At 54.2% G+C, this 56,953-nt stretch carries 56 protein-coding genes (2 of these 56 running past the window's edge); 8 read left to right on the forward strand and 48 right to left on the reverse strand.

Going from position 1 to position 56,953, the window contains the following annotated elements:
* A protein-coding gene (locus FYJ53_RS15260; protein WP_013379232.1) for a DUF2922 domain-containing protein crosses the window boundary here: on the reverse strand, positions 1-40 show its start. The gene continues 197 nt to the left of window position 1, outside the view; the window shows 40 of its 237 coding nt (coding positions 1-40); it begins with the start codon at positions 38-40; its stop codon lies beyond the left edge, outside the window.
* Positions 41-72: 32 nt separating this feature from the next.
* Positions 73-297 carry a DUF1659 domain-containing protein gene (locus FYJ53_RS15265; protein ID WP_013379231.1) on the reverse strand — a complete coding sequence of 75 codons (225 nt, stop codon included), beginning with the start codon at positions 295-297 and terminating at the stop codon, positions 73-75.
* Between the two features lie 220 nt (positions 298-517).
* Between FYJ53_RS15265 and FYJ53_RS15270 the strand changes: the two genes are divergently transcribed.
* The 3 genes from FYJ53_RS15270 (at position 518) to FYJ53_RS15280 (ending at position 4,900) form a co-directional block, all read left to right on the forward strand.
* Positions 518-1,819 (forward strand): MFS transporter, encoded by a 1,302-nt coding sequence (locus tag FYJ53_RS15270; protein ID WP_187367887.1) that lies wholly within the window; start codon positions 518-520, stop codon positions 1,817-1,819.
* A gap of 26 nt (positions 1,820-1,845) precedes the next feature.
* On the forward strand, positions 1,846-3,303 hold the full coding sequence (locus tag FYJ53_RS15275; protein ID WP_148427482.1) for a trimethylamine methyltransferase family protein: 1,458 nt from the start codon (positions 1,846-1,848) through the stop codon (positions 3,301-3,303).
* 160 nt (positions 3,304-3,463) lie between these two features.
* Positions 3,464-4,900, forward strand: a complete 1,437-nt coding sequence (locus FYJ53_RS15280; protein ID WP_227930102.1) for a sigma-54-dependent Fis family transcriptional regulator — start codon at positions 3,464-3,466, stop codon at positions 4,898-4,900.
* A gap of 70 nt (positions 4,901-4,970) precedes the next feature.
* Here FYJ53_RS15280 and FYJ53_RS15285 read toward each other — a convergent pair whose 3' ends face one another.
* From FYJ53_RS15285 to FYJ53_RS15305, 5 genes are all read right to left on the reverse strand, one after another.
* A complete protein-coding gene (locus FYJ53_RS15285) occupies positions 4,971-5,567 on the reverse strand; it encodes an RNA polymerase sigma factor (RefSeq protein WP_148427480.1) in 597 nt (198 codons plus the stop codon).
* A gap of 14 nt (positions 5,568-5,581) precedes the next feature.
* On the reverse strand, positions 5,582-5,779 hold the full coding sequence (locus tag FYJ53_RS15290; RefSeq protein ID WP_013379224.1) for a hypothetical protein: 198 nt from the start codon (positions 5,777-5,779) through the stop codon (positions 5,582-5,584).
* Positions 5,776-6,384, reverse strand: coding sequence for a restriction endonuclease subunit S (locus FYJ53_RS15295; RefSeq protein ID WP_148427478.1), 609 nt, complete (start codon positions 6,382-6,384; stop codon positions 5,776-5,778). Before FYJ53_RS15295 ends, FYJ53_RS15290 begins: the two co-directional genes overlap by 4 nt.
* The gene (locus FYJ53_RS15300; RefSeq protein WP_148427476.1) at positions 6,381-7,244 is read right to left on the reverse strand and encodes a phage antirepressor KilAC domain-containing protein; all 864 of its coding nucleotides are present in this window, start codon (positions 7,242-7,244) and stop codon (positions 6,381-6,383) included. Before FYJ53_RS15300 ends, FYJ53_RS15295 begins: the two co-directional genes overlap by 4 nt.
* 411 nt (positions 7,245-7,655) lie before the next feature.
* Positions 7,656-8,552: a LysR family transcriptional regulator gene (locus tag FYJ53_RS15305; protein WP_148427474.1), complete on the reverse strand. Its 897-nt coding sequence runs from the start codon at positions 8,550-8,552 to the stop codon at positions 7,656-7,658.
* A 120-nt stretch (positions 8,553-8,672) separates the two neighbouring features.
* Between FYJ53_RS15305 and FYJ53_RS15310 the strand changes: the two genes are divergently transcribed.
* Both FYJ53_RS15310 and proB read left to right on the forward strand, forming a co-directional pair.
* Positions 8,673-9,212: a prolyl-tRNA synthetase associated domain-containing protein gene (locus FYJ53_RS15310; RefSeq protein ID WP_148427472.1), complete on the forward strand. Its 540-nt coding sequence runs from the start codon at positions 8,673-8,675 to the stop codon at positions 9,210-9,212.
* Between the two features lie 2 nt (positions 9,213-9,214).
* Positions 9,215-10,021, forward strand: coding sequence for a glutamate 5-kinase (gene proB / locus FYJ53_RS15315; protein ID WP_148427470.1), 807 nt, complete (start codon positions 9,215-9,217; stop codon positions 10,019-10,021).
* Between the two features lie 64 nt (positions 10,022-10,085).
* Here the strand turns inward: proB and FYJ53_RS15320 are convergent, their stop codons facing one another.
* Both FYJ53_RS15320 and FYJ53_RS15325 read right to left on the reverse strand, forming a co-directional pair.
* Positions 10,086-11,555, reverse strand: a complete 1,470-nt coding sequence (locus FYJ53_RS15320) for a sodium:solute symporter family protein (RefSeq protein ID WP_187367886.1) — start codon at positions 11,553-11,555, stop codon at positions 10,086-10,088.
* A gap of 39 nt (positions 11,556-11,594) precedes the next feature.
* On the reverse strand, positions 11,595-12,794 hold the full coding sequence (locus FYJ53_RS15325; protein WP_148427466.1) for an MFS transporter: 1,200 nt from the start codon (positions 12,792-12,794) through the stop codon (positions 11,595-11,597).
* 304 nt (positions 12,795-13,098) lie between these two features.
* Here FYJ53_RS15325 and FYJ53_RS15330 point away from each other — a divergent pair, with 304 nt between their 5' ends.
* From FYJ53_RS15330 to FYJ53_RS15335, 3 genes are read left to right on the forward strand one after another with little or no spacing between them, the layout of a single operon-like run.
* Complete coding sequence (locus FYJ53_RS15330) at positions 13,099-14,259, forward strand: uroporphyrinogen decarboxylase family protein (RefSeq protein ID WP_148427465.1); 1,161 nt, start codon at positions 13,099-13,101, stop codon at positions 14,257-14,259.
* A gap of 16 nt (positions 14,260-14,275) precedes the next feature.
* Entirely contained in the window at positions 14,276-14,416 is a 141-nt protein-coding gene (locus FYJ53_RS21195; protein WP_013379218.1) for a hypothetical protein, read from the forward strand.
* A gap of 17 nt (positions 14,417-14,433) precedes the next feature.
* Entirely contained in the window at positions 14,434-15,807 is a 1,374-nt protein-coding gene (locus tag FYJ53_RS15335; protein ID WP_148427463.1) for a uroporphyrinogen decarboxylase family protein, read from the forward strand.
* A 41-nt stretch (positions 15,808-15,848) separates the two neighbouring features.
* On the opposite strand, the gene FYJ53_RS15340 is transcribed toward FYJ53_RS15335, so the two are convergent.
* The 39 genes from FYJ53_RS15340 to FYJ53_RS15530 all read right to left on the reverse strand — a co-directional run.
* Positions 15,849-16,511 (reverse strand): TetR/AcrR family transcriptional regulator, encoded by a 663-nt coding sequence (locus FYJ53_RS15340; RefSeq protein WP_013379216.1) that lies wholly within the window; start codon positions 16,509-16,511, stop codon positions 15,849-15,851.
* A 111-nt stretch (positions 16,512-16,622) separates the two neighbouring features.
* Entirely contained in the window at positions 16,623-18,311 is a 1,689-nt protein-coding gene (locus tag FYJ53_RS15345) for a GGDEF and EAL domain-containing protein (RefSeq protein WP_148427461.1), read from the reverse strand.
* A 200-nt stretch (positions 18,312-18,511) separates the two neighbouring features.
* Entirely contained in the window at positions 18,512-19,039 is a 528-nt protein-coding gene (locus tag FYJ53_RS15350) for a hypothetical protein (RefSeq protein WP_090410995.1), read from the reverse strand.
* A gap of 314 nt (positions 19,040-19,353) precedes the next feature.
* Positions 19,354-20,865: a sodium:alanine symporter family protein gene (locus tag FYJ53_RS15355; RefSeq protein ID WP_148427459.1), complete on the reverse strand. Its 1,512-nt coding sequence runs from the start codon at positions 20,863-20,865 to the stop codon at positions 19,354-19,356.
* Positions 20,866-20,938: 73 nt separating this feature from the next.
* The gene (gene glyA, locus FYJ53_RS15360) at positions 20,939-22,195 is read right to left on the reverse strand and encodes a serine hydroxymethyltransferase (RefSeq protein ID WP_013379212.1); all 1,257 of its coding nucleotides are present in this window, start codon (positions 22,193-22,195) and stop codon (positions 20,939-20,941) included.
* Positions 22,196-22,354: 159 nt separating this feature from the next.
* The gene (locus tag FYJ53_RS15365) at positions 22,355-23,047 is read right to left on the reverse strand and encodes a response regulator (protein ID WP_227162929.1); all 693 of its coding nucleotides are present in this window, start codon (positions 23,045-23,047) and stop codon (positions 22,355-22,357) included.
* A complete protein-coding gene (locus tag FYJ53_RS15370) occupies positions 23,037-24,557 on the reverse strand; it encodes a histidine kinase (RefSeq protein ID WP_090410993.1) in 1,521 nt (506 codons plus the stop codon). Before FYJ53_RS15370 ends, FYJ53_RS15365 begins: the two co-directional genes overlap by 11 nt.
* A 126-nt stretch (positions 24,558-24,683) precedes the next feature.
* Positions 24,684-25,301, reverse strand: a complete 618-nt coding sequence (locus FYJ53_RS15375) for a TatD family nuclease-associated radical SAM protein (protein ID WP_148427457.1) — start codon at positions 25,299-25,301, stop codon at positions 24,684-24,686.
* A 189-nt stretch (positions 25,302-25,490) separates the two neighbouring features.
* On the reverse strand, positions 25,491-26,324 hold the full coding sequence (locus tag FYJ53_RS15380; RefSeq protein ID WP_148427456.1) for a CPBP family intramembrane glutamic endopeptidase: 834 nt from the start codon (positions 26,322-26,324) through the stop codon (positions 25,491-25,493).
* A gap of 44 nt (positions 26,325-26,368) precedes the next feature.
* Positions 26,369-27,406: a DUF4097 family beta strand repeat-containing protein gene (locus tag FYJ53_RS15385; protein WP_180493413.1), complete on the reverse strand. Its 1,038-nt coding sequence runs from the start codon at positions 27,404-27,406 to the stop codon at positions 26,369-26,371.
* Entirely contained in the window at positions 27,403-27,975 is a 573-nt protein-coding gene (locus FYJ53_RS15390) for a DUF1700 domain-containing protein (protein WP_148427452.1), read from the reverse strand. Before FYJ53_RS15390 ends, FYJ53_RS15385 begins: the two co-directional genes overlap by 4 nt.
* Entirely contained in the window at positions 27,965-28,288 is a 324-nt protein-coding gene (locus FYJ53_RS15395; protein ID WP_148427449.1) for a PadR family transcriptional regulator, read from the reverse strand. The genes FYJ53_RS15390 and FYJ53_RS15395 overlap by 11 nt, the downstream gene beginning before the upstream one ends.
* Positions 28,289-28,427: 139 nt before the next feature.
* Positions 28,428-29,357 (reverse strand): YhfZ family protein, encoded by a 930-nt coding sequence (locus FYJ53_RS15400; RefSeq protein ID WP_013379203.1) that lies wholly within the window; start codon positions 29,355-29,357, stop codon positions 28,428-28,430.
* 56 nt (positions 29,358-29,413) lie between these two features.
* Entirely contained in the window at positions 29,414-30,370 is a 957-nt protein-coding gene (locus FYJ53_RS21910) for an electron transfer flavoprotein subunit alpha/FixB family protein (protein WP_148427447.1), read from the reverse strand.
* Complete coding sequence (locus FYJ53_RS15410; RefSeq protein WP_148427445.1) at positions 30,367-31,158, reverse strand: electron transfer flavoprotein subunit beta/FixA family protein; 792 nt, start codon at positions 31,156-31,158, stop codon at positions 30,367-30,369. Before FYJ53_RS15410 ends, FYJ53_RS21910 begins: the two co-directional genes overlap by 4 nt.
* Positions 31,155-32,591, reverse strand: a complete 1,437-nt coding sequence (locus tag FYJ53_RS15415; protein WP_148427443.1) for an FAD-binding oxidoreductase — start codon at positions 32,589-32,591, stop codon at positions 31,155-31,157. Before FYJ53_RS15415 ends, FYJ53_RS15410 begins: the two co-directional genes overlap by 4 nt.
* Entirely contained in the window at positions 32,581-33,546 is a 966-nt protein-coding gene (locus FYJ53_RS15420; protein WP_148427441.1) for an electron transfer flavoprotein subunit alpha/FixB family protein, read from the reverse strand. The genes FYJ53_RS15415 and FYJ53_RS15420 overlap by 11 nt, the downstream gene beginning before the upstream one ends.
* Entirely contained in the window at positions 33,543-34,307 is a 765-nt protein-coding gene (locus FYJ53_RS15425; RefSeq protein ID WP_143074392.1) for a hypothetical protein, read from the reverse strand. The genes FYJ53_RS15420 and FYJ53_RS15425 overlap by 4 nt, the downstream gene beginning before the upstream one ends.
* Before the next feature lie 152 nt (positions 34,308-34,459).
* Positions 34,460-35,890: an FAD-binding oxidoreductase gene (locus FYJ53_RS15430; RefSeq protein ID WP_090410980.1), complete on the reverse strand. Its 1,431-nt coding sequence runs from the start codon at positions 35,888-35,890 to the stop codon at positions 34,460-34,462.
* Between the two features lie 3 nt (positions 35,891-35,893).
* Positions 35,894-36,259, reverse strand: coding sequence for a DUF1667 domain-containing protein (locus tag FYJ53_RS15435; RefSeq protein WP_013379196.1), 366 nt, complete (start codon positions 36,257-36,259; stop codon positions 35,894-35,896).
* Between the two features lie 2 nt (positions 36,260-36,261).
* Positions 36,262-37,509, reverse strand: a complete 1,248-nt coding sequence (locus FYJ53_RS15440; RefSeq protein WP_090410979.1) for an NAD(P)/FAD-dependent oxidoreductase — start codon at positions 37,507-37,509, stop codon at positions 36,262-36,264.
* Entirely contained in the window at positions 37,506-39,269 is a 1,764-nt protein-coding gene (locus FYJ53_RS15445) for an FAD-dependent oxidoreductase (RefSeq protein ID WP_148427439.1), read from the reverse strand. Before FYJ53_RS15445 ends, FYJ53_RS15440 begins: the two co-directional genes overlap by 4 nt.
* 26 nt (positions 39,270-39,295) lie before the next feature.
* Entirely contained in the window at positions 39,296-40,780 is a 1,485-nt protein-coding gene (locus tag FYJ53_RS15450) for an FGGY family carbohydrate kinase (RefSeq protein WP_180493404.1), read from the reverse strand.
* 383 nt (positions 40,781-41,163) lie between these two features.
* Positions 41,164-41,619 carry a helix-turn-helix transcriptional regulator gene (locus FYJ53_RS15455; protein WP_337926991.1) on the reverse strand — a complete coding sequence of 152 codons (456 nt, stop codon included), beginning with the start codon at positions 41,617-41,619 and terminating at the stop codon, positions 41,164-41,166.
* A gap of 235 nt (positions 41,620-41,854) precedes the next feature.
* Positions 41,855-42,484, reverse strand: a complete 630-nt coding sequence (locus tag FYJ53_RS15460) for an HD domain-containing protein (protein WP_148427435.1) — start codon at positions 42,482-42,484, stop codon at positions 41,855-41,857.
* A gap of 76 nt (positions 42,485-42,560) precedes the next feature.
* Positions 42,561-43,940 carry an MATE family efflux transporter gene (locus FYJ53_RS15465; protein ID WP_207707253.1) on the reverse strand — a complete coding sequence of 460 codons (1,380 nt, stop codon included), beginning with the start codon at positions 43,938-43,940 and terminating at the stop codon, positions 42,561-42,563.
* A gap of 103 nt (positions 43,941-44,043) precedes the next feature.
* Positions 44,044-44,649, reverse strand: coding sequence for a thiamine phosphate synthase (locus FYJ53_RS15470; protein WP_148427431.1), 606 nt, complete (start codon positions 44,647-44,649; stop codon positions 44,044-44,046).
* Complete coding sequence (gene thiH / locus FYJ53_RS15475) at positions 44,642-45,793, reverse strand: 2-iminoacetate synthase ThiH (protein ID WP_013379189.1); 1,152 nt, start codon at positions 45,791-45,793, stop codon at positions 44,642-44,644. The genes FYJ53_RS15470 and thiH overlap by 8 nt, the downstream gene beginning before the upstream one ends.
* Before the next feature lie 9 nt (positions 45,794-45,802).
* Complete coding sequence (locus tag FYJ53_RS15480) at positions 45,803-46,576, reverse strand: thiazole synthase (RefSeq protein WP_148427429.1); 774 nt, start codon at positions 46,574-46,576, stop codon at positions 45,803-45,805.
* Between the two features lie 14 nt (positions 46,577-46,590).
* Entirely contained in the window at positions 46,591-47,400 is an 810-nt protein-coding gene (thiF, locus tag FYJ53_RS15485; RefSeq protein WP_148427427.1) for a sulfur carrier protein ThiS adenylyltransferase ThiF, read from the reverse strand.
* A gap of 1 nt (position 47,401) precedes the next feature.
* Positions 47,402-47,599 (reverse strand): sulfur carrier protein ThiS, encoded by a 198-nt coding sequence (thiS, locus tag FYJ53_RS15490; protein ID WP_038352186.1) that lies wholly within the window; start codon positions 47,597-47,599, stop codon positions 47,402-47,404.
* Positions 47,600-47,822: 223 nt separating this feature from the next.
* Positions 47,823-50,132 (reverse strand): bifunctional UDP-sugar hydrolase/5'-nucleotidase, encoded by a 2,310-nt coding sequence (locus tag FYJ53_RS15495; RefSeq protein WP_148427425.1) that lies wholly within the window; start codon positions 50,130-50,132, stop codon positions 47,823-47,825.
* Between the two features lie 20 nt (positions 50,133-50,152).
* The gene (locus FYJ53_RS15500) at positions 50,153-50,851 is read right to left on the reverse strand and encodes an HAD family phosphatase (RefSeq protein WP_148427423.1); all 699 of its coding nucleotides are present in this window, start codon (positions 50,849-50,851) and stop codon (positions 50,153-50,155) included.
* A gap of 190 nt (positions 50,852-51,041) precedes the next feature.
* Positions 51,042-52,787 (reverse strand): NADH-dependent [FeFe] hydrogenase, group A6, encoded by a 1,746-nt coding sequence (locus FYJ53_RS15505; RefSeq protein ID WP_254456537.1) that lies wholly within the window; start codon positions 52,785-52,787, stop codon positions 51,042-51,044.
* Positions 52,788-52,804: 17 nt separating this feature from the next.
* Positions 52,805-54,604 (reverse strand): NADH-ubiquinone oxidoreductase-F iron-sulfur binding region domain-containing protein, encoded by a 1,800-nt coding sequence (locus FYJ53_RS15510; RefSeq protein ID WP_013379182.1) that lies wholly within the window; start codon positions 54,602-54,604, stop codon positions 52,805-52,807.
* 12 nt (positions 54,605-54,616) lie between these two features.
* Positions 54,617-55,015 (reverse strand): ferredoxin, encoded by a 399-nt coding sequence (locus tag FYJ53_RS15515; protein WP_013379181.1) that lies wholly within the window; start codon positions 55,013-55,015, stop codon positions 54,617-54,619.
* 1 nt (position 55,016) lies between these two features.
* A complete protein-coding gene (locus tag FYJ53_RS15520; RefSeq protein ID WP_013379180.1) occupies positions 55,017-55,565 on the reverse strand; it encodes an ATP-binding protein in 549 nt (182 codons plus the stop codon).
* 13 nt (positions 55,566-55,578) lie between these two features.
* A complete protein-coding gene (gene nuoE, locus FYJ53_RS15525) occupies positions 55,579-56,049 on the reverse strand; it encodes an NADH-quinone oxidoreductase subunit NuoE (protein ID WP_013379179.1) in 471 nt (156 codons plus the stop codon).
* Positions 56,050-56,298: 249 nt separating this feature from the next.
* Positions 56,299-56,953: the 3' portion of a PHP domain-containing protein gene (locus tag FYJ53_RS15530; RefSeq protein WP_013379178.1), read on the reverse strand. It continues 68 nt past the right edge of the window; the window shows 655 of its 723 coding nt (coding positions 69-723); its start codon lies off the right edge, out of view; its stop codon occupies positions 56,299-56,301.

Raw genomic sequence — 56,953 nt, forward strand, 5'->3', positions numbered from 1 at the left:
CAAAATACAATACCAAATCCTTACTTGTCTCTGCTGCCATTTGTTTTCTCCTCTCTTTCCTGCATTAAATGCTTACGCGTTTTCTACCAGATCATCGGTGGTGACCCGCATACAGCCTTCCCCGATGGGCTCCTGAAGCCCCTTGATGTGCTTGTAGGCCGCATAGAGCGCCTCATCGGTGGCGGCAGGCTTGACGTCGCCATAGGTTTTCGTCTTCTTCACAATCTTTCCTTTTTGCTCTCCGTAATTGGAGACCACCTTCAGTGCCACTGCCTTTGTGTACTTTACAACTGCCATTTTCCAACCTCGCTTTCTGTCCCGCTTTTGGGGTACGCTTATATATCCGAAAAAAACGCCCGGGGTCACACCCGATTCAAAATGACTTTTCCGAATCATTATGAATCACTTTTTGGCGGTGCTTGCCGCCAAAACCGCCTGGCTGCGCCATTTCATTTTGGCACGGTCCTTGCGTTATATAAAAAGCATCAAACATCGAGAAGAGAGAGGAGACTACACGATGGCAGATTTAGTAAACGGCCGATTGAACCTATCCAAGGGGAAACGCATGTATGCTCTGCTGATGATCAGCATTGCGTCGGGGATTGTGTTCTTTGCCTGTATCGGCGTGAGAAACCTGTATTACAACCAATTGATTGCGGCGCTGGGGCTGACCAACGCGGAATACGGCATGCTGGGGTCCGTCAACGGCATTGCCAACCTGATTTTTTACCTGCCTTCCGGCTTTATCGCGGATAAGGTAAACACCAAGACCCTGCTGGTCATTTCGTTTTTGGGGCTGGGGGGCCTGACCATCTGGTTCGGCTTTTTCCCATCCTACATTTGCCTGCTCATTATTTTCTTTGGCTATGGCATCTTTTCCATCTTTACCTTCTGGTCCGCCATGCTTAAGTATGTGCGGCTGCTGGGCAGCGAGGAGGAGCAGGGCAAAATGTTTGGCCTCAGTGAGGGCATTAAGTGGGGCGCCAACGCGCTGGTGGGCTTTGCCGGCCTGGCCATTATCGGCGCCTTTGTGGATGGCGTCGCGGGCATCCGGGTACTGCTGTTCTTTATCGCAGGGCTGTATATTGCCTTTGCGCTGCTCATTTTGTTCACCTTCCCAGGGGCCAACACTGCCACCGACGAACCGGTGAACCTGCGCCGCTTTATTGAGGTGCTGAAGGTGCCGGGCACCTGGCTCACTACCCTGATCGTGGCTTCGGCTTATATGGCCTTTGCGGCAGCGGTGGCCTACTTTGGCCCCTACTGCGCGGATATTATCGGGGTGTCGGACGCGGTGGCGTCGGGGCTTGCCATTACAAGAAACTACGTGATCGCCGCGGTGGCGACCATTATCGGCGGGCTGGTGGCTGATAAATTCGCCTCCCGGGCCAAGGTGCTGGCAGTCTACTTTACATTGGGCATTGCGGCCACCATCTCCATCATGATCACGCCCACCACGCTGGCCTTTGGCATTGTCACTACCTGTCTGGCCACAGCCTTTTTCTGCGCCACCCGTGGGATTTCCTACGCGGTCATGGGCGAGGCGGGCATTCCAGTCTCCATGACAGGCGTGGCTATGGGCATTATCTCGGTCTTTGCCTACGCGCCGGAGTCCTTCATGTACACCATGATGGGAAGCTGGCTGGACGCAGACAAGGTGTCCGGCTTCAATAATATTTTTATCTGGATCATCGTCTGGAGTGTCATCGGGCTCATTGTATCCCTGGTGACCGCCAAGCTTAAGCTGGGCGAAAAAAACAATGTTATCGGCAGTAAGGATGGGATGCTTGATCCCAAAACTTTGGAAAGCATTAAGTAAAACAAAAAACATTCAGGAGGAGAAAAATGTTAAGAGATATTCAGGATTGTTTCATTTCGGAAAAAGAGGTTGAACACATTCACGCCATGTCTTTGCGGGTGCTTAGTGAAATCGGCGTTGCCTTTGAGCACGAGGAGGTGCTGGAGGTTTTCCGCAAAAACGGCGCCCAGGTTGACGGCGACAAGGTCTTTCTGTCAGAGGCCATGGTAAACGATGCTCTGAAGACCGTGCCCCGCAACTTTGAGGTCTACGGCCGGAACGGCTCTGTCTTTATCGGGCCAGACCGTGAGGACCCCTTCCCGGTCATGGCCAACTCGGCGGGCCTGGTTACCTATATTGAGACAGACGATACAGTGCACAAGGCCAACGTATATGACGCCATCAAATATCACAAGCTGACCCAGACCAGCGAGGTGCTGCAGATGTCCAAGGCTTCCAGCATCGACTACCCAGGGCTTGGAAATGACAAGGAAAACAAGATTCTCAAGCAGTATGCCATCCAGCTGAAATATTCGGATAAGCCCATCGCCTCTGCCCTGCGGACCAACCCGCACAATGTGGGCACCGGACGGATCAAGGACGGGGTACTCGCCAGCTATGACCTTGTAAAACGCTATTATGACATCTGGGACAAATACGTGGTGCTGGAGGTAGTCTGTCCCCTCTCACCACTCTCCAACAACTACGAGTGTCTTGAAAATGTCCTCGGTGCGGCCGCAGGCAACCAGCCCATCACCATCTGCACCTGCTCCATGACCAATGTAACCTCCCCGCCGACCCTGCTCGGCACCATTATCCAGGACAACGCGTCCATTCTGGCCATGACCGTGCTCATTCAGCTGCTGAACCCGGGCAACCCCATTATCTACAATTCACTGAGCGCGCCTTCAGATATGCGCAGCGTCCAGCTCAGCATCGGGGCCAGCGAATCCTTCCTGCTGTCCATGGCAACCCTCGGCATGGCCCGCTTCTACAACATGCCGGCCCGCACCATCGGCGCCTACTCAGACGCCATCGACGTGGATTACCAGGCCGGGGCCGAATCCATGCTGACGGGCATGGCGCCCATTCTGGGCCGCTCGGACCAGCTGACCCACGCCATCGGGACCATGGGCTCCTTTAACTACGGCAGCTTTGAAAAATTCGTCCTGGACGAGGAGGTTCTGCTCTACCTGAAGCGTGTGCAGCAGGGCATCAACTTCTCCGAAGGTCGGGAATGCTTTGACCTCATGAAGGAAGTCGGGCCAAGAGGCTCCTACATCCAGCGCAGAACCCCCAAGGCTTACCGCGAGGAGCACTACCTTTCCAAGCTGTTCCACCGCAAGGGCTCCGGCATTACCATGCGCGAGCAGGTGGGCACTCTGAGGAGCCGCGCCGCCGCCGAGGTCGAACGCCGTCTGGAAGAATACAAGCTCCCCGAAACCACCAAGGCCCAGGACGCCATCCTGAACGAGGTGCTCGTAAACCTGGACTATGATATTTAACTGGCTGTAAACCACTATCCCCCCATGAAGTAAAAACGGCGCTCCCTCACATGAGGTGGCGCCGTTTCCGTTTTTCAACCCGTATCGCGGCGATACGGGTTGAATTAACGGTTTCCTTTTTACCCATTTTATTATACAATGAAAGAAAAGACGAAACGGAATGAGAAACTTGATTACCATTGATAAAATCGAACATACCCCAGAATACGAAGCTTATTTGCGCCAGCTGCCCCAGGAGCTGCTCCTAAAAATTGTGGAGAACGCCTTTGCGGAAATCTTTGTGAATGACAAGGATGGACGGGTGGTCTATGTGAACCCCTCCTCCATGCGCTACCACGGCCTTCAGCCCGAGGAACTGGTGGGCAAGGCCAGCAGCGAGATCAAGCGCGGCATCTGGGAGCCCCACAGCTTTGCCGAAGTCATGGAAAAGAAGTGCCCCATTGTCACGGAGAACATGTACTACATCACCCACAAGAGCCTGATGTCCGTCAATATTCCGGTGTTTGACGCAGACGGTGAGATCGAGCTGGTCATCTCCACGGCCATGGACTATGTAACCCGCACAGACCTCTCCTACCGCACCAGCGAAAAATCCATTGTCTCCTCAGACTCGGATTTCTCCGACGAGGTTATCGGCAGCGGAGAGGCTTTTAAGGCCTGCCTGAAAAAGCTGGAGAAAGCTGTGAACGTGGACCTGAACGTGCTGATCCTGGGCGAATCGGGTACGGGCAAGAGCTTCCTGGCCGAGACCCTCCACAGGCACAGCCTGCGCCGGGACAAGCCCTTTTTTGCCATCAACTGCGCCGCGATCCCTGAAAACCTTCTGGAAAGCGAGCTTTTCGGCTATGTCCCGGGGGCCTTTACCGGCGCCGACCCCAAGGGGCGTACCGGGCTCATCAAGAACGCCGACGGCGGTACCCTCTTTCTGGACGAGATCGGCGAGCTGTCCCTGCCGCTTCAGGCCAAAATCCTGGACGTGCTGGAGAATAAGCGTTATATCCCTGTGGGGGGCAACGCTTTCCAGCATGTGGATGTGCGCATCACTGCCGCCACCAACCAGAACCTCATCGAGCTCATCAAACAGAAGAAGTTCCGCTCCGACCTCTACTGGCGCCTGAACATCATCAAGGTAACCATTCCGCCCCTGCGGGAGCGCAAGGAGGATATTATCCTGCTGGCCAACTATTTTCTGAAAAAGAACAACCAGAAATACGGCACCAGCAAGCTCTTTGACAAAAAGATGATGTACCTCATCAGCGACTATGACTGGCCGGGCAATATCCGCCAGCTCAAAAACGCCATTGAGCGCCTGGTGGTCTACTCCGAACACATGATCCTGGAGGAGGAGCTGTTCTGGGAATACCTGCGCGAGGAGGGCGAGGTGCCGGCCGGCCCCTCGGCACAGAAGACCTATAACCTCGAGGAGATCAAGCGCGATCTTGTGAACGAGGTCTACACCAAGTACAAATCCAGCCGCAAGCTGGCCGAGGTCATCGGTGTCAGCCAGTCCACCGCCAACCGGCTGATTCAGAAGTATATCCGGGGGGGAAGGGGAAGAAATGGAAAATTGAGAATGAAAAATCCCATCTTATTTTAATTTTATCGCTTCCTCTCAACTTTATCTACAGCCCAAAAGGGGAGAACTGCCACCGCAGTTCTCCCCTTTTCTATTCCTCCATCAGCACCCTCAGCCGCCGCAAACCCCGGTGTATCCGCATTTTGACCGCAGAGGCGCTGAGCTGGCAGTCTTCCGCGATGGCCTTCTGGCTCTGGCCTCCCAGATAGTAGGCCGTGATGGCCCTGCGCTGGTCGCCGGGCAACTGTTTAAGCGCCCAGTCCAGTTTTTCAAGCCGGCTTTTCCGGTCGTTCTCCTCGTGGCAGGCCTGGATGGGCTGGTTGGGGTCGGGCACCAGCTGCCCCAGAGTGGTGCCATCCTCGGCCGCCGGGGCGTCCAGCGATACCACCGCGCTGACGGATTTGTCAAAGCGGCCCTCTTGCCGTTTTCTGAAATAGAAATCCAGATACTTTCGGATATAGCCCGGAAACAGATGGTTTTTCTCCGGGTCATAGCGCCGCACGGCCTCCAGAAACGCAGCTGTGCCGTCCTGGTAAGCGTCCTCGAAGCCGCTGTCCCCAAAGCAGCGGCCAGCCATCTTCAGGATAAGGGGCCGGAAGCTCTGGAGCAGCAGCTCCGCGGCACGCTTGTCCCCCTTTTGGGCCTCTGCGGCCCAGGTGTTGATCAGCTCGTAATTTTGTCCTTCCAATCACAGCTCCTTTCTCAGTCCTCACGGATACTGCGCAGGGTGAGCACCAGCTCGGGGTGATGGTACTGGACTGCCTCGCAATATTCGTTAAAGGTGTCCTCTGCCTCCTCGTCGTCTCTTGCCCAGAGCTCCAGCTCCAGCGTACAGTCTGCCCCGACGGTATAGGGGCGCTTTCTGCGCAGGATTGCCCTGCCACTGCCTAAACGGTTCATGCCAGCCCTCCTTTCTTTTCTCTCAAGGCCCACTCGGCGTTAAAGCGGGCCACGTCGTTATCGGGATATTCTGCCCGGACAGCTGCCTTCTCCTCATCGGTCAGCGGGGGCAGAAGATTAAAGCCCATGATGTTATCGCCGCCGCCCTGAATAGAACCATATAGAGAAGACGGTTTATGATTTACAGTATTTATGAATGGTGCAGTCTCTGGTGCGCCCCCGGTGCGGGTCTGCGTCCATACCATGGTGCGGGCGCCACTCTTTTCCGCCCTCACCCAGATCTGGGCAAGGCCCGGATCAAAGGGGATCAGGCGGTAGTCGCCTGCCTCCTGCCCCGTGTGCGGGGTATAGTCGATGCGGCCGTGCCTAACCAGGTGCTTGCGCTGGTGATTGATTTTGAACCGGTCTTTAAGACCCAGGGCCTGGCCCACCACCGAGTTGGCCACCCGAAAGTTCACAGGCCAGTACCAGTGCCCGTCCTCTGCCAGAATGGCGGCCTTGTTGTTGTAATACATGAGCAGATGCCAGTAGGCCTGGAGGAGCGGGGGGAGCCGGTGCTCCCCTATCCACCGGTAAAAGGCCAGCAGCTCGGTCAGGTAGTTCATCGTTCATTCTCCCTGTCTGCGGGGCACAGCCGCTCCGCGAAATAGCGCTGTCCCTTCGGGGTCACCATGGGCTTCTGGTAAAGGTGCCAGCGCCCATGCCTGTCCCGGACGCTGTTTTCCCGCAGGACGAGCACGCCCAGCTCCATGGCCTTCTGGGTGGGCTGGTTCCAGAAGCAGGGACGGCGGCACAGGTAGCCCTGCTCCCTCAGCCAGGCGTACAGGCGGTTCTGCCCCAGGCTCTTTTTGTGCCCCTGAAAAACGAGCTTGGCCATGGCCCCCACACTGATACAGTCCTCAGACACCTGAATGGTCTGGCTGAACAGGGCGTCGGGCAGGATTCTCTGGTAATCGGCCTGGGCTTTGTTCATCTGGTATTCCATGACATCGCAGCGGCGGAACATACGCTCCAGGTTCTGGGCCAGGATCTCGATGCCCCGGGGGTCCTTTTTCAGGGCCTCCAGCTGCCCGGGGTCGATATAGGCGCCGTAGTGGAGGATGGCGGGCAGGATCACGCTGGTCACATAGTGGCGGAAACGGCGGGCCTTGTCCTGTCGGCTGGCCAGGATTAGGGCAAAGAGGCCGCTCTCGTTGATCACCAGTGTCCTGCGGCGGCGGCCGTATTTGTCAATAACCCCGCGGCTCAGCACGTCTTCGGGCTCCACATGGCGCTTGACGGCCTGCCGGTGGTTCTGGTAGTCCATGGCGTCGCAGACGTCCTTGGCCACAAAATAGACCGTCGGCGAAAGTTCCTGATCTTCGCCCGGGCTTACCAGGGTGCGCACGCGCGCAAATTCTTCACTCTCAAAAACCTTCTGAATCAGGCGGCTTTCAGCGGTTTGGGTTTTGTTTGTATTCTGCATTGTAAAGTTCCTTTCGGAACACCGGTGTTCGTTTGTTTTTTAAGCTTGACCTTATGATACCGCATCCAAAATAATCCTGCTTTTTGCAAAACTGCCATCTAATGCCAAAAACAGGCTTTTTTAAGTAAAATAAACTTCCGAAAAGCCAAAAAAGGCCCTGAAAGGAAAATTTTGAGCTTAATTTAATCTTTTCAGAATCGCGGGCAAACGCAGCAGGAATTTGAAAGCATCAAAAAAACGCCTCTGGGGCGTCATTGCATTTATCGCAGGCTGCATAAACAAGAACGACCGTTAGCCACTCCTACCTGTACTAACGGTCAAAACTAATCACATTGGGGCTGAGTCCCTGTTTTTTATTGTAGCACCTTCGCCCTTTTTCTCAAGGAGCTTAAAATTTTCGAAAAAACTCGTTTATATCTCCTGGGGGTTTTGATCCGCCCCCTCCCGGTACACCACATAATCTAAAAAACGCCGGACAGCCAGCGACGCACTCTTTTTATCCCGGAGGGCCAGGCCGATCCGCCGGTAGGCTGGGATCTCCAGCTCTCTGGCCACAATGCGGTAGGGAATCCGCCGCAGAATGAGCTGGGGCAGAATACTGATGCCCAGGCCGCTCTCCACCATGGACATGATGGCATAGTCGTCCCAGGTGGTAAAGTGGACCTTCGGCGCAATGCCGCACCGCTCAAATATATCAGAGATTTCAGCCTTCGCGCCCTTTTCCAGCAGCATAAAAGGGTCGTCACACAGGGCACTGACCGGAAAGCGCTCGCAACCCGTCAGGGGATGGTTCTCCGGCAAAACCACCATCAGCTTGTCCTGCACAAGCAACTGCGTCTCAAAGTCCGGATGGGTCGGGAGCCTGAGGAACCCGCAGTCCACCCGTCCCTCCTGTATCCAGGCCTCAATCTCTGTGTAGTCGCCCAGGAGCAGCTCGTAGTCGATGTTGGGATAATCGCTCTGGAAGGCCCGGATAATGTTTGGGAGCCAGTGAGTCGCCACGCTGGAAAAGGTCCCGATACGGATGAGCCCGGACTGCAGGCCGTTCAGCTCCTCAATCTGGTTTTGGAGCTTCTGATACTCTCCGCACACATTTTTGGCGTAGGGCAGCAGCCTCAGCCCATCTGAGGTCAGACGCACGCCAAAGCGCCCGCGCTCCAGCAGAGACACGCCCCACTCCCGCTCCAGGTCGGCGATCATTCGGCTGACGCCGGACTGGGAGTAATTTAAAACCTCCGCCGCCCTGGTAAAGCTGCCGTATTCAACAGTCTTGATGAGCGCCATATATTTCTGTATGTTCATATCCATGCTGATCTTTCCCCTTTTCATCTGTTTTTATCATGCTATCTATGCTAAACATTCGCTTTTGTGATTTATAGCCTCATGATACACTATAGCCACAAAGTATTCAAGGGAAAGGAACAAACCATGTTTTTTATCAGTGACATTTTTACCACACCGCCGGAGTCCTTCCAGACCCCACTTCAGGAAAAGGTCTATCAGACACTTGGGGAGTTGGCGGTCCCCTACGAACGAGTGGAGACCGATGAGGCCATCACCATGGACGACTGTGTCCAAATCAACCAACGGCTGGATATGCGGATGGTCAAGACCCTGTTTCTGTGCAACCGCCTGCAGACCGCCTTTTACCTCTTTATTACCCCTGGGGATAAGCCCTTTAAGGCCAGGGATTTTAGCGCGGCTCTGGGCGTGCCCCGGGTCTCCTTTGCGCCGCCGGAGCTCATGGCCGCCATGCTGGGCACCAAAATCGGCGCGGCCACCATTTTCAGCGCCCTGCTCGACCCAGAGCAGAAAATACAGATCGTGATCGACCGGGAGGTAGCAAACAAAAATTGGTACGGGTGCAGCGACGGCACCACCACCGGTTACATGAAGCTGCCGACCGGGCGGATTCTTCAGGATTTTCTCCCCCGCACGGCCCACAGGCCTGCACTGATCGAGGTGTAAGTATGAGCCTGTATCCGAACCGGCTCGTGGTCAAGGTAGGCACCTCCACCCTCACAAACGGCCTAGGCCAGAACGACCTTCGGGCCTTTGACCGCCTGGCCTGCGTGCTGGCCGATATCCAGAACATGGGCTGCGAGGTCGTTCTGGTGTCCTCGGGCGCCATCGCTGTGGGCGCCAACAGGCTGCAGATGAAATCACGTCCTGTCAGCATGCGCCACAAGCAGGCTGCCGCCGCGGTGGGGCAGTGCCGCATCATGTACTGGTACGACAAATTTTTCGGCGACTATGACAAGGTCACTGCCCAAATCCTGCTGAACGCCGAAGATATGGAAATTGAGGAGAAAAAGGAAAACCTCATCAACACCTTTGATACTCTGCTCGATATGGGGATCATCCCCATTGTCAACGAAAATGACTCGGTCAGCTATACAGAAATCGAATCCGAGGACCGCCTCTTCGGCGACAATGATATGCTCTCCGCCGTGGTGGCAGTGCTGTGCCGGGCCCAGCGCCTCGTCATCCTGTCCGACATCGACGGCCTCTACGACTGCGATCCCCGCCTGCACCCGGGCGCAAAGCGCATCGAGCAGGTAAAGGAAATCACCCCCGATCTCGAGGACGCCGCCGGAGGCGCCTGCTCCCGCCGCGGCACCGGCGGCATGAAGACAAAACTCCAGGCCGCCGGCCTGGCCACCCGGCAGGGCATTGACACCATCATTACCAACGGCAAAAACCCCGCCGCCCTGTACCGCATTCTCCAGGGCGAGCCAGTGGGCACCCTGTTTGCGGGAGCCCACTGCGGCTATTAAAAGGGGCAGCATAAAACCCAACCCGTACCGTCACGATACGGGTTGGGTTTTTATAGCTTCTTCTCTATACTTCTTCTGGTGCAGGAACAGGAGCCGCTGTCCGGACTTCGGGCAGTTCCTCGGGGCAGAACAGCTTATCCACATCCACAGCACGTTTGTCAAATGCTGTGCACAGGCCCATGGTGGCCAGGGTGGCGGGCAGGCACAGGTAAATCATATCCGGTACAATGTGCACTGCCGGGAACAGCAGCCACAGCACCATAATGAGCAGGTTCACTACCACAGTGGCTGTGCAGGTACTCTTTCTCAGCAGCCTGGGACAGTAGATGGCCGACAGGAGAATAAAGCAGTAAGGCGTGTAGACCACGATGAGCTGCATCATAAAGCCCAGAATGGAACGGATATTCAGCGCCGCAAAGGCCCCCAGCACGCCAAAAATCACAATGATGGCCTTGGACATCAGCAGCTGGGTGCGGTCGTCCATATCCGGCCTGATCTGGCGCACGATAATGTCCTTGGTCGCCACGGTCGCCAGCCCCATCATGCAGGAGGTGGCTGTGGAGACATCAGCGGCCCAGAGGCCGGCAAGGGTAAATCCCGCGACCCAGGGGTTCAGGTTAGACATGAGCATGGGAAAGGCAAGGCTTGCGCTTTCCAGCTCCGGGAGCGTGGCCGCAGCCATAATCCCAATAAAGGCGCACAGGAAACCAATGGGAACGATCAGGACAGCAGCGATGATGGTTCCATACCTGGCGGCCTTCTCACTTCTGCCCGCCGCCGTGGCCTGGATCAGGCCCTGGTTAGGCGGGGACTGAATGACCATCGAGACCACCCACCCCACAATAATCACCGGTCCCACGCCCTCAAACAGGCTGAACCACTGGCTGCCCTGGGGCAGGCTCAAGGTAATGTGCTCCCAGCCGCCGCCATTGTTCAGGGCCGCAATAAAGCCTGCGATCACTCCCAGATAAATCATGACCACATTGATGACATTGGTCAGCGTTGCGCCCATATAGCCCCCAAAGAGGGCAATAGCTGTAAACACAAGGGCCGAGATGATAACCCCATTCGTCATATTAAAGTACTGGGGCAGCAGCGCCGTCAGAATCGCGCCGCCTGCAATGGCCTGCAGGGCGTTGATGCCAAAGGCTACCACCACCTGAATGACGCTGGATACAATACCGTCAAAGCGGTTAAACAAACGGATGAATATCTGGCTGGTGGTGCTGACGCCAGTGCGGCGCAGCTTTTTACACATGAGAAAGGCAAAAGCCAGAATTCCAATGGTCCAGGCAATATTGTACCAGACGGCTGAAAGGCCATTGGTGTAAGCACTCTCGGCAATACCGATGGTACCAGTACCGCCGATGGCGGTACCGGCCACCATGGCAGCCACCAAAAGGGTGGGCAGACGGTTGCCTGCCAGCAGAAAGCTGCTGGAACCACCCCTGGCCGACGACAATCTGCCGGACAGCAGGGAAATCCCAATCAGCAGGGCCATATAAACGATAATGATCGCAAAGGAAATATTCATCATGCCCTCCTCTATGCATATGAGCCGTATGTAACACTTCTATTGAAGCTGCGGCGCGTCCGATTTTTTCTTGCTGGCGGCAAAAATAATAATGGCTGAGATAACGCTGCCGGCAATCAGGCAGACGGCCGCAATCTGCCAGTCGGCCCGGGCCGAGGCCATCCCGAAAATCCCACGGATAAACTTCAGGATATAGGGTGACAGGAACTGGCCGATGCCTGTGCCGCAGGTGTAAACCGAAATGGCCAGGGCGGCGTATTTGGGACTGGCTGCCGATCCTGCAACCGCCATGGTAATGGCCGGGTTAAAGGTTCCGAAGCCAATGCCGAAGATCACCGCGGCCACCAGCATCACCGGGTAGCTGGGCGCTATGATCAGAATCACAAAGGCGATGCCCACACACAGTGCGCCAAAGGATGCGGCATACTGCTTCAGGAATTTAGACATGGAGCCATAAAGCATTCCAATAACAAAAGAGCCTGCTGTAAAGGTGCTGAGCACAAAGGAGGCCTGCCCGGCGTCACCGAGCTTGTCCGCGCTCATGACCATAGCCACATTGGTCATAAAACTGAACTGCATAATGTTCAGCAGCGCACAGAGCAGTGCCAGCACATAGGTCATGGTGGTCAGCTTCTTCTCCCGGACGGTTGAACCGTCAGCAGCCTTCTCTGCTTTCTTAACACCGGTATCCGGCAGTTTAAACCAGATTAATACCGCGATAGGGATAACCAGGAAAAATCCAAAAAAGGAAAAGCGCCAATTGTAGGCCGCCAAAAACCCGCCGAGAGACTGGAATACCACTCCGGCAGCAGCGCCGACAGCGCTCTTGAAGCCCATGAGCTTGTTGGCCTGTGTACCCATAAATAAATCGGTGATAACCGCAGAGGCCATGGGAAATACCATTCCGTAGCCTGCGCCAAAGACCACACGCATGGCAATCATAAAATTCAGATCGCCCACAAAGGCAGAAGGAATCCCGCCCACAAAAATCAGAAGCATGGAAATGGTAATGACCTTCTTAATACTCATGACCTGGGTCAGCTTACCGGCCACCAAGGCAAAGATTACCATCATTAAGGACGGTATGGTGGACAGCAGCTTGACCGTTTCCGGCGCAGCCGTCGGAAAAGCTTTGGCAATCTCGGCCAGAGCCGGGGTGGTCATGCTGGTGGTGTACATCAGCAGGGCGACAGACAGCGCGGCTATTTGTACGCCGACACCATATTTTTTTTCACTCATTTTAAGTCTCCTCAATTCATTTCTTTTAATTTTCGGATATGTTTGAATTATCCATGTTTAATAATAGCCGCGTTTAAATTTATTTTAATGATATATTGTTTTCGTAAATCTGTCAACTTTTATTTTCTTTTTCTTTAGTAAATTTTTTATAATTTTATTTAAATTCGCTATTTTAAGCCATTTTAAAAACTATTATTTCGTAAATCAAAAAATATTTTTTTGAAAACCGTTGACAAACCTCTAGAAAGAGATTATACTTTTCAATAAATCAACCGAGTTTAATTTTTGAAAGTGAGGAGAAATTATGACTGAAGCCATTAAGAAATTACAGGAAGAGCGTACCGGCCTGTTTGCAGACCTGTACCGGGGAAAAACCCCCAGGCGCGTCCCCATCCGGGGCGGGCTGACCACCGAAGCCGCCATCGAGTATGCGGGCATGGATATCAAGGAAACCCAGTGGCACTCCGAAAAAATGATCGACGTGATGCGCTACGCCGCCGAGCGGATTCCCACCGATGTGGCGCCAGTACGGCCCCATACCCTGCGCAATCCCTACAAATACCAGCTGCTGGGCGGCAAGACCATTGTCATGAACGAGGAGGGCTATGCACAGCACCCCGAGATCCACGGTCTCGAGCCTGGGGAATACCCCCAGTTTATTGAGGACCCTTACAAATGTATGCTGGAAACCATCCTGCCCAGGCTGTATGACGGCCTGAACCAGTCTCCGGTGCAGAATGCGCTGAACCTTGCCAAGGCCTACAAGATGCACAGCGACCAGGCCGCCCAGGGGATTGCCCAGGCCGCCCAGGTCAATGAGGAGTTCGGCTTTGCCACTGCGCCTCCCGGCGGCTTTACTGAAGCGCCCTATGATTTTATGGCAGATTTTATCCGCTCCTTCAGCGGCACCTCCAAGGATATCCGCAGGCACCCAAGAGAGCTCCTGGCCGCCTGTGAGGCCGTTACCCCCATTATGATCAACCAGGGGCTGGGGCCAGTGCGCACCGTTGACGCCCGCTGCTTCCTGCCCCTGCACATGGCGCCGTTTCTGAATATGAAGCAGTTTGAAAAATTCTACTGGCCAACCTTTAAGAAAACAATTGAAGCCCTCACCGATGCTGGCATGGGCGTAGATCTCTTCGTCGAGCAGGACTGGACGCGCTATCTGGACTTCCTGAGAGAACTGCCCGGACGCATTGTCATGCGCTTTGAATTCGGCGATCCCAAACAAATCAAGGAAAAGCTCGGAGACCGGCACATTATCGCCGGCCTCTACCCCATCGGCCTTTTAAAGACCGAGAGCAAAGAAAAATGTATTGATAAAGCCAAGGAGCTGTTGGACATCTGCGCGCCCGGCGGCGGTTTTATCTTTGATCTGGACAAGGATATCCTGTCCATGAGCAGTGCCAACATCGACAACCTCATCGCCGTTCAGGAGTATGTCCGTGAGCACGGCGCCTACTAAAAATCAGGAGGAAATTATGGAATCACAAGCTTACTACACCACCTGGGAGGACTACGTCAAGGAACATCCCGAAATCGCCAACGAAAACTACCACGCCGACATCATGCAGGCCTACGAGGAGGGCCTGTACAAATTTATCATCGGCCTGTTGATTTAAGAAAAGGAGAAATAAACATGAGTGAAGCAATGAAAAAACTACAGGAAGAACGAACCCAGCTGTTTACAGATTTATACACAGGCACTATCCCCAAAAGGATTCCCATCAGCGCCGCCCTGCCCCTCGAGCTGCGGATCGAGTACGCCGGCAAAGACCTGGGCCGCACCCAATGGACCCGGGAGGACATGCTCGACATCTATGAAAAATCCTTTGAGCTGACCGCCAGTGACGCCTACCCCTCCAGCTTTGCCACCTACCCGGCCCACCACCACCTGCTGGGCTCCAGGTCCTTTATGATGGGCTCCAAGGGCATTATCCAGCACCCCGAAGTCTCTGCCATGCAGCCCGAGGATTACGACGATTTTATCGCCAGCCCTTACGACTGTCTGATGGAAAAAATCTTCCCGCGCATCTATCCTGTGCTGGATACTGACCCGGTCAGCCGCTCACTGGCCCTTGCCAAAGCCACAAAGGCCTATTTTGAATACGCCGATTTTTACGCCGGTCTGGACGCACAGCTCATTGACAAATACGGCTTTTTTGCACCGCCTGCCGGCTCCGGCAGCGGCGGCACCACGCCCTTTGACCTTCTGTCCGATATTCTCAGAGGCTTTAAAGGCATTACCATGGACATTAAGCGCTGTCCCGAAAAAATCCTGGCCGCCTGCGACGCCATTCTGCCCCTGTCCATCAAAAAAGGCACGCCGGCTAAGCCGTCCCCGCTGGGCGCCAACTTCATCGCCCTGCACATGGCTACCTACCTGCGTACCAAAGATTTCGAAAAATATTACTGGCCCACCTTCTACAAGCTGGTCCACGGCCTGGCCGAAAAGGGACAGACCTGCCTCATCTTCTGTGAGGATAACTGGATGCGCTACCTGGATTACCTCTATGAGCTGCCCCAGGGCACCCGCTTCTACTTTGAGTACGGCGATCCCAGGCTCGTCAAGGAAAAGCTCGGCAAGAAACACATTATCTCGGGCTTCTACCCCATCACTTACCTTAAGACAGCCACTAAGGAGCAGTGCATCGACAAAGCCAAAGAGCTCATTGACATCCTGGCGCCAGGCGGCAACTACTTCTTCAATTTCGACAAAAGCCCCTACTCTCTGAATACCATTAACCCGGAAAACTACAAAGCCGTACTGGAATACGTCCGCGATAACGGCACCTACGAAAACGCCGGGCAGCAGGTCTGGGATAAGCCCAAAGAAGACACCATCGACCACGTGCTGGCAGACATACCTGAGTTCAGGAGCAAGTACTACACACCCTATGACACCTTTAAACAGGACCACCCCGCCCCCAGAGCTGACCTGGATGATGTGGTGGGCCAGAAAATGCAGCAGTACGAAGACATGCTCTTTCACATGCTTATGATGATGTGCTGATAAAAAAAGCAGAGACGGTTTCAGCCGCTCTGCTTTTTTGTTTACAGTACCTTAAAATTTTTCCCAACCGAGATTTCGATCCTATCCACAATCTCCCGCGACTGCTCAATATAGCCCTCGATCACATCATTGCCGATCTTCAGGCTCTGAAGCAGCAGCCGGATTTCTGTTTCCGCCAGATACTCGGATGAGCAGTCCAAAAAGCCCTCGTTTCTGGCCACATGCAGGCCGTGCACAGCTGACAGATTTGCCAGAGCCAGCGCCTTGACATCCACCCTGCTCAGGCCAAGCTTGTGGGCTTTGTTGATATTTTCGATAAAGCCCACAGAGGCGCTCTCTGTTTTCATAAAAATATTGGAATCGCACAGCTCGTGATAAAAACGGTTAAGCCCCTTATTGCGGTTGCAGTTCCGGTTCTGGAGCCGATATTCGATGGCCGTGCGCAAAAACAGATCGCTGTCCGGGAACTGGCTGGCAATGATGTTCTGGGTCTTCACTTTCATGGCCACCATGTACTCATTATAGACCTCAAGGGCCAGGTTGTTCTTGTTGCCAAAATAGTAGGAAACCATGGCCTTATTGGCGCCGGATTCCCTGGCGATCTCCGCCAGCGTAGTTTTTACAAAACCTTTTTCATAAAAAAGCTTTTTGGCGGTCGCGTATATTTTTTCTTTTGTCTCTAAGCCTGTTTTATAATTCGCCACAGATTTTTCCCCTTTTGCAGTTTCTTACCCTATTTTAGCATAAGCGGCTTTAGTTTTGCAGGGATTTTTTGAATCAGCCCGTATCGTGGCGATACGGGACGGGCTTTTCTCTCAGTCAGAGCCCCAGTATTTTTCTTCAAAGGCCTCTGGTGAGATGGGCCTTGAGATATAATAGCCCTGAATGCTGTCGGCCTCCAGGGCACAGACGGCCCTCAGCTCATCCTGCTCCTCAACGCCCTCCACACATACAGTAATGCCCACACTGTGGCACAGCTTGATAACCGATGCGATAAAGGAACGATTAAACACATTCTCATCCCTGTCGATGGCCTCGATAAACAACCGGTCAATCTTGACAATATCCGCCGGAGACTGAGACAGCATCCCCAGCGAGGAATAGCCTGTGCCAAAGTCGTCCATGGCGATCTGGATGCGCATACCGCGCAAATGCCTGAAAATTTCCTTGAGGCCGCCCATATCCGTTACAAAGCAGCTCTCCGTAAGCTCAAGCACGACATGCCGGGAATCCAGCCCGTTTTCCTTCAGCGTCTTTTCCACATGCTCGGCAAAGGATTCGTCCAGCATCTGGAGATAGGAAATATTGACGTTCATAATGAAATCCGGTTCTCTGTCCGACCACTTTTTGCAGGTCTTGACTGCCTGCTCCAGCACCCATTTGCCCACAGGCACAATGAGGCCGCTGGATTCTAAAAGCGGAATGAACTCAGCTGGCGTTACCTCGCCAAAGGGCTCGCCGGACCACCGCAGCAGCGCCTCGGCGCCCGCCAGGCCCAGATCCTTTGAGTGGGCAAAGGGCTGGTAAACCAGTCGGAAACCCTCCATGCCGTTCACCACACTCAGCTGCAGCCGGCTGGTCAGCTCCAATGCCCGCAGCTTTGAACGCATCAGCGCTGGCGTGTAGGCCGTCATGATATTTTTCCCCTTGGTCTTGGAGGCTTCAAGAGCACTGGACGCGCACTTGATCAGATCGGGATAGTTCTGGCTGTCCCGTCCCAGCAGCGTCATACCCGCAGACACCGTGCAGAAATATTCCTGGCCGTCCAGGGTGTGCACCCGGTTGCTATAGGCGTGCAGCCGTTTATAAATAGCCTCCAGCTCTTCCTCACCCGCGCCGGGGCAGACCACAGCAAACTCGTCCCCGTCAAACCGGTACATGCTGGCGCCCGGGGGCAGCAGCTGCTGAACCGTCTGGGCGAACTGGCGCAGCACCCCATCCCCGAAAAGATGGCTGTTAAGGTCATTAATCCGCACAAAATCATCCAGCCCCAGCAGCATCAGGCCGCCGGGCTTTTCCGCTTCCTTATCCAGCAGCTCACTGATCTCCTTCTCACATTCCCTGTAAGTAAAAAGGCCGGTGGTGTAGTCGATCTTGCCCATTTTTCCCAGGTCTGTCACTACTCCCGCAAACATGGCCGGCTGGTTTTGGGCGTTCTTCTGCAAAACGCCGCGGCAGAGCACCCATATATACTCGCCTTTGCGGTTACGCACCTGGTATTCCACATGATGAATGTCTGTATCGCCCCGCAGCATTTCATCAATGCTTTCGTTATAGCGGGGACGGTCCTTTTCATGAACCAGCTCACCCCACATAGGCACCAGGCCCTTAAACTGCCGGCCGGGCAGTTCAAAGTCCCTTTCCATGTTCGGAGAAACCAGGGCCATGTCGGTATTCATGTCCACAATATAGACGCAATCATCCGTACTTCGGATGATCGCGCTGTAAAAAAGGGCAGGGTCAACCGTAAATGTTTCAAAAAAATTGTCTGACTGTGCCATCATTATTCGATCCCCTCTAAAAAATGTACTGCTTCTTCAACTGTTTTTCAAACCTGCCGGACGTTCCATACAACGCCCTCAGGCCGCTCCCCAGCCCGCCTGACTTTTCCAAATCTTATTTATATATTATATCAGACGTGATCAAGATACGCAATAAAAGCCTGCGCAATTCAAAGGGTATCGCGCCGGTACGGGTTGTTTTTTCAATCCTGCGCTTCCCAAATCCGCTGAAACCCCTCCAGCACCATCTGGGCCCGTTCGTACCCCAGCTCGTTCTGGCTGCCGCTCTGGCAGGTTTTGATCGCAAAATCGCCTGCGAGATAAATGCTGCCTATATCGGTCTGCAGGTCCATGTCTTCATCAAAAAAATGGAAATTATAAAAACTGTAGGCGTCGTCATAATTTCGTCGGTTGTCTGTAAACTTGACGCTTATGCGTGTTTTTACCGGCACCATCAGCGCGCCTGCCCCCGCCAGATAGGGATAGCCCTTTTCCATGCCCAGCCATTTTGTCATATACTGGCGGTATATGGTTTCGCTCAGACACCGCGCCCGCATCATTCTCTTGATATAATCCCGGGGGCCGATGCCGCCGGCCAGACAGCTGGTCACGCATCCTGCTTCCAGGTAGTGGATACGGCTGTTATTGCCATAATCATCATAGATCGCTTCTATAAAAAGTATATTTTTACTGCTCAAAGCTTTGTTAACAGATTCACTTGTCCTCTTCATGGTTTTTCTCCCTTAAATTTTGATAATAAAAAAACAGAAAGCACTTAAGCCTTCTGTTCCAGTGGGTGACAGCAATTCCCCATTCGACAGCATGTCTATTGAATTGTCATTTTTTATAATTTTTAGTGTGTGCAGAGCCCGTTTTCATCTCACAAAATATAAGATACTTTGTTTTTTACTAAATTTTCTTAAGTATATCGTATACACGAAGAATTGTCAACAAGATTTTTTATAAAAATAATATTTATCTTTTCTTCTTTTAGTAAATTATATAAAAACAACCCGTATCGCTGCGATACGGGTTGTTTTTTTTGTTATGCGGCAATGCCTTTTTCTTCTGCATCGGCCATTTGGGCCACCTTATACTCAGCCAGGCGGTCCCGCCAGACGCTGCCGGCGTTCTGGATACCCAGAAGATCTGGATCAAAAACGGGCTCCAGCCCCAGTTTTTTCTGGCGCTCGTAATCCTTGAAGATTGCCAGACCCTGATTACTTAAAATCAACACTGCAATTACATTAAGCCAGGTCATGAGCCCACAGCCGATGTCCCCCATGGTCCACACTACAGACACAGCCTGCAGGCAGCCCTGAAAAGCGGCCAGGATAAAAATACCCCGGAACACATAAAGGAAAGGCTTGTTGCTCTTCATCCAGGCTTTGGTTTCATGAAAAACGTACACCAGGTTGCTTTCGGCATAATAGTAATAGGCCAGGAGGGCAATGAAAGCAAAAAGCAGAATGGAAACAGCGATAAAAGGTGCTCCGAAGCCTGGAAAGATGGTGTCAATGGCCCCATGCACATAAGCGACGCCGTATTCCTTGCCGGGCATGCCCTCAAACAGGAAGCCACCTGCCGGGCCGACCACATTGTAACAGCCCGTCAGCAGAATCATAAAAGCCGAGGTGGTGCAGACCAGGATGGTACCCGCGTATACACTCAGGCAGGAGGCCAGCCCCTGCTTTACCGGGTGCGATACATCGGCAGAGCCTGCCATGATGGCCGAGGTTCCCTGCCCCGCCTCATTGGCAAATACGCCGCGCATGACCCCCTTGGAAAGGGCTGCGCCGGCCAGCGCGCCAAAAACCGGCTGGACACTGAAGGCAGACTGGACAATCATCATAAACACGCCGGGCACCTTGCTGATGTTAGCCCCGATGATGATAAAGGAGACCAGCAGATAGGCACAGGCCATAAAGGGCGAAACCTTTTCCGCGACAGCCGAGATGCGTTTCACACCGCCGAAGATACAAATTCCGACCACCACTGCCAGCACAATGGCAATGATAAGGGTATTCCAGCCAAAGGCCTGGTTCAGGCTTGAGGTAATGTTGTAGGACTGGACACCCGGCATCAGGATGCCTGGCGCCAGAATGGTGACCAGGGCAAAGGCCTTGGCGTACCATTTTTTACCGATCCCCTTTTCGATATAGTAGGCCGGGCCGCCTCTGAACTCGCCATTGACCGTGATCTTATAAGCCTGGGCCAGGGTAGACTCGATGAGGGCGATGGCTGTCCCAAACAGCGCCACTACCCAGAGCCAGAAAATGGCGCCGGGGCCGCCCAGGGCAATGGCGGTGGCCATGCCGGCGATGTTGCCCACGCCCACACGGCCAGCAGCGGTCATGATAAAGGCGCGGAGACCGGAGACCCCCTCATCGGTGCCCTTGCCCTTGTTGTCACCCAGCAGCCGGAACATCTCCTTGATAAGCCGCAGCTGAGGAAATTTCATCCGCACCGAAAAATAGATGCCGGCGCCCAGAATCAGGATAATCAGCGGAATACTCCAGACCATATCGTTGACACTTGTTACAATACTCTCTAACATAATTTTCCCTCTCGTTTACTGGCAAAGCCGCTGTCATTTTTCCATACAGCGGCTGGCAGCGCATCATTAGTGTTTAATCCTCAAAATAGCCGGCCGGGTATAGCGGGTATCTGGAAATCAATGCCCGGGCTTGTGCCTTACAGGCGTCCAGATTTGTCATGTTTTCAGGGTCCTTTGCGACCTTATCCATGATCTCAGCGATTTCTTTGATAGCGTCCTCCTCCAGGCCGCGCTGGGCAGTGGAGGTCAGTCCGATTCTTACGCCGCTGCACACAAAGGGGCTTTCCTCGTCAAAGGGAATCATGTTCTTATTCACCGTAATGCCCACGTATTCCAGCGCCTGCTCAAAGCTCTTTCCCGTCAAACTCTTTGGTCTTAAATCAACCATGACGATATGGTTGTCTGTGCCCCCGCTGATGATGCGGAAGCCGTAGCTCTGAAGCTCCTCAGCCAGGGTTTTGGCGTTGCGGACAACACGTTCCATGATTTCCCTGAACTCTGGTGTGCCGATATATTTGAAGGAATAGGCCTTGGCGGCAATGGTGTTCAGATGGATGGAGCCCAGAGTCCCCGGGAATACGGATTTGTTCAGAGCCTTCTCGTATTCCTTCTTGCAGAAAACCATACCGGCGCGCGGGCCGCAGAAGGTCTTGGTAGTGGAGGAGGAGACAAAATCGCAGTGCGGAATCGGGCTTGGGATAACCTTGGCCCCGACCAGGCCCGCGATGTGAGCCATGTCATTCATCAAAATCGCGCCGCAGTTCTTGGCGATTTTGGCCATGCGCTCATAGTCGATGAGTCTCGGGTAAGAGCTGGCGCCGGTGATTAAAAGCTTTGGCTTATAGGCCATGGCCTGATCCTCCAGTGCGTCATAGTCGATGATCTCGGTCTCCTTATCAACCCCGTAAAAGTCATATTCATAAACCTTTCGTAGGAAATTCACCGGGGAACCATGGGTCAGATGGCCGCCCTGGTCCAGGCGCATGCTCAAGATTTTATCGCCTGGGTTCAACACCGCGTTAAATACGCAGTAGTTAGCGGTTGATCCGGAGTAGGGCTGTAAATTAACATACTCGGCGCCGTAAAGCTCCAGCGCGCGGCGGCAGGCCAGGCTTTCGATGGCGTCCGCCTGTTCGGAGCCAGCCTGGAAGCGGTTTCCCGGCAGCCCTTCCTCAGTCTTGTTGGTGAAGACACAGCCGCTCAGCTCCATGACTGGCGTGGGCGCGGTGCTCTCAGACGCGATCATTTCGATGTTGTGTTCCTGGCGGTCAAGCTCTGCCTCTACGATGGAATAGACTTCCGGGTCCAGTACCCTTGTTGTTTTTAACATTTCAATACCTCACTTTGTTCTCTGTGTTTGTTTTCGATGATCTCATTCTAACACGATTACAAAGCGCGATCTATGAAGAGAATTGTCGGTTTCCTGATCATTTTTATCCAGTTGACATAAAAATAGCTGTCACCATAATATTGTGACAGCTTATGTTTTTTATTTCTTCAGATAATCTGACGGCATGTGCCCGGTCTGATCCTTGAACTTTTTATAAAAATAATTTACATTCTCATAGCCTGCCTGTTTGGCTACCTCCTGTATATTGTAGGATCCGTTCTTCAGCAGCTCGACCGCATGCTCAATCCGGATTTTATTCACATAACTGATGAGGTTGGTATCCACATAGCGCTTAAACTGTTTGGACAGGTAGCTGGCCGTTACATGAAACTGCTCCGACAGCAGCTGGAGCTCAATCTTATCGCTAAAATGGGTGTGGATGTATTCCAGCACCTGATTGACCAGATCATTGCCTGTAAAATTCCAGCCTACAGACCGGAGCAGGGCCTGGGTAAACTGCTCATACTCGATGGGCTTGAGGATGATGTCCCTGGCGCCCATGCGCAGGGCCCGCTGGGCATACTCGAAGGATTCATAAGCGGTGATGACCACAATCTTCACATCCATTTGAAGAGCCTCCAGAGCTTCCATGACCTCAAAGCCGTCCATAAGGGGCATCTTGATGTCTAAAAACACTAGATCCGGCTCCTTTTTGCGGATCATCTGCAGGGCGCTCTCTCCGTCAAGGGCAATGCCCTCAACCTGAAGCGGCAGCTTCTCCCGCTCAATAAAATGCTGTATGATCTTTGAAACGGCCTTTTCATCGTCCGCGATAACCACTTTAATCATCATTCTCCACTTCTTTCTGATATGAGTAGGGTAATTCCAGAATAATCCATGTCCCAATGCGCTCATCGGAGTACACATTCATTGAAAAATCCGGGCCGAAGCGCATTTTCAGCTTGGCATAAATCAGCGACAGGCCATGCTCGCTGCCCGAGGGCAGGCTGTCGTTTATTCGGTTCAGGGTGCCATAATCAATGACCGCACCGTTGTTATAAATGGAAATCAGCACCTTGCTGCCGCTGGGCTGCGCGGTGATGGACAGCCGCCTTTTCAGGTTGTTGGTGTCAAAGCCGTGGGTGAAGGCATTCTCGACGATGGGCTGCAGAAAGTTAAAGGGCACCAGCCAGTCATCGAGCTGGGCATTGATTTTGATGTCAACCTGAAGGCTGTCCTCGTATCGCAGCTTCTGGAGCTTCAGGTAGGTTTTCAGATAGGCCGCCTCATGGCTGAAGGGCACAAACTGCTCCTTGGTCTTGGTGGTGTAGCGGAACATCTTGGACAGGTCGATGATGGCATCGTACAGCTCCTCGGCATCCTTATCCAGTGCCATGCCCGCCATGCAGTTCAGGGTGTTGAACAGGAAATGGTGGTTGATGCGCAGGTCGGTCACGATATTCTGGGCGGCCTTGAGGTTTTTCTCCAAGCGCTTGCTGTATTGCTGGGCGTCGTCAATATCCCGCTCCTTGGCCTCCAGCACCCTGCGGGCATCACTGAACACGCAGAAGCTCACAATATGCTCGGCAATCCTTCTGAGCAGCATGCGGATGCTCAGGGCTGTGCTCTCCGGCGTATCATACAGCTCCTCGGTGCGGTCGCTGGTCTTGCCCTCGCTTTTCATGGTGGACAGCAGGATATAACCGCCCTGAATCACACCGATGCACCGGTTTTCATGCACGATGGGCTGCTGGTACAGGGTCAGGCCGTAGGGGCAGACAAACTGGCGGTATTCCCAGGGCTCGCTCAGGTTTGACTGCCCCATGCCGCGGCAGGGACAGCCGCTGTTGGCCAGCGGGTTGCAGTGCTCTGTGCAATAATCCGGAAAGCAGCTGGTCTGCAGCACCGTCTTGCCCGCAGTGTCGTAGATGGTCAGGGGCAGGTTGAGCGGGTCGATGGACTGCTGGCGAACGCCCTCCACAGCCGCGTACAGGGTATCGTCTGACGGCGCTCCCAGGTTTACCAGGGTGTCGATGGAGATCTCCTCTGCGCCGTATACGGGATTGGAGACCAGCAGCTCCCTTATCTGTCCATCGGTGGGGTTATAGACCTCATGGGAGCTTCCGGCCTCCATATAGAAGATCTGCCCGGGCTCAGGCTCGATGCGCTCACCGTTGATGTAGTAAATGCCCCTGCCCTGCAGCACGTAAAGCAGCTGCTCCTGCCCGTAGTGCACATGCTCGGCCAGATGCCTGCCGGGCTCGATCACCACAATGCCAATATTCATATTCTGTCTTGGGTTATTCTCTGTCTTGACATGCTTCCAGTCTATATAGCCCCACTCCATTACCTGAACCGCCATACCAATTCCTCCTTTGCTAAAGATTATATCATACCTGCTCTCTCTTATTTTTGTCCTTTTTTTTAACAAATTTGCCCAATCAAAAAAAGCCGCCCGCTGGCAGCCCTTTTTTACCGCTCCATCATCTCACCGAAGGTAGTGGCGTATCTTAAGCGCCGCACCACATTTCTCTGCGATCCGCCCGCAGGCGGCCTGGTCCTCCTCGCTCATGGTGTCGATAATGGTCATATAGACTTTTGCAAAACGCGCGGCGTTTTCCGCGAAGCGGAGCATGTGCTCAAAGGCGTCCTCTGCCTGGGGGCGGCACAGGGCGTTGTATTCCTCTGCGTCTGGCGCGTTCAGGCTCACAGATACCACGTCTACAAGGCCGGCAAACCAAGGGGTGACATCCTCACCGTACAAGGTACCGGCCAGGCCGTTGGTGTTCAGCCGGACTGCGACGCCGTATTCCCGCTTCAGCACCCGCGCGATCGCAAGAATATCCTTTAGGCGGCAGGTCGGCTCTCCGTAGCCGCAAAAGACCACCTCGTCATACTTTGCCATATCCCGCGCGCGGATATCGGATAGAATTTCCTCCACTGACGGCTCCCGCTCAAGCCACAGCTCGTCCATACGGCTGGCTGCCTCCTCCCGGTTAAACCTGTGGCAGAACACGCAGCGGTTATTGCAGCGGTTGGTGGCATTCACGTACAGTGCCTTTTTATCTTTATAGGCCGTACTCTCTGTTTCATAGGTAATGACCATGTAAGTTTCACTCCTGTCTTTGATGTTAAAATGATACCATTTCAGGGCTGAGGTTTCTATGATCAATTATGTCAGAATATGGATCATTTTTGACTTTTTTTAACCATACTTTATAGCATGTACCCTGAATTTCGGCCGCAACGCAAAAATCAACCCGTATCGCCGCGATACGGGTTGATTGGCAAACTCCTAGGAACGGTTTGGTAAACTGCTGAACACTCCGGTCTTTTTTAGAACAAAAGCCAGAATTATCATAATAATATTTATAATAAAAAGGACAGCGCTGCCTTCTATTTTATAAATACCTCCTGTCAATATCGAGTTTCCTGTAAAAACAGCGTTCAGCAAATGCGGATAATCATCTGCCAGGGACAAGCAGTTTAAGATGATGCCGCCAATCGTATTCCATATAAAGTGAAAAACAATTGGGGCAAGCAAAGATCCGGTATATTCAAGCATTCCAGTTATAATTAAGCTAATGGATAAAATATTCAGAACTGGAAAAATTCCTGTCTCAAAAGCAGAGACATGCATCAATGTGAATAAAGCAGTCGTAATTACGGTTGCCCATCCCCTGTTGTAATTTACCTTGATAAGCTGGTACAAATAGCCGCGAACCAATAATTCCTGCATGATCGTATTTAACAGTGCTGAAATTATCCAAAGCCAGAGAAAAGATACTGTATTGGTACCATCGAATTTTAAGACACCGGCTCCCATAAGAAGCGCGACCGTTATCCCCAGCCATATTAACGCTGCTGCAATCCCAAAGCATGTACTGAAAAGAGGTCTTTTTACCAAATAAAGACTGATGTTTTTTTTATCAATAAATCCAAAAACAAAGGTCATGATCACGATACTCACTAATGGGATAAGTTCTGCCCAAAGCCGGTAAACAGCAGGATTTTCATTCTCTGGCATAGGTATCATAAATATACAGATGACCCATCCCGCAAAGAATAAAATAAACCTCAAAAATACCTTGGAGAATTTCTTTACTTTTTCTTTTTTCGATAACATCATTTTTACACTTTCTCAATGACTCTGGCATTCTAAGCCCTTTTGTTTTACTGCTGCCCGAAATCCAGACGAATGTCGCCGTTGTTATTGTTGATGACAAAGCGGCTGGTACCGCTCTGGTTTTCATCCCGCACGGCTTCCTCATATTTGGCGCCGTCGACCTCAACCTTGCCCAGGCTGGTGCTCAGCTGATAGCCGGCTGTCTCCCTTGGGATACTGGTCTTGATGTTCACGTCGCCCAGATGGGCCGTCACGTTGATTTCTCCCTCAATGGCGCCGCTCAGGCTGATCTTGCCGTTGTCATTTTTAAATTGGCCTCCCCTGACGTTTAACCCCTCGCCGGCAATATCGCCCAGGTGGTCCTCGGCGGTCAGCATGTTATAGGTGCTGTCTGTCAGGGTAATTTTTCCATTGTCGTTTTTAATGCTTCCCTCATCGGCGCGGATATTGGCCGCCTTTATTTTCCCGAGATGATTCTGTGCTGTAAAGCTTTTGGATTCAACATCACTCACGTCCAGATCACCGTTGTCCAGCTTGATATACACGCTGTCGGCTTTGACGGAGGCCATGTCCACACTGCCCAGATGGTTCTGAATCGACAGTGCCTTAAAGGCCCTGGGGCCGTTAAACTTGATCTTGCCGTTGTCCAACCTGGCGTCCAGAGACTGGCCTGTTTCCTTTTTGTCCAGGTATACCTTGATCTTTGAGTTGCCGTAAATGTTGCCCACACCCATAAAAACCACACGGTTTTCCTCCTGGCTCTTGCTGGTGATGGTGGTGGTGTTCCCGTCCTGATGGATTTCAGGCTTTGCCGAGTCCTCATAATAGACGGCCTCAATGGCGTTTTCATCGGCCAGGATGATTTCCAGGTCTGCCATTGAAAAATCAATGTCCAGATTTTCTATTTTTCCTGGGAGCTTCTGGTATTCCAGCCTTTTTTCCTCATACTTCATCACATGGATTCCCCTGCTGTCAATATAGGTGGAGGTCATGCCGCCGAGAAGCATGCCGACCCCGGCGAGCAAAAGTCCGCCGGCTGCCAGAATCCCGCCAATTTTCAAGAGCTTTTTTGAATCGAATTTCATGCGTTTTTCCTCCATTCCAAAATCGCTTCCGCCATCCGCTTAAAGCCGTTGATGACCCAGGGGATGAGCCGGTACATGCCCACGCCCAGCAGAATCCCAAGCCCGAGGGCAAAGGCGCCGCTGCCCACATAAAACAGGGTGGCTGCCGGGCTCTGGAAGATCAGAATCAGCCCGATCACCATCCAGAGAAAGCCGCCCAAAACCAGAGCTGCCGCTGTCACCACAAAGGCGAACAGGACGCTGAAAACCACGACCATCAGCACGAATACCAAAGCCGCGGCCACAATGACCAGCGGCAAGGCAATGGGCGCTGCAAAGATGGATAAGATCACAATCAGCACCACAGGCATTTTCTTTTTCTCCTGCTCATTTCCTTTCAGGGCATATTCGCTGCGCAGCTGCGCGGCCAGCTTGGCCGGCGAGCCCAGCTCTCCGATAACCCTGTCCTCATTTTCCGGTTCAGCGTCATCAAAATATTCATTGTAATACACCAGGGCGTTTTCCCTTTCATCCCTTGGCAGCTTTCTCAAGTGCTTTTCCAGCGCTGCCATATACTCTTCACGATTCATTCTCGCCACCTCCTATCAGAAGCGAATCTATTTTTTCCTTGTAAATATCCCACTCTTCCCGGTATTCTTCCAGCCTGGCCCTTCCGCTTTCCGTAATGGCGTAATAGCGGCGATTCCGCCCCTGAAAGGGCTTATCGTAGGTGGCCAGGTACTTTTCCTTTTGCAGACGCCTGAGCACCGGGTAAAGGGTGGATTCTGAAATATCCAGCACACTTTTGACCCGCTGTGTCAGGCTGTAGCCGTAAGCGTCCTCCTCTGAGAGCACGGCCAGCACACACGCGTCCAGAAGTGCGGAGCCTAATTGAAAAATCATCCTCGCATCTCCTTTCTTTATATCGTTAATGATATTATACAACGTATAATATCATTTTGTAAAGTATATTATTTAATTTTTAATAGACAAAAAACAAAAGAACCCGTATCGCCGCGATACGGGTTCTTTTTTGGTCTTCCTAAAAAAACTTGACAGCACATTCGCCAGAGATCACTTTTTCCTGAATTTCATGGGTTTTCTCCACGGTGATGTATTGGCTGAGGAGCTTTTTAAAGCCGTAATTTTCCCGGTTGATCAAAATCACCGGGGTCGTCACTTCCTCCAGCGGATAGCCAGGCAGCTCCACAACCCGCTGGTTGAGGTCAGGCTGAAAATTGTTGTACCAGCCGTCCCGCCGGTAGATAAAACAGTCCACATTTTTCTTGACAAGCAGCTCGCTGAAGCTGGCATAGGGTGTCTGGACAAACGCCACATCCTTTCCCTCACACAGCTTCTGGGAAATGGTATACTGGTCAATGCTGTTACAATCCACCGCCATACGCATGCCGTCCTCAATCTCTGTTTTCTGGTCATCCAGAAAGTACAGCACATAGGGCTCAGAATAGATACAGCCGGTCAGCTCGATGGCCCTTTCCAGAAAATCATTTTCGCTCAGGTAGCGCTCTGCCGAGCTCTTGGACACAATGATAAAGTCATAGATCATCTCCTTTAGGGCTGCCAGACGCTTTTCGGAGCCTGTGACATAGGCAAAGGAGAAAGGAAAGGGGCTCTTCTCCATCTCCTCACAGATGGCTGTGGTCAGGCTTGAAAAGGAAAGGGTCATAGGCACAGGCATGGTGCCGGTCAGCGATCCCCAGTTGGTATAAGGGTAGAGCTTTTCATAGTCAATTCCGGTCACGAAGGTGCCCTTGACTCCGTTCTTCTGTGTTTGGATACACGCGTCCTCCTCCAGAGTGGCAATGGCCTTCTGGACAATACCGCGGGACACCTCAAAGCGCTGGGTATACTCCGCGATGGTCGGCACCCGGTCGCCGGGCTGCATGGTGTAAAAATCCCGCGCGATGTTAATGGTAGCGAGTCCTGTTTTTTTATAAAAGGTTGGCTTCATTGGTTTTTCCTCATGCTTTCAATATCGTTTTACAATAGCACGGCATCCCGCTTTTGTCAATCACCCGCTGCCGCAAGCATGGCCCGGGCCACACCGTACAGGTCGCCCAGCACCGGATAATCCGCGTTTTTCATGATCTCAGCCTCCCGATCCTCATTGACGGCGCAAAGGCGCTTAACGCCCTTAACACCTGATAAAAACTGGACGGAGCCGGATATGCCAAAGCACAGCAGCAGCTCTGCCGAGATGGCGCTGCCGCTGAGTCCGATCTGTCTTCCCTGGTTCAGAAAGCCCCGCTCCACCAGCACCCGGGAGCACATCAGGTCCGCGTCCAGCTTTTGGGCCAGCTGTTCAAACAGCACAAGGTCGGCCTTGTCCTTCAGGCCGCCGCCCACCGCCACCACCACGGGGCGTCTGCCCTGTTCTAAAACCGGCGCGGCGCCATCGTCCCCGGTCTGCAGCCGGGGCCGCAGCTCCCCGGGCAGCTCACAGGGGATGACCGCGCAGTCTCCGGACGCTCTGGGCTGTGCCTTGAACACGCCCTGGCGCACTGTGGCGATCTGGGGGCGCGCGGTTTTGGTCAGAATACTGGCCATAATGCGGCCGCCAAAAGCCGGACGGGTCTGTACCAGCTGCCCCTCGCTGTTTATCGAAAGCTCTGTGCAGTCTGCCGTCACTCCTGTCTTAAAGGCCGCCCCGATCATGGGGGCAAGGGTACGCCCCTCAAGGGTCGCACCAAAGAGCAGGATTTCAGGCTTCACCCTTTCCACACAGTCGGCCACGGCCGCTCTGTGCGCCTCCTGCCGAAACGCGGAAACCGCCGGAAACGTATAAAGGTAAACCCTGCTCAGTCCGCTGCTCCGCAGTGCCGCTGTGAGGTCTCCGGTCAGCTCCCGGCAGATAAGCACGCCAGCGGTATCGCCGGCCAGCTCTGTGGCCTTTGCCGCCAGCTCCGCGCATACCGGGTGCAGTCCGCCGGGGCCTTCCTGTAAATAGATTAACGCTGTCCTCACTTACCTGCCTCCTTCACGCTTTTCCACACATCCAGCAAGAGCGCCGCACCCTGGCTGTCTGTCAGCTCCAGAACCGGATTTTTAGCCGTTGTCTCCGGCTGAAACAGGCGCACCACCCGGGTGGGTGAGCCTGAGAGCCCGTAGGTTTCACTGTCCTGCTGCTCCAAATCACCCAGAACCAGCCTTTGTACGGCCTGCTTGCCTGCTTTCAGCTTAGCCCGCAGCCCTGGCACCCGCGCTTCACAGATAGTCGGGTTGACAGCCAGCACCAGGGGTAGCCCAGCGGACACCCGGCAGGTCCTCCCGGTCAGCTCCTGGCGGGCCTCCAGCCGATCCTCTGAAGCGCTCACAATCTCACGTACCCAGCCAATGACCGGGATGTTCAGCTGCTCCGCCAGCGAAAAGGGCACCTGGGCCGTATCGCCGTCGGTGGTCTGCTGCCCGCAGATGATCAGGTCTGCCCCGCCCAGGGCTTTAATCCCCTGGGCCAGCGTCCGGGCTGTCATGAGCACGTCGGCCCCCGCAAAGGCCCGGTCGCTCATGAGGCAGGCGTGGTCCGCAGTCATTGCCAGAGCAGTGCGCAGGGCCTGCTCAGCTGACTCCGGCCCCATGGTCAGCGCTGTTACCTCCCCACCCAGGGCCTCTCTCAGCCGCAGAGCCGTCTCGATGGCCGGCAGGTCATAGGGATTGAGCTTATTTTCGCCGGTCCTCACCAGCACGCCCTTTTCTTTGTCCATACTGGCCTCTGACAGCGCCGGAACCTGTTTGATACACACGATTATTTTCATCTAAAAACGCCCTCCGGGTCGAATGCTTCCTTCGCTGCTTTTATCTGGCGCTTTACCGCCTCCGGTACAAAGCGCAGGGCCAGCTCCCGCTTTAGCAGGCCCGCGCCGTTTTCGGTGATAATCTGGCCCCTGTCCGCGGCTGCCCGGGCTGCCCATTCTGCCATCAGAACCTCGCATTTTGCTCTTTCCTCCGGTGTCTCTGGCAGAAAATTAACATGGAAACGGTTCTGTGCCGCCGCGCCGTATATCACAGCGTGTGCGCCACTCTGGGCAATGCCCCCGCGGTACATTTCCAGATAGTCCTCTGCCTTTTCCGCCGGCCCCTTCAGGTCTGAGGACAGGCGGGTAAGCCCGGGCACAGCCTGGCTGAAGGAATCGGTCTTTCCGTTGGCCAGCTCTGGCACCACATGCCGCAGCTTTCTGAAGCGATCGATCTCATAGCGCTCGCTGGCTGCCCAGGTCTGTTCCTCACTGCCGCCCAGCCCTTCAAAAATATCCAGCTGCTCAAACAGCGCGCCCTCCAGTACATCGGGATCGTCCCCGGCCAGCTCGACATAGACCGCGGCACCAGCGCCCTGGGGGAATTCCGGGAGCTCCTGCAGCGCCGCGGCGCTGTGACGCCCCTCGGAGAGCAGGCTGAGGGCTGCCCTGTCATAGTATTCCATCACCGTCACACTGCCGCTGTTCTCAGCCTGAGCCACTGCCCGGCAGAGCGCCATCGCCGCCGGGTCTGTGGGCAGAAAATACAGCACACCCCAATCACAGTCCGGCTTCTTCGCAAGCTCCAGCTCAAAGGCCAGGGCCATGCCCAGCTGCCCCTCAGTCCCTGCCAGAAAGTCGATCAAGTCCATCTGTTTGACAGTCACCAGTCCGTTCAGCACGCCGGAGCTCTCAAAGGTCTCACAGCTCAGGCGGCCGCCGTCCGGCAGCGCGCAGCCGCTGTCATCAAAGACATAGCTGCCCCGGCCGATCTCCCAGACCTCACCTGCGGCTGTGAGCCACCAGAGCTTCCGGACCCAGGACGCTGTCCTCTGCCCGTCGATGCCCATGGCGTTGCAGCCAAACATGCCGCCGAGGGTTGCGCTCTCCTCGGTTGGGTTCGGCGGGAATACCCAGGGCTCCTTCAATAAAAGGGCATGAAGCTGCGTAAGCGTGGCACCTGCCCCGGCGTAAAGAACCGGTCCTTCTCTCAGCTCCAGGTCCTTCAGTCCCTGGCAGTCCACAACCAGGCCGCCCTCCGGCACTGCTCCCCCGGTCAGCCCGGTGCGGGCGCCCTGGGGCGTAATATGCAGCCCGGCCCTGCGGGCATGGCTCACAGCCTCCCGGGCCTCCTCAAAGCTTTCTGGAAAGCAGACCGCGTCTGCCCTGCCTCGGATACGGGATTCGTCCCCAAGCCACCGCTCATATTTTTCTGTCATCGCTTCAATTTTCATCTTTCTGCTCCTCCGCCTGCTTTTCCCAGGCCTCTAAAACCTCCAGTGCATCGCCCACCAGTCCATAATCGGCGGCTTTAAAAACCGGTGCATCAGGATCACTGTTGACTGCCACCAGATTTTTGACGTTCTCAAGCCCAGCCATAAAGGGCGCCGCGCCCGACACGCCCAGTGTGATGCACAGCTCAGCCCTGAGCACATGGCCGGACTGGCCGATAATGTCCGCCACGTCGGCCCATCCATTGATGGCGGCTGCCCGTGTGCAGCCGCAGGCGCCGCCCCAGGCCCGGGCCAGCTGCTTCAGCCGCGCGTAGTTTTCTCTGGAGCCAAGGCCCCTGCCGCCTACCAGCACCAGCTTTGCCTCCTCCAGCGGGTTCTTTGCCCTGCTGGCCTTGAGCTTTCGGTCCAGGCAGTAGCCGTAGTGTTTAAGCACAGGGCCCACCTCTGTAATGGCAGCCTGTTCTGTCTCTTCAACAGGGCTCTCCGATACCGGCCCGGCCTTGGAAGCCGACAATACAAGCGGCCGTCCCTGAGGCCGGCTGACCGCGTCGGCATGTGAATTGTAAACCGGGCGCCGGACCCAGAGGCCCTCCGCATCCCTGCCCAGGGTCCGGCAGCCTGTCAGACAGGTCCCGCCGATCCTTACGGCCAGCCGCGTTGCCAGCACTCCGGAGCCGGCTGTAAAAATCAGCAGCTCTGGCTGCCGCTCCCGGTACAGGGCTTCCAGACTGTCCAGCCAGTTTTCAGGCAGGGCCCCGCTGCCCACCGGGCAGCGCACCACTGTACCGATGCCGGCCACACACCGGGCTGTCTCTGCCAGGCCCTCTTTGGCATCGCCAAGATACCAGGCCTCCAGCAACGCGCTCTCTGCCACAAGGGCACCGGTTAAGGCGTTAATGCGCCCGGCCGTTTTCAGGATATCGTCTTCTCTTGTAAAAACACAGGCTGCCTTCATGATATCATCCCCTTAATCCATTTTTCATACACTGCGCCGGCCTTGGCCGCACCACTCTCTCCCTCGATCATGACACACTCCTTCGCACTGCTCTCCCGGCTGAAAGCTGGCAGAACCGTATCTTCTGCCGGCAGAGCGGGCCACTCCTCAATGTCCCGTTTGGACGCGGCCATTTTCTCCCGCAGCGTCGCCACTCTCAGGTAAGCGTACTCCGCGTCACCCACAGAAGCTGCCACCGGGCCCTGGAGTTTCAGGACTTCCAGCCCCGCCGGAGTCTCATGCTCAAGCACAAGCTGCCCGCCTTCAAACGATGCCGCTGCCGTATCTCCGACAAAGGGAAGCCCCAGCAGCTCAGCCGATAGCGGCGGCACCATGCCGCTGTCCGCCATGCCGGCCTGTTTTCCGAAAAGCACCAAATCAAAATCCCCGCTTTTTATAAAACCGGCCAGCAGCGCCGCCACGGTCTCGGGGCAGAACTCTCTGCGCTCAAGCGGAATATTGACCACCCGGTCGTAGCCCACAGCGTACAGCCCCTTCATCAGGCTTGCCAGGCCGCCGCCAACCGTTACGGCAGTGCACGCCGCCCCGGTGTCTGCTGCGGTTTCCTTAAGCCGCAGGGCCATCTCCAGCGCTGTCTCATCAAAGCAATTGATCATTTTTTTCACATAGCTGGTGTCCAGTCCCTGGGAGATATCCCTCCAGTCCGATTCCAGAACCTGATCGAGGTCTGGTACAATTTTAAAGCATACGCAAATTTTCATTTTGTCCCCTTTTGTGTTGTCATTATTCCTGTTTCCAGGCTTCTGCCCTAAAACCAGATCAAACCACACCCTCTCTCCGGGCTTTTCTGGCCGTCTGTTGGAGGAGGGTGCAGTTTTAAATGCAGTCTTATTTAATTATAACAAATTCCGGCTCAATTTTCCTCTACTAAAAGCACGCCTTTATTTAAAATATGGTTGGGGTCCATGGCTTCCTTGAGCCGGTACATGAGCGGATAGGATGAGCCGTGCTCCCGAGGCATAAACTGGGTGCGGTACTTGCCGGAGCCATGATGGTGGGCAATGCTGCCGCCGCGCTTCAGGGTTTCGTCCAGAATGATGCCAATCAGCTTCATATAGTCGCCTTCCACGCTTTGGGCTCCCTCTGTCACGGTAAAGGCGAACTGGAAGTAGATATTGGTACCCTGCATGTAGCTGTGGGAGGAATGGCCGCCCAGGAAAACCACGTTTTCCATTTCCCGCGGCAGGCGTTCAAGCACTGCGTCGTAGATGTTGCCAATCTCTGACCAGTTGCCGGAAATTTCACAGGTATCGGCCACAACGCCCATGTCGTAGAATTTTGGCTTATCCATATCGTCACAGACATCATTGCGGTGTACGAGCCAGTTTTCCACAGGCTTGGCGCCCATATCCACAGGATCGTATTTGGATGCCAGCTCCTCAATGCCTTCACCGGTAGCCCTGGTGATGCCTGCCGGCCCCTCAGCCAGCAGGAGCAGCATACAGTGTCCCTCAGGCGCAACGCCGCCCATCTGGTCGGCGACCTCTAATGGGTCGTGCAGCCTGACAACTGCAGGCTTGTAGCCAGCCACCATAATATCGCGGATAAGAGCCAGGCCGTTTTTCATGCCCTTTATGCCATAAGCCTTCATCCAGCGGTTTTCAGGCATATATTTGAAGATTTTCACAGAAGCCTCGGTGATAAAGCCCAGGAGCCCCTCGCTGCCGATGAACAGGTGGCGCAGATCTGGCCCGACTGAGCGTCTCGGCACATTTTTAATCCGGATTACACTGCCATCAGCCAGCACTGCCTCCAGACCCACCACCAGATCCTCAATACCGCCGTAAAGTGTGGAAAACTGGCCGATGCTGCGCGTTGCCAGCAGTCCGCCCACCTGTGCCAGAGGCAGGGACTGCGGGAAATGCCCGGTGGTGTAGCCCATCTTATTCAGGTAGCCCTCAAGGTACTCCAGAGGCGTACCGCATTTGGCCGTCACATACATGTCTTCCTCATTGACCTCGATGATCTCATTCATGTCTGAGCCGTCCAGGATCACGCCGTCCTGCCGGGGCTCGATGCCGCGGGTAACGCTGGAGCCGCCGGTTCTCGGCACCACGTCAATTTTTTTATCGTTCAAGTATTTCAGCACCTCAGCGACCTGCTCGGTGCTCTGTGGGCGGACCACGCAGGCCGCGCGGGGCACCCAATATTTTTTATCGTCGCGTTCATAGCGGCGGTAGCCGATATAATCCTTGGCGGCGTCCAAAACAGCCTGCTCGCTGTCTGAGACTCTGTCCGCTCCTACAATTTTTCCCAGTTCCTGTACAAGTGCTTCTTTATTCATAATTTAACCTCTCTCCTTCATTGACCGGGAGGCGACGATATCGACCCCTGTCCCGCAAATATTCTGTTCGATCACCTGCCCGCAGGCCACCGGCGCTTTAAGCGTCCGGCTGTAAAGCACCTTCAGGCAGTCCTCCATTTTATCCCTTGGCAGCTCGCAGGCGCTGATGACTGGCAGTCGCCTGTGCGTGCCGCCTTCGATGTTCACCGTTGTGGTCAGCATCCGCTCTGGATTTTTATATTCCTTCTCGCCGTGGGCGGTGCCCAGCTTACAGCCCGCGCCCTCCACGGTCAGTCTCCCATGGTCATCGGTGACCTCCAGCCGGCAGCTGTTCGGGCACACAATGCAGATGTATTCTTTTTTAACCATGCTCACGCCTCCTTCACATCCACCACCAGCGGCGCGTCGTGTCCTGGCGTCACGGTGCAGGCCACCATTTCCGGCGGCGCCACGGTTTTCAGTTTTTTGGATACCAGTGTCTCACCCCCGTTTTCGCAGGTGAGCCGCACACTCTTTTCCGGTTTTTTTACCCGCATAAACAGGGTGGTCTCCTCCCGGCTGCCCGCGCGCACGCGCTGGGGCACAATAAAATTCACATTCTCTCCCGGAACGGTTTCCACCGCCTCGGCCTCAGTGTCCAGAGTGCCGTTCAGGTAGGCGGCCGCTCCCCGCGCAGCGATCTCTCCGGATTCGGACACATAATCCACCAGGTCAAAGACCACCGCCACGTTGCCTGCCGCGAAAATGCCGGGAACGCTGGTCATAAAGTGGTTGTCCAGCACCGGGCCCCGCGTCCTTGGGTCCATCTCGATGCCGGCCTTAACGGACAGCTCGTTTTCCGGAATCAGGCCGACGGCCAGCACCAGCAGGTCACAGGAAATAAATTCCTCTGTCCCGGGAATCACCTTCCGGTGCTCGTCCACCTTTGCCACGGTCACGCCCTCAAGGCGCTCCTTACCATGGATCCAGGTGACTGTGGTGGCAAGGTGCAGCGGGATGCCATAGTCGTCCAGACACTGGACAATGTTCCGGGTCAGCCCGCCCGGGTCCTGCATGACCTCGTAAACGCCCTTGACCTTAATATGCTCAAGGGTCATGCGCCTGGCCATAATCAGACCAATGTCGCCGGAGCCCAGGATAACCGCTTCTTTGCCTGGCAGGTAGCCCTCCATGTTAATGTAGCGCTGAACCGAACCGGCGGTCATAACCCCGGCCGGCCGGTAACCGTAAAGCAGCACCTGGCTGGCGGTCCGTTCCCGGCATCCCATGGCCAGGATCACAGCACCGCAGCGGATTTTCATCATGCCGTCCCGGTTGTTACAGGCGTAAACCACCTTGTCCCTTGTGATCTCCAGCACCATGGTATCCAGAAGCACTTCAATATCGCTGGCCTCCACCTCGTCGATAAAGCGCTGGGCGTAATCCGTTCCGGACAGGCGTTTCTTAAACCGGTGCAGGCCAAAGCCATCGTGGATACACTGCTGGAGGATGCCCCCCGGTTCAATATCCCGCTCGATGATCATGACCTTTCCGGCCCCCTGACGCCTGGCCTCCAGTGCTGCCGCCATACCGGCAGGGCCGCCGCCGATCACGGCAATATCTATTTTCATCTCTTTCATAATGCTTCACCCTCTTTCTGCGCGGCGGGACGGCTTGTGTCAACGAGAATATTGGTTCCCTCATTTCTCAGATTGATCTCAGTCCATTCGCGGCCCAGCTCTCTGGCTAATATTTCCAATACCCTTGGCTGGCAGAAGCCGCCCTGGCACCGGCCCATTCCCGCCCGGGTCCTGCGCTTGATGGCGTCAATGGACTGAGGAATGACCGGCGAGTGGATGGCGTCCAGAATCTCGCCCTCGGTAATGGATTCGCAGCGGCAGATAATCCGGCCATAGCGCGGATCCTGCCCGATCAGGGTGTCCTGTTCCTCACGGCTCAGATGGCGGAAGTTCCGGCGCTTTTTATGAATGGGATTATAGCTTTGGTTTTTCTGCGCCGGGCTTTTGCAGGCGGCCATATCCTCAAGGAGGATATTTTCCACCAGCTCCGCGATGGCTGGAGCTGAGGCCAGCCCCGGTGACTGGATGGCTCCCACATTGATGAAGCCGTGGGTCACGTCGGACATTTCAATGACGAAATCTTCCTTATAATCTGCCGGACGGGTGCCTGCGAAAATCCGGATAATATCGCCGTAGCCCGCGCGCTCGTTCTGATTGATGCCCATGGCGTAGCGCAGGTCCGCTTCGGTGGTGGCATTGTCCTCCTTGTCTGGGGTCTCGGTGGCCGAGGGCCCCAGCAGGATATTCCACTCCGGCGTCCGGCACATGCCGCCGCCCTTGGATTCCGCGTTTTTCTCGCGGTGGATGCGTTCCAGGGTCGTGATCTCTGTGATCACGTCAAACTCGGGCGTCTTGTTTTTGTCCAGAATGGCGATGGTGCCCTTTCTGGGGTGGATGGTATAGGATTTATCCCCGGCCATGGCAGACATCTCGTCCGCGTAGACTCCGGCACAGTTGATCACGTACCGCGCACGGATAATGCCCCTGGAGCTCACTACCCCTTTAACCTCGCCGTTTTCGGTAAGAATATCGGCCACGGTACAGTTAAAGAGGAACCGCACGCCGTTATCCGCAGCGTTCTCGGCCAGAGCGACCGCCACCTCGTAGGGCTCCACCAGCCCCATGCTCGGCAACCAGATCGCCTCAAGGGGATTGGTCACACCGGCATCCGCCAGCCTGGGCTCAATTTCGAGGGCACGGGCGCCGTCCACCAGCTCCACGCCGTCCACGCCGTTGAGCACCGCCACATCGTAAGCGGCTTTCAAGGCCGGCCTCAGAGCTTCCTCGGTGATGACCCCCATGGAGCCGCAGCGCTGGAGCTCAAAGCCCAGCTCCTCTGCCCACCTCGTATACATCCGGTTCCCCTTCACGTTCAGCCTGGCCTTCAAGGTGCCCGGCTTGGCCGCGTGTCCGGGATGGATATTGCCGTTGTTGGCCTTTGTCGCGCCTGTGGCCACATCGTCAGACATTTCGGCCACCAGTATACTCAGCTGATACTTGGAAAGCTCCCTGGCAATGCCGCAGCCGCTGATGCCCGCGCCGATGATCAACACATCTACATCGTCAATAACGCCGATGGCTTCACCCTGCTCACGGCAGGCGGTATAGTCCTTTTTCGGAACCGCCATGCCCTTAACGCTCAGCTCATTTACCACATTCCGGACACCCTCCTGCTTTGCGATCAAATGCCCGATGTCCACCACCTGGTCCCAGGTGTCACACTCGCCTGTGACGGTGACGATTTTACGCGCGTCCACCGACAGGGACACTGGGATACCCGGAAAGGCTTTCTTCACTTCTTGTTCGATTGTCTCCTGCATTTTGTCTTCCTTTCAGCTGCGGTGTGTCAGCAATCCCAGTTCAAGGTCCGCTCCACAACCTTTTTCCAGTTCTGATAAGTCTCCTGCAGCTTTTCACTGTTTTCTCCAGGTACGACGACCTGTTCAATTTCCAAATATTTTTCTACGTCTGCTGGCTTCATCCATCCCAGCTGGATGGCTGCGGCTTCAGCTGCCCCCAGAGCGGTGGCTTCCACCGATTTGGGCCTTATAACCCTGGCCCCGGTAACGTCCGCCATGGTCTGGAGCACAGAGCGGCTCTTAGTCACGCCGCCGGACACCTTGATCTCGTCAATGCCCACGCCCATTTTGGCAGCCTCCTCCATAAACAGCACACCCGCAAAAGCGATGCCCTCCAGCATGGCCCGCACAAAGTGCTGCCTGTCAGCGCCGGGCCCGATGCCCATAAAGGCGCCCTTGGCGGTCTCGTCATTGTAAGGCGCAAAGGCCATGCCAGCCAGGGCGGGAATGAAATAGACACCGCCGCTGTCGTCCACGGACTCGGCCAGATCGTCCATCTCTGAAAAATCATCAAAGAATTTCAACTTGTTTTTTGCCCATTCCAGGCAGGTTCCCGCTGTTGAGGACTGCCCTTCCAGCAGATAGAGCCGCTCGCCGCCCATATTCCAGCTGATCATGCTGCTCAGTCCCGGCACAGTCTTGATCTCGCTGCCCACGTTGATGTCCACAAAGGTTCCGGTACCCATGGTGCACTTGATGGTGTTAGGGCTCAGGCACCCCTGGCTGAACATGGCAGACTGCTGGTCGGCAAAGGCTCCGCAGATGGGGATTTCCACTCCCAGGATATCCGCGCTCATATTGCCAAAGAAGCCGGTTTCCTCGCATACCTCTGGCAGCATCTCCTCACGGAACCCAAAATAGCCGACAAAGGGCAGATTGTAGCAGCAGTGCTCATTGTCATAGATCATGCCCGCACTGGTCATGCTGCCTGTGGTGGCATGAACTGCTCCGTTTGTGAGCTTCCAGATAAGCCAGGTGTCCATGTTGCCAAACAGGGTGGTCTCCTTTTTCAGCTCTTCGGCAAATTCCGGCGAGTCGTCACAGATTTTATCCAGAATCAGCGGCACGTAAAAGCCCGGCAGCGCCTCAGCCAGCCCGGGGAAGCTTCCGCTGAAAACCGGGTCGTCCATATATTTCTGCTTCTGGTGCCGCCCCCGGTTATCAAACCACAGCACCGCGTTGTGCAGCGGCTCCCCTGTCTCTTTGTTCCACATGGTCCAGGAAGCACGCTGGGTCGTAATGCCCACACCGGCAATGTCCTCAGCCGCAACACCGCATTTTTCCACCACTGCCCGGCAGACCTTCACGGTCTTGTCGTAAATCTCATTGGCGTCCACCTCAGCCTCGTCCGGTTCGGGATAGATAAGCTCCAGGGCTTCATAGACAAAATCCAGCATACGCATATCGCGGTCATAAATTAGCGCGCGAACCCCAGTCGTCCCCTCATCAATTACCAAAATATAATTTTTCATATTTCCCCCAAGTTCATTTCGTTCATTTTCTCTCCAAATCTCCATAAATCAACGATATTCAATTGTACATTTTTTTGTATATTTGATGGTACCTCCCTCCTTTACTCCGCAGTTTTTACGCCATACCCCTTATGTCAGTCTGCCGGAGTCAATGTATATTTTTTGGTACTCTTGATGGCTTTAAGTATAGACCCGTTTTTTACGGTTGTCAATCTTTTTTTATTCCGAAATCCGGCCATAAACTGAAAAAGCCTGATTTTACGCGGTTTTTCCGCAAAAAATATTTGATTTTTACGCCATCCGTCCCTTTAAAAATCAGCCCGTATCGTGACGATACGGGCTGATTTGAAGCTTCATTGCATCTTGCTGTGATAATCCAAGGTTTATTTTCCCTGGTCGTTCCACATATGGGCGAGAATATCCTTTAAAACCAGCATTGCGTCCAGTGTGCTGTAGTGATAGTCGCTCTCTAACTGACCAAGCATTTCTCTCAGCCTTGGAGCGTATTGGCTGATGTCAACCTCTTCTTTGTAGACTGTCAAAATTGGATACTTCTTTCCCCAGAGCTTTGTCCAGTCCATTTTCTTCTGCTTTTCTTCGTTCGCGTGCTCTATCATTTCCTCGATTTCCTTGACATCGACGTCAAAATCAATCAGTTCATCCAGTGACAAATGGTACAATTGCGCCATCTGCTTAGACTGGCGTATGTCGGGCAGGGTCTCATTCGTCTCCCATTTTGAGATCGTCTGCCTGCTTACGCCCAGTTTCTCCGCAACCTCCTCCTGTGATAAACCGGTCCTCTTCCTTGCTTTGTACAAGCTGTTTCCTAAAGTCATCATTGGCCTCCTCTCTTACTCAAGCAATATTTTACCAAAGCTTACGCCTCAAAGTCTACCAGATGCAATTTACACTTCCGCACTTTTTCTTAACGCGCGCCGGGCAGCCTTCAGACATATTTTATACGGATTCACAGCATATCAAAAAACTAAAGTGATGAAGCCTTTTACCTGAGGAAGAAAAAACCGTCCTGCGGGCTCTGGCGCGCTGGCCTCCATCCAAAATCAGCCCGTATCGTCACGATACGGGCTGGTCCGCTCTCTGGCTTTCATTCTCCCTCTGCCAGCAGCGAAAATCCTCCAGGCGTTCCCTCAGCCACTGTTCATTGTCGCTGTAATCCCGCGTCGGGCCGCCCAGTCCGCGCCCCGATGAATCCGCCTTTGCCAGCAGCAGCAAATCCTCCGGGCATAACGACTTCTTAAACAGCCGCCTTGTCGCTTTTTCCGATGAGCATTGCAGGTACAGGCCGTTTGGGCGCATGTGGTACTCCACATGGTTGAGCACCAGCCGGCTCGTCTCCCGGTCCAGGCCAAAACGATCCATGAAGCTCCGGGCCAGGGGCAGCCCTCTTTTCTCATGGCCGTAGGACACGATCTTCCCGTCCTTCTCCACTGTACAGACCGCCTTTCCGTAATCGTGGCAGAGGGCTGCCAGCATAAAGGCAAAAGGGCTGCGTGCCTGGGTGCGAAGCCTGGCTGCCTGGTTCATTACCAGAATGGTATGGGTAAAGGCATCTCCCTCGGGGTGGTATTTTGGGTTCTGTGCAACACCCCTCAGGGCCAGCAGTTCCCGGAAATTTTCGTCGTCAAACTCAATTTCTCTGAAGTCCCCGGTGGACAGCAGCAATGTTTTCAGTCTCTCAAGCATGGGGTTCACTTCCTTTCGTGAATGATCTCTGACAAACCGTATTTTAAACCGTTATACCCGAAAATATTAAAAATCCTTAACTTTTTTCAGCCTCTGGCGTCTCTCCCCTGCGCAGAAACCGCAGTGTCGGCAGGACAAGCGGAATGGCGATGGCAAAGGTCAGGACATCGGCGATGGGCTGGCTGATCTGAACCCCCAGCAACCCCAGCGCCATTGGCAGAAGCAGAATCAGCGGCAGGAAAAACAACCCCTGGCGGGCCACTGAGAGGATGCTGGCCTGTGTGACCTTTCCGATATTCTGGAGCAGCATGTTGCACAGCGTCACCCATCCCAGAAGTGGAAAGGTAATGCACTGCAGGCGCAGAGCCTTTGCACCGATGGCGATGACCTGTGCGTCGTCCGCCCTGAAGAGTGAAATAAGCCCTGGGGCAAAAATCTCGCCAAGGCTGGAAAGCACCACCAGCACCACCGAGGCCACCACCACACAGAACCAAAAACCCCGGCGTACGCGGTCGTAGCGCCTGGCTCCATAGTTGAAGCCGCATACAGGCTGAAAGCCCTGGCCGAAGCCCAGTACCGCTGAGGCTGCAAACTGGGTCAGCCGCGTGACGATGGACATGGCCGCAATGGCCGCGTCGCCAAAGGGGCCGGCTGCGGTGTTCAGGCAGATGGTCGCCACACTGGCGAGCCCCTGCCGGCAGAGGCTTGGCAAGCCGCCGTTGACGATGGCGCGGTACCGGGCAAGGCTTGGTGAAAAATGCCGGAAACGGATGGGCAGATTGCCCGCTGCACGGTTACACCCCAAGAGCAGGAGGAAAAAGCTCACGAGCTGGCTGAGAATCGTCGCCAGGGCAGCGCCGCTGATACCAAGTCCGAAGCCAAAGATAAACAGCGGGTCCAGCGCAATGTTCAAAAGACCGCCGCTGACCAGGCCGATCATGGCGTAAAAGGCGTTGCCCTGCAGCCTGAGCTGATTGTTGAGCACCAGCGCTGCCGTCATATAAGGCGCTCCGATTAAAATCAGGCGCATGTAGTCCTGAGCGTAGGGCATGATGGTTTCTGTGGCTCCCAGCAGCCTGCAGAAGGACTCCGAAAAACAAAAGCCCAGAACCATGACCGCCGCCCCGGTCAAAAGCGCGCTGAAAAACCCGGTTGCCGCCATGCGTGAGGCCTCCTCCACCTCCCGGGCGCCAAGTTTTCTGGAAATATAATTGCCAGAACCCTGTCCAAAGAAAAAACCAATGGCCTGGATAATGGCCATCAGTGAAAACACGATGCCCACTGCCGCTGTGGCACTGGTGCCAATGCGCCCCACAAAAAAGGTATCGGCCATATTGTAAATCGACGTGATCAGCATGCTGATAATGGTGGGAACCGCCATCCGGCAGATCAGCGGCTCCACAGGCGTCTCCGTCATTTTTTTAAATTTCCGCTGCTGTGCGTTATCCTCTTCCATATTTTTCATCTCCTGTTTTTATCTGCCTTTATTATACCATTTTCCAGAAGGATTTGTCCTGATAAAAAGCCTGCCGCTTTTGCAAACGACAGGCTTAAATGTTTTATTTTATCTTTTGAATCAGTGTTTTTACATATTCTTCCGGCGCTTCGCTCCTCATAATACTGGACATCACACAGGCTCCGGCAGCGCCTGCCTCCTGCACACTCCGGATATTTTCCGCCGAAATGCCGCCGATGGCATAAACCGGAATGGGCATCTCACCGCAGATTTCGGATAAAAAGCCAAGGCCTCTGGGCGTCCGCCCTTTTTTACAGTCCGTGGCAAACACATGTCCAGCACTCAGGTAATCCGCGCCCAGGCGCAGCGCGCTCCTGGCCTGCTCCAGAGAGTGAATGGACACGCCGATGGTTTTAAAATCCCGCCGGAGGCCAGGCTGTGCCTCCAGAACCGGCAGGGGGAGATGAATTTTCGGGTGGTTCAGCTCCTTAGCCACTGCCGCGAAGCAGTGGAGCAGAAGCTCAGCGCCAGCGTCCCCACATTCCCTCAGAAAATCCCGGGACAGGGCTTTGTAATCCGCTGGCGGTAAGTCCTTCTCCCGCAGGATAACCTTGCTCACGCCCGAGGCGGCGATCCGCGCCGCCTGAGCGGCAAACTCACGGCTGGCCGGGCAGCAGCCCCGGCTGGTCACAGCGATGATCTCAAACATAGATATACTCGCTCATGACCGGCTGAAGGTTCTCAGACAGGATCATGCTGTAAATCTCGTCCACCGTACGGGCGTCGTCGATCTCGAACTGCTCATCTCCCTGGGCATCGCCAGAATGGCCGCCGATGCCCACATCCACCCCGGCCGATATTTTGGTCGCAGCAATTTTGATAATGTTATCCCGGAACCGCGCGCATTCCCGGCTGGAAATGGTGATGCTGGCAAAGGGCATGAACAAACGGTAAGCGGTAATGATCTGCAGAAGCTGGGGCTCATGCACATCCTTTGGGTTGATCTTATCATTGTTGATGATGGGACGCAGCCGCGGGCAGGAAAAGGCAATCTCCGCATGGGGATATTTGCGCTGAAGCAGGTAGGCGTGCATACCAGTGGCAAAAGCGTCTCTGCGGAAGTCGTCAAGGCCCAGAAGCGCGGCGAAGCCCACGCCGCGGATACCGCCGCGGATGGCCCGCTCCTGAGTGTTGAACCGGTATGGGAAAATTCGCTTGTGGCCTGCCAGGTGCAGGGTCTCGTATTTATCGGGGTTATAGGTTTCCTGAAAGACGGTGACAAAATCCGCCCCGCAGTCGTGCAGATAGGTGTAATCCGCGGTATTCATCGGATAGACCTCCAGGCCCACCACCTTAAAATACTTCCGGGCGATTTTGCAGGCCTCACCAATGTACTCCACATTGGACATCTTCGGGCTCTCACCGGTCAGCAGCAGGATTTCCTCCAGGCCGGTGGCTGCAATGGTCTGCATTTCCCGCTCAATTTCCTTGGCGTTCAGCCGCGCGCGGTGGATTTTATTGCGGCAGTTAAAGCCGCAGTAAATGCAGTAATTCTCGCAATAGTTCGCAATATACAGCGGTGTAAACAGGTTGATGGAATTGCCGAAATGCCTGCGGGTCTCAAGCTGCGCGCGCTTTGCCATCTCCTCCAAATAAGGCATGGCCGCCGGTGACAGCAGGGCCGCAAAATCCTCGGGCTTCAGCGCAGCCTTATCCAGTGCCCGGCGTACGTCTGCCCCGGTAAAGGCTTCATAATCAAAGGCTTCCGCCGCGGACAGCACCTGATCCATGAGCTCAGACCCAATGTCCTCCATGCCGGGGAGGTAGGTCATATGGTCGATTCGTTCTTTCATCTCGCCCTCCTATTCCTGCAAAAACCCGGTCAGGGGTGATGAGGCCGCGCTGCCGGTTTCCAATACCCGCCCAATGCCAGAGAGGTAAGCAGCTCGGCCGGCTTCGATGGCCTTTTTAAAGGCCTCTGCCATAACTGGAATATCGCCCGCAGTGGCGATGGCTGTGTTGGCCATGACCGCGGCCGCGCCCATTTCCATGGCTTCACAGGCCTGTGAGGGCTTGCCGATACCCGCATCCACAATGACAGGCAGGTCAATTTCATCGATAAGAATCTGAATGAAGTCACGGGTACAGATGCCCTTATTGGAGCCGATGGGCGCTCCCAGCGGCATGACAGCCGCGGCTCCGGCGCTCTGCATGTCCCGGGCGGCGTTGAGGTCCGGGTACATATAGGGCATGACCACAAAACCTTCCCTGGCCAGAATCTCGGTGGCCCGGGCGGTCTCGTAGTTGTCGGGCAGCAGATACCGGGTGTCATGAATGACTTCAATCTTCACAAAATCACCGCAGCCCATCTCCCGTGCCAGCCGGGCGATCCGCACGGCCTCCTCGGCGTTTCTGGCTCCAGAGGTGTTGGGCAGCAGGGTCACGCCCTCTGGAATATAGTCGAGGATATTATCCGTTCCCCCAGTATTGGCACGGCGCAGCGCCAGGGTGATGATCTCCGCTCCGGCTTTTTCCACCGCGGCGCTTACAAGCTCCAGCGAGTATTTTCCTGAGCCCAGAATAAAACGGGATGTAAAGGCGTGTCCGCCGATGATCAGTTGATCTTTATTTTCCATGTTGGTTGTCTCCTTTATACTGTTTTACAGCCTAAAATTAATCTCAATATTGTATTGGCCTGATGCCCGGCGCAGATGGCGACCCTAGGAGCCATGAGGCCGCAGCCTGCCTGGGCTGCAGTTTCCCCATCGCCGCAGAGGTAAAAATTTTCCATGATGCGGCGGGTTTTAATGCGGTTGCCGCTTCCATAGCCCGCCATGCCCGACGCGGCCACAAGGGTCTTTTCAGGGTACTGCGTAAGCAGGGTATTCACAAACATTGCCTTGGTCTCGGGATTGTCAAAGGCCTCGCAGACAATGGGGTCCTTTTTAAAAAGCGCCGGGGCGTTTTCCTCGGTTACCCGCAGCGTCTCGGCCTCCACCCGCACAAAGGGGTTGACCTCAGCGATTTCCTGTTTCAGAGCCTCGGCTTTGGCCAGTCCCAGATGGCTGATCCGGTACTGCTGCCGGTTCAGATTACTGGGCTCCACCACATCAAAATCTACCAGATGCAGGGTACCCACACCAGTGCGCGCCAGGCTCAGGGCAATGCTCGAGCCGATCCCGCCAAGGCCGGCCACGGCCACCCGGGCCTTCTTAACCTTTTCATACACGCCGGGTGTATGGCGGGCACAGAGCAGCTCCTCCAGGCACTCCTCTGGCGGCAGCTCTCCCTTTGTGGTGACCGCTGCTATAGCCCCGCTGTGCAAGGGCAGGTCCTCATCACTCTGGTATCCGTCCAGAATCACCACACGTTCTTCACGCTCAAGCCCCAGCTCTCTGCAGAGCCCGTGCAGGCTCTCCGCCTGTGTCTCATAGTCTTTTCCATTCAGTCTTATCCGCATCTCAGCCACCGCCCACAAAGCAGACGATCTCCATCCGGTCTCCGTCTCTGAGCTCTCTGGTATCGTAACCAGCCTTTGGCACGATTTCACCGTTCAGCTCCACGGCCACCCGGCTGCGCTCGTAGCCCGCCTGATCTAAAAAAGCGGATAAACGGAGGCCGTCTTCGCAGGGACAGTCTTTGCCATTCACTGTGATCATCTTTTTTCCTCCTTAAATTAAAAAAGCAAAAAAAGCTTCACGAAGTTCTACACCCGCGGTGGTGTACCCCTTCGTGAAGCTTTTTTTGCTCACTCTGTTTAATAAGATAGCACAGTTTTTTTTAAGTGTCAAGTTTTATACAAGCCGGGACGTAACGTTTTGTTACTTCCGGGAAACGCCAACCCGTATCGCCGCGATACGGGTTGGCTTCTGGCATGTGACATCAGCCTGCCTTCTGTCTCCGCTGCCGCCAGGCACCTGCTGTCACCGCAGTGGTCAAAACCAGCAGGCCCACAGCCGCGCTACCAGCCTGCCGGACACTGGCCGTCATCCCGGTATGTGGGTTGGCCGCCGCTGGTTCATTCTGGGCTTCGGGCTTTACAGGCTCCGGCTCTGGCTGCGGCTGTGGCTGCGGCGTCTCGTTGATGGTCAGCTTCTCCTTCACTGCTGCGGTCACAGCGACATCGCCGCTGTAATTATTGATAAACGTATCGTCCGCGTCCCCGATTCGGATGCCGTGGGGGCCGTCTGGAAGAAGGTCAAAGCTCAGCACGCTGTTTTCGTCCAGAACGCCGGTCTGAACAGCGCCGCCGTCGACCTGATACTCGACGGTCTTCCCGGCCAGGCTGCCCATTTCATCGGGGCCTGACACTTTAATCGAAGCCGCGTAGGGCTTGGGCACGTAGGCGCCTGCCGTCTGGATTCTTCCCTGGGAGGCGGGCGCCAGAAAGCTGCCGCCGCCCGCTGCAGTCAGCCTGGTCAGGTGGTCGCGGAAGACTTCCTCCAGGCTCCCGCCCTCACCCACGCTGGGCAACCCCACCAGCATGTCATAGCCGTCGCCGCCAGCGATCTCGTAATCATTGGAGCAGAGAACAATCTTCGTGGCAGTGTCATCCCGTTTCAGCGGCTCGCTGCTGCCGTCCAGGTAGATGGCGGTCACCCGGCTGCCCTCCTCGCCTGTCCTGACATCCCTTGCGGGATTTCTGGGGTCATAGGTGAAGGACATACCGCTGATCTGCGGGAAACAGCCGCCCTGCCCGGTAATCAGCCCGGTTTCCGGGTCCTGGGAGACTACCTTGCTCACCCCGTTTTCCAGAGCTTCGTACAGAATGGCCGGGGTGACCTCCTTAAAGGCCAGGGTATTGCCAAAAGGCAGCACGTTGATGCTATCGCCCACTGTTATGTCGCCCCGCCTGATGGTGGCACGCACGCCGCCGCCGTTTTCCAGAGCCACAATGGGCAGATTTTTGTAGGGGCTGTCCTTGTAGGCGTCGCTTGCCAGCAGTTCCTTTGCCCCCTCAGTCATGGCATCTGCAATGAGGTTGCCCAGATTGATCTCACCGACCCGGGCAATATTGCTGCTGCCGACCCAGCCGCCCCACAGGGCTGTCCGGGTATTGCCGATGACAGGCTTCAGCTTGCCCGCGTTGGCGGCCACCAGCTGGTCTGCCAAAGCGGTCACTGCCGGGTCTGGGCTGCAGGTCTTGAAAGCGGCCTCTGCGTCGATGAGCTTACCGGCCACGGTATTGGTGCCCTTGTCCATTGTCACGCTGATCTTCCCGATATTTTTGGAACTGCTGCCGGTCTGCTCAATCAAAATACCGCTTTGAGGCTCTGCTTTTGAATAGACAGTGTGGCTGTGTCCGTCGATGATCATATCCAGTCCGCTGTCCGGGCCGAGGGCTTCGGCCAGGCCGACGCTGCTGTTCTCTTTGCTGGTGGACGGGTCCACACCCAGATGGGCCAGGCAGATAATGACCTCTGCGCCCTGGGCTTTCAGAGTTTTAATCATCTCCCGGGCCACGGGCTCTACGGGATTAAAGGCAATGCCCTCAATGCCTTTTGGGTTAGTCTTGGTGGCGGTTTCGGGCGTGGTGACGCCAAAAATCCCGATCTTAACGCCGTTCTTTTGGGCGATGGTATACTGGCCGTTGTTGGTCTGGGTGCCGCCCGCGTAGGGGACGCCCTCCAGGATGGGCCGGCCAGTATCCTTATAAACCGTATTGGCAGACAACACAGGAAAATCCGCGTTTCTCACATTTTCAAGCAAAACGTCCTGCCCGTAGTCAAACTCATGGTTTCCAAGGACCATGGCGTCGTATTTTGCCGCGTTCATCAGAGTAATGACATCCGCGCCCTGGCTCAGCGCAGCCAAAGTACCACCCTGGGTCGCGTCACCGGCGTCCACCAGCAGTGTGTTGTCGGTTTTCTCGGCAGCTGCCCGGATACCGGCAGTCTCATCCGCTCCGATGGTGCTGGTACCGCTGCTGACCAGCGCACCGTGCATATCATTGGTGTGAAGGACCGTCAGGGTCTTCGGGGCGTTTTCCTTTGACGGAATAACCGCTTCTGTATCCGCCGCGGCAGGCGCTGTGTTTTCTTCCAGAGCTTCTGTCCCTTCCTGAGCCGCTTCAGTACCTTCTGCCACCTGGGCAAGGGCCGGTGTTAGCGGCATTGCGGCGATAACAAGCAGCAGGGCCAGCAGCAGGGCTGTGACACTCTGGCTCAGACGATATTTTTTCCGCTCAAACATTTTTCCTCTCCTCTCTGCTTTTACAGATGTTTACTTTTATTATACTCAGCTGCCTCCCTGTTTTCAAGGAAATGCTGTACTTCGGCCAGATTCTTAAAAACACCGTCGGCCCCCGCGTCAATATGGCGGTCCGGCTCCCGCAGATCCTCCACAAAAAACACCGGGATACCGCCGGACCGGGCCGCCTCAAACCCGGAATAGGCGTCCTCCAGCACCAGGGACGCCTCCGGAGCCACCCCCAGAGCAGCGCAGGTCTTTAAAAAGATTTCCGGGTTCGGCTTGCTCTTTTCGACCTCCTCGCCGGAGGTGATGTGATCAAAATGGTGGGGAAGCCCGGTGATCTTGAGATAGTGACCGATCATCTCCCGGTCGCTGGAGGACGCAATGGCGGTTTTAATTCCCCGCCTATCCAAATATTTTAACAGGCTGACCAGCCCCGGCTTAATGATCCCGGCGCCCTGCTCGTTGACAAGCTGCCGCTTGATCTCATGGGAACGGTGGTGCCACCGCTCAATGGGCGCGTCGGCGCCAAAATACTGGACAAAAAGCGCGCGTACGCCTTTTTTACCCAGCCCCAGCTTCTTTCTTGTTATGTCCATGGTATAGCAAAAGCCATTTTCTTCCCCTGTCCGGGTCCATGCCTCGTGGCTCAGCCGCTCCGTGTCAAACATGAGACCATCCATATCAAAAATAACCAGCTCTGGTTCCTTATTTATCATGCTCACTCTCTTTTCTAATGTAGTATGGCCTTATTCTATCACAAACAAACGGCACTTCAAAGCAAAAAACAAAGGGTATCGCCACGATACCCTTTAAAAACAAAAAAGATACAACCTGCCGAACGTTACAGCCCGGCAGGATTGTATCTATTTTATTTAAATTAATGGGGGATCTGTGTTAGTGACGCAGTCAGACCTTTGCTTTCTGCGAATAGGTCGTATGGAGCAGCTCGTGCGCCTTGTGTCCGCCCGGTTCACCAAGGAACTCTTCATAAATCCGGATGACAGATGGGTTCTGGTGCGATTTCCGGTATTTCTTACTGGCGTCCTCACTGTAAAGGGCTTTTGCTCTCTCGGCACGGATGTCCACTTCCATTTTCCGTTTTGCGGAGATAATGGGCTGTCCGCCGCCGTTGACACAGCCGCCCGGGCAGGCCATGAGCTCGATGAAATGATAGTCCTTGTATTCACCGTTCTTAATGCCTTCCATCACCTTGCGGATGTTGGAGCCACCGCTGGCAACCGCTACCTTCACGGTCAGATCAGGGGTTACTTCCACTTCTGCGGTCTTAAGACCATCGACGCCGCGGACGGCCTCATAGTCAATTTTTTGAATATCCTTGTCGTTTAAGACGTCAGCCACTGTACGGACTGCGGCTTCCATAACGCCGCCGGTAGCGCCGAAGATAACAGCAGCGCCGGAGTAATCGCCGTAATACGGGTCAAATTCTTCGTCAGGCAGTGCCGGGAAATCCAGACGGGCTTCCTTGATCATTCTGGCCAGCTCGCGGGTGGTGATGGAGATATCCACATCCTGATTGCCGTCCACACTCAGCTCGTCACGTTGCACCTCGTATTTTTTCGCGGTACATGGCATGACGGAGACAACGACCAGATCCTTAGGATCAATGCCGTTCATTTCGGCATAGTGGCTCTTCAAGAGCGCACCTGTCATATTCTGAGGTGATTTACAGCTGGAAAGATGCGGGATCATTTCCGGATAGTAGGTCTCAATCATCTTAATCCATCCTGGTGAGCAGGAGGTGATCATTGGCAGAACGCCGCCGTTTTTCACGCGGTTGATCAGCTCGGTGCCTTCTTCCATAATGGTGACGTCAGCGCCGAAATCGGTGTCGAAAACGCCGTCAAAATTTAATCTTCTCAGGGCAGCTGCCAGTTTCCCAGTAACATTGGTGCCCATTGGCAGGTTAAATTCTTCGCCGAGGGCGGCTCTTACCGCCGGTGCAGACTGAACCACAACGGTTTTGGTCGGATCGCCCAGAGCGTCCCACACACGGTTGATGTCGCTTTTTTCTTTCAGAGCGCCAACAGGGCAGTTGACAATACACTGTCCGCAGTTGATGCAGCCGACTTCCGCAATGGATTTATTGAATACCGGCTGTACCTGGGAAGTGAAACCGCGGCCCACAGCGCCCAGAACGCCGATTTTCTGTACTTTATTACAGATGGCCAGACAGCGCTTGCACAGCACACATTTGGACTCGTCACGCACGATGGACGGTGACAGGTCGTCGATGTGATGGCCGGATTTTTCACCTTCAAAGGGAATGTCACTGATGCCCAGATCCTTTGCCAGGCTCTGTAATTCACAGTTTTCACTGCGGATACAGGTGGTACATTCACGGTGGTGGTTGGATAAAATCAGTTCCAGGTTAACACGTCTTGCCTTTCTGGCTCTCGGTGTGTTGGTAAACACCTCAATACCAGGAGCTACCGGATAAACACAGGCGGCCTGAAGCGCTTTCGCGCCGGCTACCTCCACCATGCACATACGGCAGGCGCCGATTTCATTAACGTCCTTTAAATTACATAATGTCGGAATGTCAATGTTGTGTCTTCTGGCTGCCTCTAAAACCGTAATCCCTTCAGGAACGGTGATTTCCATATTATTTATTTTAAATGTTACATCGCTCATAGTCATTTATCCTCCGATCAGGCTTTTGCAATGGCGTTAAACGGGCAGGCTTCAATACAAGCGCCGCATTTCACGCACTTGGCCGCGTCGATAACATGCGGTTTTTTCTTTTCGCCAGTGATCGCGTCGCCCGGACACTTCTTAGCGCAGATACCGCAGCCTTTACATTTTTCTTCATCGATGACATAGTTCAGCAGGTTACGGCAGACGCCGGCCGGACATCTCTTTTCGTAGATGTGGGCTTCATATTCATCTCTGAAATATTTGATGGTGGATAATACCGGGTTCGGAGCTGTCTGGCCCAGGCCGCAGAGCGCGGAAGCCTTGATGCCTTCGGCAAGCTCTTCAAGACGTTCGATATCGCCTTCTTCACCCTGACCGTCGCAGATACGTTCGAGGATTTCAAGCATACGCTTGGTACCGATACGGCACGGCGGGCATTTGCCACAGGATTCGTCCTGGGTAAAATCGAGGAAGAAACGGGCAACGTCAACCATACAGTTGTCTTCATCCATAACAATGAGACCACCGGAGCCCATCATGGCGCCGATGCTGATGAGGTTGTCATAGTCGATGGGAATATCCAGCTCGGAGCTTGGGATACATCCGCCGGAGGGGCCGCCTGTCTGGGCTGCCTTAAAGGCCTTGCCGTTCGGGATACCGCCGCCGATTTCATAGATAACTTCTCTGAGGGTTGTCCCCATGGGGATTTCAAGAAGACCGGTGTTGTTGATCTTACCGCCAAGGGCAAATACCTTGGTTCCCTTGGATTTTTCGGTACCAACGGAAGCAAAGGATTCCGCGCCTTCTAAAATAATCGTCGGAATATTCGCATAGGTTTCAACGTTGTTCAGAACGGTTGGGCGTTCAAAAAGACCCTTGTTTGCCGGGAACGGCGGTCTTGGTCTGGGTTCGCCACGTTTACCTTCAACAGAGTTCATGAGCGCGGTTTCTTCGCCGCAGACAAAAGCGCCGGCGCCCAGGCGAATTTCCAGGTCAAAACTGAAGTCTGTGTCAAAAACATTGTCCCCTAACAGGCCATAGTCTTTTGCCTGGTCGATGGCAATCTGGAGACGCTTGACCGCGATGGGGTATTCAGCACGGACATAGACATAGCCTTTCTGTGCGCCGATGGCGTAAGCGGCAATGGCCATGGCTTCAATAAGACGGTGCGGGTCGCCTTCCAGAACGGAACGGTCCATAAATGCACCCGGGTCCCCTTCATCGGCGTTACAGGCGACGAATTTAACGCCGTCCGGCGAATCGGCATTGTAAGCAAACTGCCATTTTAAACCGGTTGGGAAACCGCCGCCCCCACGGCCGCGGAGTCCGGAAGCCTTAACTTCGTCGATAACTTCCTGAGGGGTCATTTTGAACAGTACCTTTTCAAGGGCCATGTAGCCGTCAAAAGCAATGTATTCTTCAATATCTTCAGGGTCGATAACGCCGCAGTTGGCAAGCGCGATACGTTTCTGTTTTTTATAAAAACCGAGTTCGTTGATTGAAAGCGGATGTTCGCCCTCTTTCTTTTCGGAGTAGATCAGTCTTTCCAGCGGGCGGCCTTTTACCAGGTGTTCTTCAACCAGTTCCGGAATATCACTTGGTTCGACACGGCTGTAGAAAGTGCCTTCAGGATATACGATTACGACTGGACCAAGTTCGCACAGGCCAAAACAACCTGTAATGACAAGTTCAACTTCGTCCATTAATTCATGTTTGATCAGTTCTTTTTTGAATTCTTTTACCAGTGTCTGGGAGCCGGAAGATGTACAGCCAGTCCCACCACAAAGCAGAATCTGCGAGCGTTTAAAAGCCATTTACCTTCCTCCTTATGCCTGTTTGACGGGTTCGATGACTTTTCCGTCAACGATGGTCATGGTGTATTCTTCCACTACTTTGCCGTTCTTCAAATGTTCGTCCACAATGCGCTGTACTTTTTCCGGTGTCATCTTGACATAGGTAACCTTTTCACCTTCCGGGTTGTAAACTTCGACAATGGGTTCAAGACGGCAAACACCAATACAGCCAGTCTGGGCAACGGTAACGTCCTTTAAGCCCTGGGCTTCCACTTCTTCCATTAATTTGACCATAACAGGTCTGGCGCCGGCGGCGATCCCACAGGTTGCCATCCCAACAACCACACGGTAGCCATCTTTGCCTTTTCTCAGATTAATTTCTTCAAGTTTTTTACTTCTGATCGCTTTTAATTCTTCTAAGGATTTCTTCATTTTACTCCTCCGTAATTTCTTCGAGTCCTTCTTCAACATAGCCCCTTATCCAGTTTAAAACGTCCGGATCATTCATGAGGCTGTCTTCCCCGAGAATCTCTTTGACCTCTCTTGAGTCAAATACAAATTCGCGCTCGTTATACCTCTGTACATATACAAGCTCAGCCTCCCCAAAGGACATGAGCATGGTGATGACACTGTCGGGCATATTTCCCAGCGGCATCCGGTCGATGTGGTCATAGGCGAAGGACGCGTAAACCCGCGTTCCTACATTTTCCTCTGACTGGATCTCAAACCGGCCGTCACAGCCTTCGGCCGCATCCTTAAACAGCGAAAGCCCAAGGCCTACACGCCTTGTGGTCCGCGTTGTTACAAAAGGATCGGTAATGCTTGGCAGCTTATCGGCTGGTATCCCCTTACCATTATCCTCAATGATAATCTCCAGCAGATTATCGTCTACGTTTTCATTAATGGTTAACTTTACCAGACTTGCGCCCGCCCGAATAGAATTCTGTGTGATGTCCAGTATATGCAGCGATAACTCTTTCATCGTTAAGCCCTAATCAGTATTTTTCGAGAATGTCTTTAACTTCGTTTACACTTAAGCGTCCGTAAACATCTTCATTGATGCTCATAACCGGAGCCAGACCGCAGGCGCCTACACAACGCGTTGCATCGACCGAGAACTTACCGTCCTCTGTGGTGTCGCCAACAGCCAGACCAAGGGTATCGGTAACCTTGTCCAGAATAGCCTGAGAGCCTTTTACATAGCACGCTGTCCCCAAACAAACGCCAATTTTGTACTTGCCCTTTGGCTTTAAGGTAAACTGGGAGTAAAATGTTGCTACCCCATACACTTCTGTTAAAGGAATATCGAGTTCGTCTGCAATGGTCTGCTGCAGCTCGATGGGCAGATAACCGTATTTTTCCTGTGTTTCCTGCAGAATCTGCATCAGACAGCCTGGAACGTCACGGTGTTCAGCAACGATTTCCTTTACAACATCCAAATTGTCAATAGGTACTAATTCAGCCAACTTAAATCCTCCTCTTGATTTCGCAATCCTCATTTATTGCTCAATTTTTACTATTCTATTATATCACAGTCTTACTTTTTTACTTAACATTTTTAAATGTAATCTTTTACCTTAAGAACGGGCTTAAGAACACGTTCAAACAAGAAAATACCAGTATATACAAGTTAAAATATTACTCTTACCCATTTTTGACGTTGAAAATACAGAACTGTTTTTTTCAGACGCTTCAAAAATGGCAAATTTTTATCTTTATTTCGCTGCTCCGCCCAAATATTCAATTAAAGTGGATTTTCTTAAATCCGGCAGATCAATGAAATATTCACGCTCGGCCATGTCCTCCAGCTGATGGGCGTCGGAGCCGTGAATAAACTGGTATTCTCTGAAAAAACGAAACTTCTTTTTTGCTTCCTCCACAGTCGTTGCCTTGGACAGCTCCACAGTCTTTACCGGCAGATCCGGCGGAATAAACCCCAGTGATACCATAATACTGTAGGATTTCCTGTCGATGTGGGCTGGTACGATAATCCCGCCCAGCGGCTTAACGGTTTCCGCAAGCTCGTCGATGCCGATATCGGTTGCTGAGATCAGCAGCTTGTCCACCTCGCCGGTTATCTCATCCTCAGCGTCCAGAATGTACTGTGGGCCAAAATAATCCGGTTTATTGGGGATATCCGGCAGGTGCTCATACAAGATGGCGTCCAGCTCCATAGCTCCCTCCAGCGTGTCAAAATACGCCAGAATATGGGCTTCCTCCCTGGTGGTTACCTCGATGCCCGGCAGCACGCACAAGCCCTCGCCCTTTGCCACTTCAAAAAGGGCGGGCAGATTTTTAGCGGTATTATGATCTGTCAGCGCAATGTAGTCAACCTCTTTCAGCAGAGCCATGCCCACGATGTTATTGGGG

Origin of the sequence: Eubacterium sp. BL-380-WT-2B (assembly GCF_009696115.1) — a bacterium.
GTDB lineage: Bacteria > Bacillota > Clostridia > Eubacteriales > Eubacteriaceae > Eubacterium > Eubacterium callanderi.

Bases quoted from the DNA above. Each gene is read 5' to 3' on its own strand.
- FYJ53_RS15520 (WP_013379180.1), bottom strand. From the start codon at position 55,565: ATGAAAGAGTTATCGCTGCATATACTGGACATCACACAGAATTCTATT.
- FYJ53_RS15435 (WP_013379196.1), bottom strand. From the start codon at position 36,259: ATGGTTAAAAAAGAATACATCTGCATTGTGTGCCCGAACAGCTGCCGG.
- FYJ53_RS15280 (WP_227930102.1), top strand. From the start codon at position 3,464: ATGAGAAACTTGATTACCATTGATAAAATCGAACATACCCCAGAATAC.
- FYJ53_RS15290 (WP_013379224.1), bottom strand. From the start codon at position 5,779: ATGAACCGTTTAGGCAGTGGCAGGGCAATCCTGCGCAGAAAGCGCCCC.
- FYJ53_RS15440 (WP_090410979.1), bottom strand. From the start codon at position 37,509: ATGAAAGAGATGAAAATAGATATTGCCGTGATCGGCGGCGGCCCTGCC.
- FYJ53_RS15460 (WP_148427435.1), bottom strand. From the start codon at position 42,484: ATGCTTGAGAGACTGAAAACATTGCTGCTGTCCACCGGGGACTTCAGA.
- FYJ53_RS15470 (WP_148427431.1), bottom strand. From the start codon at position 44,649: ATGTTTGAGATCATCGCTGTGACCAGCCGGGGCTGCTGCCCGGCCAGC.
- FYJ53_RS15510 (WP_013379182.1), bottom strand. From the start codon at position 54,604: ATGGCTTTTAAACGCTCGCAGATTCTGCTTTGTGGTGGGACTGGCTGT.
- FYJ53_RS15325 (WP_148427466.1), bottom strand. From the start codon at position 12,794: ATGAGTGAAAAAAAATATGGTGTCGGCGTACAAATAGCCGCGCTGTCT.
- FYJ53_RS15445 (WP_148427439.1), bottom strand. From the start codon at position 39,269: ATGCAGGAGACAATCGAACAAGAAGTGAAGAAAGCCTTTCCGGGTATC.
- FYJ53_RS15320 (WP_187367886.1), bottom strand. From the start codon at position 11,555: ATGAATATTTCCTTTGCGATCATTATCGTTTATATGGCCCTGCTGATT.
- FYJ53_RS15270 (WP_187367887.1), top strand. From the start codon at position 518: ATGGCAGATTTAGTAAACGGCCGATTGAACCTATCCAAGGGGAAACGC.
- proB (WP_148427470.1), top strand. From the start codon at position 9,215: ATGAGCCTGTATCCGAACCGGCTCGTGGTCAAGGTAGGCACCTCCACC.
- FYJ53_RS15345 (WP_148427461.1), bottom strand. From the start codon at position 18,311: ATGATGGCACAGTCAGACAATTTTTTTGAAACATTTACGGTTGACCCT.
- FYJ53_RS15305 (WP_148427474.1), bottom strand. From the start codon at position 8,552: ATGGATATGAACATACAGAAATATATGGCGCTCATCAAGACTGTTGAA.
- FYJ53_RS15415 (WP_148427443.1), bottom strand. From the start codon at position 32,591: ATGAAAATTGAAGCGATGACAGAAAAATATGAGCGGTGGCTTGGGGAC.
- glyA (WP_013379212.1), bottom strand. From the start codon at position 22,195: ATGTTAAAAACAACAAGGGTACTGGACCCGGAAGTCTATTCCATCGTA.
- FYJ53_RS15455 (WP_337926991.1), bottom strand. From the start codon at position 41,619: ATGATGACTTTAGGAAACAGCTTGTACAAAGCAAGGAAGAGGACCGGT.
- FYJ53_RS15295 (WP_148427478.1), bottom strand. From the start codon at position 6,384: ATGAACTACCTGACCGAGCTGCTGGCCTTTTACCGGTGGATAGGGGAG.
- FYJ53_RS15300 (WP_148427476.1), bottom strand. From the start codon at position 7,244: ATGCAGAATACAAACAAAACCCAAACCGCTGAAAGCCGCCTGATTCAG.
- FYJ53_RS15350 (WP_090410995.1), bottom strand. From the start codon at position 19,039: ATGAAGAGGACAAGTGAATCTGTTAACAAAGCTTTGAGCAGTAAAAAT.
- FYJ53_RS15430 (WP_090410980.1), bottom strand. From the start codon at position 35,890: ATGAATAAAGAAGCACTTGTACAGGAACTGGGAAAAATTGTAGGAGCG.
- thiH (WP_013379189.1), bottom strand. From the start codon at position 45,793: ATGAAAGAACGAATCGACCATATGACCTACCTCCCCGGCATGGAGGAC.
- FYJ53_RS15480 (WP_148427429.1), bottom strand. From the start codon at position 46,576: ATGGAAAATAAAGATCAACTGATCATCGGCGGACACGCCTTTACATCC.
- FYJ53_RS15425 (WP_143074392.1), bottom strand. From the start codon at position 34,307: ATGAAAATTTGCGTATGCTTTAAAATTGTACCAGACCTCGATCAGGTT.
- FYJ53_RS15365 (WP_227162929.1), bottom strand. From the start codon at position 23,047: ATGATGATTAAAGTGGTTATCGCGGACGATGAAAAGGCCGTTTCAAAG.
- FYJ53_RS15450 (WP_180493404.1), bottom strand. From the start codon at position 40,780: ATGAAAAATTATATTTTGGTAATTGATGAGGGGACGACTGGGGTTCGC.
- FYJ53_RS15265 (WP_013379231.1), bottom strand. From the start codon at position 297: ATGGCAGTTGTAAAGTACACAAAGGCAGTGGCACTGAAGGTGGTCTCC.
- FYJ53_RS15330 (WP_148427465.1), top strand. From the start codon at position 13,099: ATGACTGAAGCCATTAAGAAATTACAGGAAGAGCGTACCGGCCTGTTT.
- FYJ53_RS15420 (WP_148427441.1), bottom strand. From the start codon at position 33,546: ATGAAGGCAGCCTGTGTTTTTACAAGAGAAGACGATATCCTGAAAACG.
- FYJ53_RS15495 (WP_148427425.1), bottom strand. From the start codon at position 50,132: ATGTTTGAGCGGAAAAAATATCGTCTGAGCCAGAGTGTCACAGCCCTG.
- FYJ53_RS15500 (WP_148427423.1), bottom strand. From the start codon at position 50,851: ATGATAAATAAGGAACCAGAGCTGGTTATTTTTGATATGGATGGTCTC.
- FYJ53_RS15375 (WP_148427457.1), bottom strand. From the start codon at position 25,301: ATGGTCATTACCTATGAAACAGAGAGTACGGCCTATAAAGATAAAAAG.
- FYJ53_RS15390 (WP_148427452.1), bottom strand. From the start codon at position 27,975: ATGAATCGTGAAGAGTATATGGCAGCGCTGGAAAAGCACTTGAGAAAG.
- FYJ53_RS15310 (WP_148427472.1), top strand. From the start codon at position 8,673: ATGTTTTTTATCAGTGACATTTTTACCACACCGCCGGAGTCCTTCCAG.
- FYJ53_RS15275 (WP_148427482.1), top strand. From the start codon at position 1,846: ATGTTAAGAGATATTCAGGATTGTTTCATTTCGGAAAAAGAGGTTGAA.
- FYJ53_RS15395 (WP_148427449.1), bottom strand. From the start codon at position 28,288: ATGATTTTTCAATTAGGCTCCGCACTTCTGGACGCGTGTGTGCTGGCC.
- FYJ53_RS15380 (WP_148427456.1), bottom strand. From the start codon at position 26,324: ATGATGTTATCGAAAAAAGAAAAAGTAAAGAAATTCTCCAAGGTATTT.
- FYJ53_RS15505 (WP_254456537.1), bottom strand. From the start codon at position 52,787: ATGAGCGATGTAACATTTAAAATAAATAATATGGAAATCACCGTTCCT.
- FYJ53_RS15400 (WP_013379203.1), bottom strand. From the start codon at position 29,357: ATGAAGCCAACCTTTTATAAAAAAACAGGACTCGCTACCATTAACATC.
- FYJ53_RS15410 (WP_148427445.1), bottom strand. From the start codon at position 31,158: ATGAAAATAATCGTGTGTATCAAACAGGTTCCGGCGCTGTCAGAGGCC.
- FYJ53_RS15370 (WP_090410993.1), bottom strand. From the start codon at position 24,557: ATGGCGGTTCAGGTAATGGAGTGGGGCTATATAGACTGGAAGCATGTC.
- thiF (WP_148427427.1), bottom strand. From the start codon at position 47,400: ATGCGGATAAGACTGAATGGAAAAGACTATGAGACACAGGCGGAGAGC.
- FYJ53_RS21195 (WP_013379218.1), top strand. From the start codon at position 14,276: ATGGAATCACAAGCTTACTACACCACCTGGGAGGACTACGTCAAGGAA.
- thiS (WP_038352186.1), bottom strand. From the start codon at position 47,599: ATGATCACAGTGAATGGCAAAGACTGTCCCTGCGAAGACGGCCTCCGT.
- FYJ53_RS15515 (WP_013379181.1), bottom strand. From the start codon at position 55,015: ATGAAGAAATCCTTAGAAGAATTAAAAGCGATCAGAAGTAAAAAACTT.
- FYJ53_RS15385 (WP_180493413.1), bottom strand. From the start codon at position 27,406: ATGAAATTCGATTCAAAAAAGCTCTTGAAAATTGGCGGGATTCTGGCA.
- FYJ53_RS15335 (WP_148427463.1), top strand. From the start codon at position 14,434: ATGAGTGAAGCAATGAAAAAACTACAGGAAGAACGAACCCAGCTGTTT.
- FYJ53_RS15355 (WP_148427459.1), bottom strand. From the start codon at position 20,865: ATGTTAGAGAGTATTGTAACAAGTGTCAACGATATGGTCTGGAGTATT.
- FYJ53_RS15465 (WP_207707253.1), bottom strand. From the start codon at position 43,940: ATGGAAGAGGATAACGCACAGCAGCGGAAATTTAAAAAAATGACGGAG.